General features: G+C 61.5%; 52 protein-coding genes. 24 read left to right on the top strand and 28 right to left on the bottom strand.

Annotation, left to right across the window (positions count from 1 at the left end; all coding sequences use genetic code 11):
- Positions 1-71: 71 nt before the first annotated feature.
- Positions 72-359 carry a transposase gene (locus tag ASF71_RS06680; protein ID WP_056296968.1) on the top strand — a complete coding sequence of 96 codons (288 nt, stop codon included), beginning with the start codon at positions 72-74 and terminating at the stop codon, positions 357-359.
- A gap of 2 nt (positions 360-361) precedes the next feature.
- Positions 362-1,213: an integrase core domain-containing protein gene (locus tag ASF71_RS24965; protein ID WP_235514185.1), complete on the top strand. Its 852-nt coding sequence runs from the start codon at positions 362-364 to the stop codon at positions 1,211-1,213.
- Between the two features lie 383 nt (positions 1,214-1,596).
- On the opposite strand, the gene ASF71_RS06670 is transcribed toward ASF71_RS24965, so the two are convergent.
- The 7 genes from ASF71_RS06670 to ASF71_RS06645 form a co-directional block, all read right to left on the bottom strand.
- Positions 1,597-1,779 carry a hypothetical protein gene (locus ASF71_RS06670; protein ID WP_056296964.1) on the bottom strand — a complete coding sequence of 61 codons (183 nt, stop codon included), beginning with the start codon at positions 1,777-1,779 and terminating at the stop codon, positions 1,597-1,599.
- A 409-nt stretch (positions 1,780-2,188) separates the two neighbouring features.
- Entirely contained in the window at positions 2,189-2,935 is a 747-nt protein-coding gene (locus ASF71_RS06665; protein WP_056296961.1) for an MBL fold metallo-hydrolase, read from the bottom strand.
- The gene (locus tag ASF71_RS06660) at positions 2,932-3,327 is read right to left on the bottom strand and encodes a MerR family transcriptional regulator (RefSeq protein ID WP_082505659.1); all 396 of its coding nucleotides are present in this window, start codon (positions 3,325-3,327) and stop codon (positions 2,932-2,934) included. The genes ASF71_RS06665 and ASF71_RS06660 overlap by 4 nt, the downstream gene beginning before the upstream one ends.
- A 297-nt stretch (positions 3,328-3,624) precedes the next feature.
- Complete coding sequence (locus tag ASF71_RS06655; RefSeq protein WP_056296958.1) at positions 3,625-5,826, bottom strand: ATP-binding protein; 2,202 nt, start codon at positions 5,824-5,826, stop codon at positions 3,625-3,627.
- Positions 5,827-6,309: 483 nt separating this feature from the next.
- Positions 6,310-7,314, bottom strand: coding sequence for an HD domain-containing phosphohydrolase (locus tag ASF71_RS06650; protein WP_056296955.1), 1,005 nt, complete (start codon positions 7,312-7,314; stop codon positions 6,310-6,312).
- Between the two features lie 317 nt (positions 7,315-7,631).
- Positions 7,632-7,889 (bottom strand): hypothetical protein, encoded by a 258-nt coding sequence (locus ASF71_RS22430; RefSeq protein ID WP_082505657.1) that lies wholly within the window; start codon positions 7,887-7,889, stop codon positions 7,632-7,634.
- 238 nt (positions 7,890-8,127) lie between these two features.
- Positions 8,128-11,091: a hypothetical protein gene (locus tag ASF71_RS06645; RefSeq protein ID WP_056296952.1), complete on the bottom strand. Its 2,964-nt coding sequence runs from the start codon at positions 11,089-11,091 to the stop codon at positions 8,128-8,130.
- A gap of 192 nt (positions 11,092-11,283) precedes the next feature.
- On the opposite strand from ASF71_RS06645, the gene ASF71_RS25675 reads away from it, so the two are divergent.
- The 7 genes from ASF71_RS25675 (at position 11,284) to ASF71_RS06630 (ending at position 17,877) form a co-directional block, all read left to right on the top strand.
- On the top strand, positions 11,284-11,385 hold the full coding sequence (locus ASF71_RS25675; protein WP_200939674.1) for a class III lanthipeptide: 102 nt from the start codon (positions 11,284-11,286) through the stop codon (positions 11,383-11,385).
- Positions 11,386-11,429: 44 nt separating this feature from the next.
- Positions 11,430-11,531, top strand: coding sequence for a class III lanthipeptide (locus ASF71_RS24690; RefSeq protein ID WP_200939673.1), 102 nt, complete (start codon positions 11,430-11,432; stop codon positions 11,529-11,531).
- A gap of 469 nt (positions 11,532-12,000) precedes the next feature.
- On the top strand, positions 12,001-12,102 hold the full coding sequence (locus ASF71_RS24685; protein ID WP_200939673.1) for a class III lanthipeptide: 102 nt from the start codon (positions 12,001-12,003) through the stop codon (positions 12,100-12,102).
- A 209-nt stretch (positions 12,103-12,311) separates the two neighbouring features.
- Positions 12,312-12,413: a class III lanthipeptide gene (locus tag ASF71_RS24680; protein WP_200939672.1), complete on the top strand. Its 102-nt coding sequence runs from the start codon at positions 12,312-12,314 to the stop codon at positions 12,411-12,413.
- Positions 12,414-12,740: 327 nt separating this feature from the next.
- Positions 12,741-15,425, top strand: a complete 2,685-nt coding sequence (gene lanKC / locus ASF71_RS06640; protein ID WP_056296948.1) for a class III lanthionine synthetase LanKC — start codon at positions 12,741-12,743, stop codon at positions 15,423-15,425.
- Complete coding sequence (locus ASF71_RS06635) at positions 15,425-17,101, top strand: ABC transporter ATP-binding protein (protein WP_056296945.1); 1,677 nt, start codon at positions 15,425-15,427, stop codon at positions 17,099-17,101. The genes lanKC and ASF71_RS06635 overlap by 1 nt, the downstream gene beginning before the upstream one ends.
- 98 nt (positions 17,102-17,199) lie before the next feature.
- A complete protein-coding gene (locus tag ASF71_RS06630; protein WP_369814966.1) occupies positions 17,200-17,877 on the top strand; it encodes a DUF2726 domain-containing protein in 678 nt (225 codons plus the stop codon).
- A 179-nt stretch (positions 17,878-18,056) separates the two neighbouring features.
- Here the strand turns inward: ASF71_RS06630 and ASF71_RS22425 are convergent, their stop codons facing one another.
- The gene (locus tag ASF71_RS22425; RefSeq protein WP_162243091.1) at positions 18,057-18,629 is read right to left on the bottom strand and encodes a phospholipase A2; all 573 of its coding nucleotides are present in this window, start codon (positions 18,627-18,629) and stop codon (positions 18,057-18,059) included.
- A gap of 500 nt (positions 18,630-19,129) precedes the next feature.
- On the opposite strand from ASF71_RS22425, the gene ASF71_RS06625 reads away from it, so the two are divergent.
- A complete protein-coding gene (locus tag ASF71_RS06625; RefSeq protein WP_056296942.1) occupies positions 19,130-19,582 on the top strand; it encodes a hypothetical protein in 453 nt (150 codons plus the stop codon).
- Between the two features lie 155 nt (positions 19,583-19,737).
- Here ASF71_RS06625 and ASF71_RS06620 read toward each other — a convergent pair whose 3' ends face one another.
- The 3 genes from ASF71_RS06620 to ASF71_RS22420 are packed head-to-tail and all read right to left on the bottom strand — an operon-like array spanning position 19,738 to position 21,793.
- Entirely contained in the window at positions 19,738-20,838 is a 1,101-nt protein-coding gene (locus ASF71_RS06620; protein WP_056296940.1) for a transposase, read from the bottom strand.
- The gene (locus ASF71_RS06615) at positions 20,796-21,482 is read right to left on the bottom strand and encodes a hypothetical protein (RefSeq protein WP_056296938.1); all 687 of its coding nucleotides are present in this window, start codon (positions 21,480-21,482) and stop codon (positions 20,796-20,798) included. Before ASF71_RS06615 ends, ASF71_RS06620 begins: the two co-directional genes overlap by 43 nt.
- Positions 21,479-21,793 (bottom strand): PadR family transcriptional regulator, encoded by a 315-nt coding sequence (locus ASF71_RS22420; protein WP_082505661.1) that lies wholly within the window; start codon positions 21,791-21,793, stop codon positions 21,479-21,481. Before ASF71_RS22420 ends, ASF71_RS06615 begins: the two co-directional genes overlap by 4 nt.
- A 194-nt stretch (positions 21,794-21,987) precedes the next feature.
- Here ASF71_RS22420 and ASF71_RS22415 point away from each other — a divergent pair, with 194 nt between their 5' ends.
- Both ASF71_RS22415 and ASF71_RS06605 read left to right on the top strand, forming a co-directional pair.
- Complete coding sequence (locus ASF71_RS22415) at positions 21,988-22,203, top strand: hypothetical protein (protein WP_082505655.1); 216 nt, start codon at positions 21,988-21,990, stop codon at positions 22,201-22,203.
- 111 nt (positions 22,204-22,314) lie between these two features.
- The gene (locus ASF71_RS06605) at positions 22,315-22,800 is read left to right on the top strand and encodes a GreA/GreB family elongation factor (protein ID WP_056296933.1); all 486 of its coding nucleotides are present in this window, start codon (positions 22,315-22,317) and stop codon (positions 22,798-22,800) included.
- A 46-nt stretch (positions 22,801-22,846) separates the two neighbouring features.
- Here ASF71_RS06605 and ASF71_RS25670 read toward each other — a convergent pair whose 3' ends face one another.
- Positions 22,847-23,257, bottom strand: a complete 411-nt coding sequence (locus ASF71_RS25670) for a VOC family protein (protein ID WP_056296929.1) — start codon at positions 23,255-23,257, stop codon at positions 22,847-22,849.
- Here ASF71_RS25670 and soxR point away from each other — a divergent pair.
- The 3 genes from soxR (at position 23,233) to ASF71_RS25665 (ending at position 25,151) form a co-directional block, all read left to right on the top strand.
- Positions 23,233-23,901, top strand: coding sequence for a redox-sensitive transcriptional activator SoxR (gene soxR / locus ASF71_RS06595; RefSeq protein WP_369814967.1), 669 nt, complete (start codon positions 23,233-23,235; stop codon positions 23,899-23,901). The two genes, ASF71_RS25670 and soxR, sit on opposite strands and share 25 nt — an antisense overlap.
- 363 nt (positions 23,902-24,264) lie before the next feature.
- A complete protein-coding gene (locus ASF71_RS06590; RefSeq protein ID WP_056296923.1) occupies positions 24,265-24,852 on the top strand; it encodes a ParA family protein in 588 nt (195 codons plus the stop codon).
- On the top strand, positions 24,849-25,151 hold the full coding sequence (locus ASF71_RS25665; RefSeq protein WP_056296920.1) for a plasmid partition protein ParG: 303 nt from the start codon (positions 24,849-24,851) through the stop codon (positions 25,149-25,151). The genes ASF71_RS06590 and ASF71_RS25665 overlap by 4 nt, the downstream gene beginning before the upstream one ends.
- A 713-nt stretch (positions 25,152-25,864) precedes the next feature.
- Here ASF71_RS25665 and ASF71_RS22410 read toward each other — a convergent pair.
- The 4 genes from ASF71_RS22410 to ASF71_RS22395 all read right to left on the bottom strand — a co-directional run bounded on the left by ASF71_RS22410 (position 25,865) and on the right by ASF71_RS22395 (position 32,202).
- Positions 25,865-27,532 (bottom strand): helix-turn-helix domain-containing protein, encoded by a 1,668-nt coding sequence (locus tag ASF71_RS22410; protein ID WP_082505654.1) that lies wholly within the window; start codon positions 27,530-27,532, stop codon positions 25,865-25,867.
- Positions 27,533-29,803: 2,271 nt separating this feature from the next.
- On the bottom strand, positions 29,804-30,205 hold the full coding sequence (locus ASF71_RS06565) for a hypothetical protein (protein WP_056296906.1): 402 nt from the start codon (positions 30,203-30,205) through the stop codon (positions 29,804-29,806).
- Positions 30,205-30,405: a hypothetical protein gene (locus ASF71_RS23550; protein WP_156372660.1), complete on the bottom strand. Its 201-nt coding sequence runs from the start codon at positions 30,403-30,405 to the stop codon at positions 30,205-30,207. Before ASF71_RS23550 ends, ASF71_RS06565 begins: the two co-directional genes overlap by 1 nt.
- Positions 30,406-30,510: 105 nt before the next feature.
- The gene (locus ASF71_RS22395; RefSeq protein ID WP_082505652.1) at positions 30,511-32,202 is read right to left on the bottom strand and encodes a DUF4157 domain-containing protein; all 1,692 of its coding nucleotides are present in this window, start codon (positions 32,200-32,202) and stop codon (positions 30,511-30,513) included.
- 315 nt (positions 32,203-32,517) lie between these two features.
- On the opposite strand from ASF71_RS22395, the gene ASF71_RS06555 reads away from it, so the two are divergent.
- Positions 32,518-32,760: a hypothetical protein gene (locus tag ASF71_RS06555; protein ID WP_056296973.1), complete on the top strand. Its 243-nt coding sequence runs from the start codon at positions 32,518-32,520 to the stop codon at positions 32,758-32,760.
- Positions 32,753-33,130 (top strand): type II toxin-antitoxin system death-on-curing family toxin, encoded by a 378-nt coding sequence (locus ASF71_RS06550; RefSeq protein ID WP_056296896.1) that lies wholly within the window; start codon positions 32,753-32,755, stop codon positions 33,128-33,130. The genes ASF71_RS06555 and ASF71_RS06550 overlap by 8 nt, the downstream gene beginning before the upstream one ends.
- Positions 33,131-33,438: 308 nt before the next feature.
- Here ASF71_RS06550 and ASF71_RS06545 read toward each other — a convergent pair whose 3' ends face one another.
- Entirely contained in the window at positions 33,439-33,855 is a 417-nt protein-coding gene (locus tag ASF71_RS06545) for a type II toxin-antitoxin system VapC family toxin (RefSeq protein ID WP_056296893.1), read from the bottom strand.
- Entirely contained in the window at positions 33,855-34,094 is a 240-nt protein-coding gene (locus ASF71_RS06540) for an antitoxin (RefSeq protein ID WP_056296890.1), read from the bottom strand. Before ASF71_RS06540 ends, ASF71_RS06545 begins: the two co-directional genes overlap by 1 nt.
- A 105-nt stretch (positions 34,095-34,199) precedes the next feature.
- On the opposite strand from ASF71_RS06540, the gene ASF71_RS06535 reads away from it, so the two are divergent.
- Entirely contained in the window at positions 34,200-34,865 is a 666-nt protein-coding gene (locus tag ASF71_RS06535) for a recombinase family protein (protein WP_056296888.1), read from the top strand.
- 44 nt (positions 34,866-34,909) lie between these two features.
- Here ASF71_RS06535 and ASF71_RS06530 read toward each other — a convergent pair whose 3' ends face one another.
- Positions 34,910-35,443 (bottom strand): hypothetical protein, encoded by a 534-nt coding sequence (locus tag ASF71_RS06530; protein ID WP_156372659.1) that lies wholly within the window; start codon positions 35,441-35,443, stop codon positions 34,910-34,912.
- Positions 35,444-35,873: 430 nt separating this feature from the next.
- Between ASF71_RS06530 and ASF71_RS22390 the strand changes: the two genes are divergently transcribed.
- Complete coding sequence (locus ASF71_RS22390) at positions 35,874-36,095, top strand: hypothetical protein (protein ID WP_156372658.1); 222 nt, start codon at positions 35,874-35,876, stop codon at positions 36,093-36,095.
- A 258-nt stretch (positions 36,096-36,353) separates the two neighbouring features.
- Here the strand turns inward: ASF71_RS22390 and ASF71_RS22385 are convergent, their stop codons facing one another.
- From ASF71_RS22385 to ASF71_RS06480, 9 genes are all read right to left on the bottom strand, one after another.
- Complete coding sequence (locus ASF71_RS22385; RefSeq protein ID WP_235514186.1) at positions 36,354-36,776, bottom strand: PIN domain-containing protein; 423 nt, start codon at positions 36,774-36,776, stop codon at positions 36,354-36,356.
- Positions 36,777-36,781: 5 nt separating this feature from the next.
- On the bottom strand, positions 36,782-37,054 hold the full coding sequence (locus ASF71_RS06515; RefSeq protein WP_156372657.1) for a type II toxin-antitoxin system Phd/YefM family antitoxin: 273 nt from the start codon (positions 37,052-37,054) through the stop codon (positions 36,782-36,784).
- Between the two features lie 29 nt (positions 37,055-37,083).
- Positions 37,084-37,674 (bottom strand): recombinase family protein, encoded by a 591-nt coding sequence (locus tag ASF71_RS06510; RefSeq protein WP_235514182.1) that lies wholly within the window; start codon positions 37,672-37,674, stop codon positions 37,084-37,086.
- Between the two features lie 156 nt (positions 37,675-37,830).
- Positions 37,831-38,460: a TetR/AcrR family transcriptional regulator gene (locus ASF71_RS06505; protein ID WP_056296876.1), complete on the bottom strand. Its 630-nt coding sequence runs from the start codon at positions 38,458-38,460 to the stop codon at positions 37,831-37,833.
- A gap of 4 nt (positions 38,461-38,464) precedes the next feature.
- Positions 38,465-39,304: an alpha/beta fold hydrolase gene (locus ASF71_RS06500; RefSeq protein WP_082505643.1), complete on the bottom strand. Its 840-nt coding sequence runs from the start codon at positions 39,302-39,304 to the stop codon at positions 38,465-38,467.
- Complete coding sequence (locus ASF71_RS06495) at positions 39,301-39,705, bottom strand: DUF4260 domain-containing protein (RefSeq protein WP_056296873.1); 405 nt, start codon at positions 39,703-39,705, stop codon at positions 39,301-39,303. Before ASF71_RS06495 ends, ASF71_RS06500 begins: the two co-directional genes overlap by 4 nt.
- A gap of 229 nt (positions 39,706-39,934) precedes the next feature.
- A complete protein-coding gene (locus ASF71_RS06490; RefSeq protein WP_056296870.1) occupies positions 39,935-40,321 on the bottom strand; it encodes a hypothetical protein in 387 nt (128 codons plus the stop codon).
- Between the two features lie 210 nt (positions 40,322-40,531).
- Positions 40,532-41,209 (bottom strand): NADPH-dependent F420 reductase, encoded by a 678-nt coding sequence (locus ASF71_RS06485; protein ID WP_056296867.1) that lies wholly within the window; start codon positions 41,207-41,209, stop codon positions 40,532-40,534.
- Entirely contained in the window at positions 41,209-42,024 is an 816-nt protein-coding gene (locus ASF71_RS06480) for an inositol monophosphatase family protein (RefSeq protein WP_056296864.1), read from the bottom strand. Before ASF71_RS06480 ends, ASF71_RS06485 begins: the two co-directional genes overlap by 1 nt.
- An 80-nt stretch (positions 42,025-42,104) precedes the next feature.
- Between ASF71_RS06480 and ASF71_RS06475 the strand changes: the two genes are divergently transcribed.
- From ASF71_RS06475 to ASF71_RS23545, 5 genes are all read left to right on the top strand, one after another.
- Positions 42,105-43,016 (top strand): LysR family transcriptional regulator, encoded by a 912-nt coding sequence (locus ASF71_RS06475; RefSeq protein WP_056296861.1) that lies wholly within the window; start codon positions 42,105-42,107, stop codon positions 43,014-43,016.
- Positions 43,017-43,239: 223 nt separating this feature from the next.
- Complete coding sequence (locus ASF71_RS24675) at positions 43,240-44,463, top strand: DUF4145 domain-containing protein (protein ID WP_200939671.1); 1,224 nt, start codon at positions 43,240-43,242, stop codon at positions 44,461-44,463.
- The gene (gene hsdR, locus ASF71_RS06470; RefSeq protein WP_200939670.1) at positions 44,361-46,454 is read left to right on the top strand and encodes a type I restriction-modification system endonuclease; all 2,094 of its coding nucleotides are present in this window, start codon (positions 44,361-44,363) and stop codon (positions 46,452-46,454) included. Before ASF71_RS24675 ends, hsdR begins: the two co-directional genes overlap by 103 nt.
- 216 nt (positions 46,455-46,670) lie before the next feature.
- A complete protein-coding gene (locus tag ASF71_RS06465; protein ID WP_056296859.1) occupies positions 46,671-48,146 on the top strand; it encodes an N-6 DNA methylase in 1,476 nt (491 codons plus the stop codon).
- Positions 48,143-48,731, top strand: a 589-nt coding sequence (locus tag ASF71_RS23545; RefSeq protein WP_162243090.1) for a restriction endonuclease subunit S, incomplete at its 3' end; no start/stop codon positions are given. The genes ASF71_RS06465 and ASF71_RS23545, both read left to right, overlap by 4 nt.

Genomic DNA, 48,731 nt, shown 5'->3' with positions numbered 1-48,731 from the left:
GGTAATGCTCCAGAGATGACTTCCAGAACCTGACCCTTGTGATGCGAGGGACGAGCAGACTGGAGATCACCATGGGAAAGCAGAGAAAAGTCTGGAGCACAGACGTCAAGGAAGCCATCGTTCTGAGCGTGCTGCGGGGAGACCTCGGCGTCGCGGAAGCGGCCCGTCAACACGGGGTCAATGAGAGCCTGATCCACACGTGGAAAACTCAGTTTCTGGAGGCGGGCCGTGCCCGCCTCGCTGGCGATCGACAGGACCAGGGGAGTGGCATCCTGGAACGCGAGAATGACCGTCTCAAACGTATCCTGGCGGAAAAGGAACTGGAGCTCGACATCTCGCGAAAAGTGCGGCGGCTCTGACGTTGGACGATCTGATCGTTCTCTGGCAGAGCCGCCCCCAACTCAGCCTGCGGCGGTTCGCGCAGTACGCCGGTGTGCCGTACTGGCGGCTCCGGGACCGTCAGCACAGCGCGCCGGCGCGCTGTGCCAGGCAGCATCAACGCGATGCCCTCTACGAGAAGGTGCGCCAGGCGGCGCTGCAACACCCCACCTCCGGATACCGCTTGCTGTATCAGGAACTCAAGGCCCAGGGTGAAAAGATGGGCCTGCACCAGATTCGCGTGGCCCTGGGGGAGCTGCATCTCCATCCACCGCTCCCCCGGAAGACCCGGAAACCTTCACCGAAGGTTTCCGCATCGTGGGACTGGCCTGAAGGTCGACGGGTACAGATTGACGCGACACGATTGTCGCTTCCAGATGGGGTCTGCTGGATCTACTTCGTGCTGGACGTCACCTCACGGGTCGTGCTGGCCAGTCGGGTAGTCCGGAGTCTGTCAATGCACCTCGCCAAGCTGACGCTTGACGAAGCGGTCGGCGTGCTGCGTGCTCAAGGACACCACGAGGCCATCCTGGTACAGAGTGATGGAGGCAGCGATTTTACCAGTGACCTCTTTCAGCAGGGCTGCGTGAAGTACGGCGGCTGGGTGCGCTGCAAGGTCTCCCAACCGGGAGGCACCGGGCTGCTTGAACGCCTCAATCGGACATACAAGTATCAGTTCGCGTTCCGCCAGGATTGGCAGTCCATGACCGATGTCCGGACGGCGATGCCGGACTTTCACCGCTGGTACAACCACGAGCGCCGTCATTCGGCGCTCGGCTACGCTACGCCCTGGTCTACACTCACGTCATCGGCGAACGCTCGCAACGCCGCTTGAAGTCAAACCTGGAGCATTACCNCGAGCGCCGTCATTCGGCGCTCGGCTACGCTACGCCCTGGTCTACACTCACGTCATCGGCGAACGCTCGCAACGCCGCTTGAAGTCAAACCTGGAGCATTACCCCCAGCTCAGCGTCGCGCCAGTGCTTTTGCGCTGGACTGCACCGTCTATTCAATGACGACCCCTGCTCACGACGCTTGCGGAGGAGCTCGGCGATGCGGGGATCAATGGTCATGGTCAGCTCCTGAAACGGGCGCGGCCCCGCCAAGTGGGCAGGGCCGGAAGAGGTTGGAGGTCACTCGGGGTTGGTTAGAGATCTGGCAAGCGACCCGGCGACGGTGCAGCCCATGTGACTTGCGCGGGGTCACTCGGCTCGACCGTCACCGGACCCACCCCGTTATGTGCGTTCTCTTGATCAGCGAGGCTCCCCGGATCTGATGCACGCCCAGCATGGAGATGCACCCGGCGAGGAGTTCACCGAACACGCCCGGCAGTGGCCACCCGGTAAAGGACAGCTGCGCGAGCAGGATCCGGGGAAGGGAAAAGCCACGCACGCTGGGCATGAGGGTGGAGAGACCACCTGTCGTTCCGGGAACGATCGCGCGCCGCCACCGAGCACCAGGTATCTCCGAAGGGCGCGAGGCCTCAGCCGGGTTTGGACAGAGCGTGCGCAACGGCTCGGTGATCCGGTACACGCCACTGGCCAGCGTGACCTGTCGCCAGCGATCGTCGCCGCGTCCCGGTTCACCTCGACCATAGTCTCGAACAATCGAGCAGGCTGCACGATTTCGTCTTGAGTCTCAGTGCGGCAGCCTGATCGTGCAACGTGCCGATGATCTTCCCGTAGCGCACGAGGCGATCAGGCACGTCGGTCTGTGCCCCGTTGATGGAGCCTGAGCCGCGCCATGACTTGAATGCCTGCGGACAGCGGGACCCAGGCAACGCTGGCTTCCGAATCCCACGGTCCTGGCTTCACGCGAGCGTCAGGGTCTCGCCGTCCTCCGGGACCCGCAGGCGCGCGGCCAATCCCGCGTCCTGCGCCGCGTGCCGGAGATCGCTCCGGGTCGTGAAGCAGTGATCGAGGCTCTCGAGGTGCACGGCCACGACCGTCGCGTCCGACCCGGCGCGCAGCACCTCCACGGTCTGCGCGGCGTCCATGATCAGCAGAGTGCCGCCCAACGTCGCACCCCCCGAGTGGGTGACGATGACGTCCGGCTGCTCTCGGGCGATCGTCTCACGCACGGCAGGAATCACAACGGTATCTCCAGCCCAGTACACGCTGGGTTCACCCGGGGCACGCAGGACGAACCCCATCACATGCCCCATCTGTTCAAGGATCTCACCACTCCCGTGCTCCCCGGTGGTACGGGTGAAGGTCAGTTCAGATACTCTGACCGCCTCCTGGAGTGGCGTGACGTCCTGGAATCCGTGGCCACGCAGGATATCTTCGTCGCCCGGCTGGCACAGCACCGGCACGTCCTTCGGGAGAGCTGCGACGGCGGCCGGGTCGAGGTGATCCGGGTGGAGGTGCGACACGATGAGCAGGGTCACGCCGGCTAGCACCTCAGCCGCCGGGACGGGCAGCGGCACGGTGGGGTTCGGGGAGATACCTGCGAATGTCCGCATGTTGTGAAGGTCACCGAGCATCGGGTCAATTAGGACCGTCTGCCCGGCATAGATCAGGCGAAGGGTGGCGTTCCGGATCAGGGTCAGATTCATGGGAGTCCTTTGGGATGGGAGGCGCAGGTGGAGCCGGCGAGAGTCAGCTCGCCCAGCTGCGCGGTCAGGCGGGCACGGATGATCTGCAGGTCACGCAGTTGCGCGTCGATGTCTGCGAGCTTGCGGCGGTAGAACTCGGGGGCGACCTCGGCATCGACGGGATCTTCCGGACCGCGTCCCTCCTGCCAGCACGGGGCGAAGCGGCGGATCTCGTCGAGCGTGAAGCCGACGGACACGAACATGCGAATCAGACGGACGCGCGCGATGTCCTCCGGCGTGAACCAGCGGTAGCCGTTATCTTGCCGGACACTGCTGAGCACGCCCGCGTGCTCGTAATGTCGCAGGGCACGGACACTGCTGCCGGTATGGGTGGCGAGTTCACCGATTCGCATGTCCCCAAGCTAAACCCTGACGTTAGCGTCAGGGTCAAGGGAGCAGCACTGTAGGAGTCATCGTCGATCCAGTTACCAGCCTTACTCAAGTTGCGGCCGGTCAGCTCCAGCCCAGGCATCCACATAACTCGGCCCGAGCCGGGGCGTACAGCGAGCAGTCCGGTTAGGCCTGTCCCTGTATCTGTTGCTGGATTCGGATGGTAGCCGTTCGCTGGTCGGTGCGACGATTAGTAACTGCATTGCCAGTATCATGCGCAGGCCAGCGCAGCTCACGGGCGCTACGCCCCAGCGCCAGATTTACCGCACGTTGGGCAATGTAAACCCGAAGGTCGCTCCTTTGTCCGGGACACCCTGCGCCGATACCGTCCCCCCGTGCCGGGTGATGATCCGGCGCACGTTCGCGAGACCCACCCCCGTGCCCTCGAACTCCTCCGCACGGTGCAGTCTCTGGAAGACCCCGAACAGCTTGTCCTGATACCTCGGATCGAAGCCCACGCCATTGTCACGCACGAATACCGTCCACTCGTGTGGCCGTTCCTCAGCCCACACCTCAATGACCGTGTTCTCTCTGCCCCGCGTGTACTTGAGGGCGTTGGACAGCAGATTCAGCACCACCTGCCTCAACAGGTCGTGGTCTCCCGTGACCAGCGGCAGTGGGAGCACCTGCCACGTGACGTGCCGCTCCAGCACGTCCACTTCCAGTTCCTCGCGGACCGAAGCCACCAATGCCCCAAGGTCGACCATGCCCGCCCGCAACGCCTGGCGGGAAACGCGTGACAGGTCGAGCATCGCATCGATCAGGGTGTTCATGCGGGACGCCGACTGATCGACCACCTGGAGGTAGCGGGTCGCTTGGGCATCAAGCCCCGTCCCAAGGGATCTGCGCAGCAGGCCATTGAAGCCTTGGATGTGCCGGACAGGCGCGCGCAGATCGTGCGAGACACTGTAGGCAAAGGCCTCGAGTTCCTCGTTGGCATTCGCCAGCGCCGCAGTCCGCTCGGCGAGCCGTTCGCGCTCCCGCGCCAGTTCCGCGACCTGTTCCGCACGGTCGAGCGCCAGGCTCAAACTGCGTCCCACCGTCTCAATGATCGTGCGGTCCGCCGCGGTCCAACCTGAGCGTCCGAACACCGCCAGCCCGAAGATGCCCCGCACGCCCCGGGTGGTCTTGAGCGGCACCATCACTGTGGCAGTCACGTGCGTCATGTAAGGCGCCAGATGGTCGGTGTGCTCGTCGTACTCGTCCTGGTAGTACGGCTCACCCGTCTCGAAGGGCGTGCGGAGATTCCCGGTGCTCGCATGTGGCAGGCCCTTCTGGTGAGCACGCCAGAGTTCTTCATTGCCGTACTCTCCCAGCATCCGCTTCACGAACCAGAGTTCACCCTGCCGTTCGTAGTACACGGCGGCGTCCACAGGAATCAGGGTGCGAATCAGCATCTGGGCTCGGTTGATCAGGACATCAGGATCAAGGACAAAGGTCAGGTCGCGTGTCCACTCCTCGAAGGCGGACAGGGCGTGGTTGCGCGCGTTGAGCTCGCCATTGCGTTGATGCAGTTCCTCGGTCAGCCGGGCGGCGTGCAGGGCGGAAGTGAGCTGCCCTCGGACCAGCTGGAGAAAGTCTTGGTACGCATCGTCCAGGTGCTTGCGCGGATTGAGTCCCACCATAAGGACCCCCAGGGGGCTGGTCTCCCCAGGGAGGGTGAGCGGCAGCACGGCCAGCTGCGTCACGGGTTCCGGCCATGGCCCGGCGGCAAAGGGCTGCACCGGGATGACGGGCGCTTCCAGCCAGTCGTGGGGTAGCTGGTGCCAGCGCGCCGTCTGGTCATCGCTCAGTCCAGCCACGCCACCGAGATGTAGTTCGCCGCTGGCGGTGGGCACGTACAGCAGGAGACACGGCAGATCCGTGGGATTGTCCTCGGCCATACTCAGGGTCGCCTGCACGATCCGCCCAGAGTCATTCGCACCGAGCAGGGCAGCGGTGAGGACCGCGAGGGTCTGGGTACGGCGTGCCAGGATCACCCGCTCGGTGGTCTCGGAGACAGAGGAAAATACGCCGCCGACGTGCTGCTCGACGTAGACCGGCGTGTAGCTCACGTCGAAGTAGCACTCCTCCAAGTATCCATGGCGCACCAGAGGCACGAGCAGGTTATCGAACACCGCACTTTCTCCGCGGAGCGCTGCGTCGAACACGGGCTTTAGACCTGGGTAACCGTCCTGGCCAAAGATGTCGGCAGTGCGGGCCCCCAGGGCGGCCGGATGCTTGTCGGGACCGAGAATGGTGCGGTAGGGATCGTTGTACAGCGCGATGAGGTCGGAGGTCCACGCGAGGTACATGGGTTGCTTGGACGCGAGCATGATGTGGACAGCGGTGCGCAGTGGGGCCGGCCAGGTGTCCGGCGGCCCAAGGGGCGTGGAGGTCCAGTCGAACTGGCGCATCAGCGTACCCAGCTCGCCGCCCTCACGGAAGAGCAGATCGGGTTGGGAAGGGTTCTCGGTGATCATAGGGTTGTCACGTAAGGTACTGGGGCGACGAAGTGGACATGTTAGATGAAAGGCAGAACATCTTTGCCTTTCGAACGTCATTTAGGTCCTGATGAAGTTATGAGCGAGTACCGTGAAGACAACACGGAGCCGCAGGCCAGAGAGCGTCTTGGCGTGGACCGAACGCACTTGGCCTACGCCGAGTCGAGGCAAGATTGTTTTAGAGAAGGCTGTCGCTTCATTTGCAGGGGGAAGAGAAGCCCCTGGTCTCTCAGCGATCGGTCATAGCGCAGAGGCTTGGAGAGGAGAGCGACCAGAAGGAGGGTGTCCTCACAAATTGCCCAGACGGACACCTCGCGCTCGGCGATTAGCGTGCGCTTCTGTTACGGTATCGCACGATTTGGATCAGGCCCAAGAAAGCTTGGAAGAAGTAGCCTCTCGAATCCCCTAGACGAATACCTCCTTTCCAGCGACCAGCGTGCTCATTACTCTCAGTCCTCAGCATCAATGATTCAGGTCTGAATCTTCCTCGGATTGCTCCTGGAGGATCCCCGCGAACAGGAGAGCAATCTGGGGATCCAGCTGATGACCTGCTTGGGCTCGCAACTCCGCGACTGTTTCTGCCACCGTCCACGCCCTTTTGTAAGGCCGTTCATTGAGGAGCGCGTCCGACACATCGATCACGGAAAATATTCTCGCCAACAGCGGGATGTCTTCACCCTGAAGATGGTCCGGGTACCCTTGGCCGTCCCATCGCTCGTGATGGTGGCGAACCAGTTGCAGGACGCTCGGCGGAATGAAGCCCAGCTTCCTCACCAGCTGCTCGCCCTCCAGGGCATGTCCTTCCATCTCCTGACGCTCTTCGAGGGTCAGTGGTCCAGGCTTCAGGAGGATGCTGTCAGGGATGGTGATCTTTCCCAAATCATGGAGGCTCGCCCCCAAACGAAGCTCCTGCAACTGCTCCGGCGTCAGTTGAAGATGCTCACCCACCCGAACGGCTTGAAGAGCAACCCGGGCCGTGTGGCCATGGGTTTCACGATCGCGCGCCTCAAGGACAATGCCCAAGGCGGCCACGGCCGCTTCCTGGGCCAGTCGCGCTTCCTGCTCCGCACGCTTTTGGGGCTCGATGTCGGTACAGGTGCCCACCCAGGCCACGCCTTCTCCCAAATCGCTCATTACCCGCACGCCACGAATCAGAAAGCAGCGGTAGTTGCCGCTGCGGTCTCGTAATCGGTATTCGATCTCATAGGGCTCCCCACTGTCGATGGACTGATGCCACCGCCGCAGCGTGGGCGCAACGTCATCTGGATGGAGAGCTTCCTCGAAGCCGAAGCCGCGCGCTTCGCCGACCATTCCGGTGTACTCCGCCCAGCGAGTGTTGACGTGTTGCCACTGACCCTCAGCATCAGCGGTCCAGAGCATGACGGGCATGGCATTGAGAAGACTGAGGTAGGCCTCCTGGGAGTCGATGTCCCGAAAGGGCTCCAGATAAGTTCCTTCGTGCTGCATGTGCTCCACCTTATGGTGTGGGTTTCTACAGAGCCCTGACAGCCTGGAGAGGAATCTTCTGCCCAGGAATCGCAGCTATAGAGGACAAAAAGCACTCCCAAACCCTCGGAGGTCTGGGAGTGCCAGTCCTAGCGGCTTCCCGAAAAGGGCTACCTACGAACGCTCCTCCATAGCTATAACGAGGCTCACAGCATTCACTTGGTAGTCCTGTTCGTGCAGTCTAGGACCCTAAAGGTCTCATTCGACTATCTTATTATTAAGGAATTGGTGTAGTATATAAATCCTGAGCGAACTATATAAATATGGATGACAGACACTTATTCATCTTCACCGAAATCATTTCGGAGCTGATTTAGGTAAGCGCGCGCCACAATATACTCGTCTCCACCATACTGATCAAACATCTCATTTAGAGAATCAATCACAACGACCGCTTCGGGTCCGGTTCTGGAGGTGCTCAGCGAGTGCAGGAGCTGATCGAAGGTCAAAAACTGTGATTGATGGGCTGTGCAGATACTCTCCCGCACAACCACGCAAACCGATTGAAGTTGTTTTAGTCGTTGAGTTGTTTCCATTCACTACCTCCGTCCGGCCAACCAATAGGCGGCCACGACGGAATCGGGGGGACCGTGGGAGCAGTCACTGTAGCCTGAACTTGAACATCCTGAGCCTGCGCAGGAGCGCTCAGCGTAGTGGCCACGAAGAGGGTACAGATCAGCATCGGGATGTTCAGTTTGTTCATGGTGTTCGCTCCTTGGTTGGTATGGCTGAAGCTTAGACCCAGGGGTGGGAATCAACTGGGAATGTCTCCCTCTACCCCGTATTGAGTCCCAGATCCCTGAGTTGCCGCAGCGTCTCTACCGAAGGCGATTCACCGTATTCCTTCTCCAACATGCCCCGGTACACCTGGAACGCGCTGCTCGCCTCCGACGGCTGAGCGCTCAGCAATGTACGAATCAGAGCCAGGTGCGTCTCTCCCTCCGCCGGCTGGGCCCGGACAGCAAGCTTGAGCAGAGCGACCGCCTGAGCCGGCTGTGTCTTCACCAGACGACTCTCAATTTCACCCAGGGCGTAGAGCTGATCCCGACGAATCGTCTCCCGCACACCGTCCACCCACTCGGCCGTAAGATCACCGGCCAGACCTTCGATAGGTAGGCTCAAGAGTGCTTCATATTCTCCTTGCTGCGCTGTGCCAAGAGCCGCCTGCAAATTGAGGACGATCCGTAGCTCAGGCTGTAAGGAATAGGTCCCCTGGGAATAAGGAATGGGATCGCCAGCGAAGTCCAGCGCCTCTTTGAGCATCTGCCTGAGTCGCCGAACGACCACACGGAAATACTCGTGATGCTTCGGATCGCGCGAACCATCCCACAAGTCATTGAGAATGTCATGCAGGGTTCCCTGCTTACGCCACAACAGCCAGAACAGAAGTTCGCCAGACTTCGCCAGAGGCAACTTGACCGCCCTGTCACCAACCCAGGCCTCTATTTTCCGGCCTACCTCCACACGCAGCAGTTCTTCCTGTTTAGGTCCGTCCTGACGAACCTCTCCCGTCACTAAAGGATGGTTGGCGGCCTGCTTGGTGAGAAATTGCCGCAGGGGCATCAAATGGCGCTGATCGGCATAGATGACGCTGGTGATGTCGAGGCCCTCAAGGGCCTGGCGGCTTTCCTCGATCTCCTTGGCAAGAAGAGTTCCCCTGCTCTGCTGGATAGCCAGGAGAAGCAGTTGTGCTCGGAGCGCATGGGTCTGCTCCACGCTCTCCTGAGCCGCAACCCTCAAGTGGGTTTCCGCAGCCGTCAGGTCTCCCGCATCCAAGGCATGAATACCGGTGAATAGGGGGAGGAGATATCTCTTGAAGATGGGCCGCTGGGTATGCTCGACCAATTGCTCGTAGGCTCGCTGTGCCCGCGGTTTCTCGCCTATCGCGGAGTACAGGTCAAACATGTTGGCGTGCAGGAAGGGCAGGACGACAGGAAGCTTCAGCCGGTGAATGGTGTCTTCTGCATTGAGGAGTGACTGCGCAGCGCCCTCCCAATCCCCACGAATCATCTTGTACCGCGCGAGCGTCTGGTAAAGGGTTGGAAGATGAATGGGTTGCGTGCGAAGGGCCAGCTCGATGCACTCTGAGATCAGTAGAGCCGCCTCTTCGTGTCGCCCCTGCCGGAGCAGTACTTCACTCAGCTCAGCCTCCATTTGCAAGGCCTTTCTCTGCTGACCATGAGCCAGAAGAACAGTCCTGGCCCGCTGCAAGACGGCCTCCCGCTCAGGCCAGCGGCGCTGCATCAGGAGCGTGTACTGATGCATGTTCAGGGCATCCGCTTCAGCCAACTGATTGCGCTGTGCCTGAGCATCCGAAATCAGTTTCTCCGTAACCTGTTCCCCATCGCGGAAACGTTCCAACGAAATCAGCGCAGACGCCAGCTGCATCGACAATGTGGTCTGGCTGGTACCGGCAGCCAGTGCCAGGCCCTGCTGAGCAGATGACAACTGTCCTTCGAAATCGCCCTGGCGAGCTGCCTGCAGGGCCAGCGCGGCAAATCCCAGTCCCGTGAGCTTCTGCTGCTGCTTCATCCCCTCAAGTTGAGCCAGCCCCTTATCACCTTCACCGATCTCTATACGGGCAATTGCCTGGAATTCCTCCCACCATGCCGGAGCAGGACCAGGATGCAGAGCCGAAAGTTCCTCAAGGAGCTTGAACTCCCGCTGTCTGTGAAGTGTCGGGAACAATTCTTGGGCGTACAGCTCCATCAAATCGGCCTGATGGGCCTGACGGGCATGCCGGATCGCCGTTGACAGGTCCTGCTCCTGCACGGCGAGACTAGCCCGGAGAAGATGAATGCGGCGACTCTTCTCCGGTGTCCGCTGAAGCTGTTTTTCCAGGAGTTTGAGTAACAGCATATGGGGCCGGTACAAGCCGCGCCCCAGAGGGGTCAACGGTAGCCCTGCCCGCCGGAGGGTACTCAGCCAGGCTGCTGGCAGTGGGGATTCCAGCAGTTCGCCAAGCTCATCTCCCCACTCGTCGAATAGTGCCAATTCGGGCAAAACAGCCTGTAGTTCCTCAGGCAGCTGTTCAAGAGCGTCCTGAAGCAGTTGGTTGACATCCACCTGGGCTGCCGAATCCATCAGACTGAGTGAGATGCTCACTGGCCAGCCCTCGCTGGTAGCCATGAGCTGGTCTATGTCCAGCGAACTTTCCCGCGCGGTCAGCAGCTGTCCGGCCTCTTGAGCGGTAAACCGCAGCTGTTCTGTGCTGAGGACATCAATCTGGCCAGACGCAGTGAGGCGCGCCAGGGGAAACCCCTGCAGATCAAGACCTGCCATCAGCAATCGGTGACCCTCTGGCAACAGGCCGATCAAGGTTGCTAACGCTGTTCCGTGCGTCCGCGCTACATGCTCGACGCGGTCGAGCACGATATCGACGCTTCTTTCCTCCTGAGAAAGTCGTTCCGCACTCCAGTCGAGAAAATCCATCAAGGAGCTGGTGGGATCTTCCTCCATCCCGTCAAGAACACCCTGTAATGCGCGGTGAAGGTTCTTCTTGAACGTCCCTGCTTCCTCATCGCCAGGACCGAGCGAGAGCCATATCACCGTACGGGTGGTGTTCCGGGCGTATTGGGCGAGGAGGGTGGTCTTTCCGTAGCCACTGGGAGCCAACAACACGACGCTTGGACGGTCAGGCACGGAAAGCTGCGCCAGGGCCTCCATACGGATGACCTCTGACGCCAGGGCCCGGGGCACCGTCGTCCGCGCGATGCCACGAAAACTGACTTGGGACATGGCCTGAATCTACCGGGTTCTACCCAGACCTTCGCTGAGCCCAGTCCCAGGATCTGTCATTCCAGATTCCCAGTTCCCAGGGAAGTGGTCCCAGATCGTTCCCAGGGGGGCCGATACAACTGTTCTCAAGAGCAGCAACGAGAGCACCGTTCAAGTGTTCAAAGCGCTCCCCCAGCCCTAAGGAGGTGACCTATGAAACGAGTTCTTCAACTGCAAACTCTTCAGGCTTCGGCGCCCGCTCCGGCCGAATGGAGCACGGTCAGTAACCACTGCAGCAGCGTCCAGCTGTCCTAAGGCACCCCAGTCCCTCCGACTTCTCTTCTCCAAGGATGTGACCCATGAACCGAGTTCTCCAGCTCCAGACCCTGCAGGCTTCCAACCCCGCTCCCGCTGAATGGAGTACCGTCAGCAACCACTGCGGTAGCCACCAGCTGGCCTGAACCAGACCGTTAGGCTCCCCCCTCCGCCCTCTCCTCTTCAAGGACGTGACCCATGAACCGAGTTCTCCAGCTCCAGACCCTGCAGGCCTCTAACCCCGCTCCCGCCGACTGGAGCACCGTCAGCAATCACTGCGGTAGCCACCAGCTGGCTTGAGCCAGACCGTCAGGCTCCCCCCTCCGCCCTCTCCTCTTCAAGGACGTGACCCATGAACCGAGTTCTCCAGCTCCAGACCCTGCAGGCCTCTAACCCCGCTCCCGCCGACTGGAGCACCGTCAGCAANTCCCTCCGCCTTCTCCTCTTCAAGGATGTGACCCATGAACCGAGTTCTCCAGCTCCAGACCCTGCAGGCTTCCAACCCCGCTCCCGCCGACTGGAGCACCGTCAGCAATCACTGCGGTAGCCACCAGCTGGCTTGAGCCAGACCGTCAGGCTCCCCCCTCCGCCCTCTCCTCTTCAAGGATGTGACCCATGAACCGAGTTCTCCAGCTCCAGACCCTGCAGGCTTCCAACCCCGCTCCCGCTGAATGGAGCACCGTCAGCAACCACTGCGGTAGCCACCAGCTGGCCTGATTCAACTCTCACCCCAGTCCCTCCGCCTTCTCTTCTCCAAGGATGTGACCCATGAACCGAGTTCTTCAGCTCCAGACCCTGCAGGCCTCCAACCCCGCTCCCGCCGACTGGAGCACCGTCAGCAACCACTGCGGTAGCCACCAGCTGGCCTGAGCCAGACCGGAAAGCACTCCACTCCCTCCGCCTTCTCCTCTTCAAGGATGTGACCCATGAACCGAGTTCTCCAGCTCCAGACCCTGCAGGCTTCCAACCCCACTCCCGCCGACTGGAGCACCGTCAGCAACTACTGCAGCAGCGTTCAGCTGTCCTGAGACGCAACTTCTTCAGCAGCAGCTCAGCCCTCTATTTTTCAAGGACGTGACCCATGAAACGAGTTCTTCAGCTCCAGACCCTGCAGGCTTCCAATCCCGCTCCCGCCGACTGGAGCACCATCAGCAACCACTGTGGAAGCCATGTCCAGCTGGATTGACTCAGTACCCGCGTTCAAAAGCAATCAGCCGACTGCACTTACTTACGTCCATACCTACGTCCCAATTCGGACGACGGTCGACGCCGAGCGATGACACAACCCAGGGGCGCCAAAGCGCCCCTTTTTCTTCCCACAACACAAGAACTCTAAATGGCATCAGGAGGTTTTTATGACCAGCGGAGCAAACCTCGTTCCACCCCGTTTCAACATGCAGCAGGTCGTCAAGCATCTTCACCTGCGTTCGGACTTCTACGAACCCTTCGAGCGGTATCAGCCCGGCGACGCCTTCTTCAAAATTATCGAGGCGCAAATCCCTCTGACGAGCCGAATTCTGCGGGAAGCGTTCTGGACCCACGTGCAGCCTCTAGGTGGAGAGGTCCCCATGCAGGGCTGGAAAATCCACGTCTCCGCTACACAGAAAAACGCGCCGTCCATCCTGAGCAAGGTGGCGGAGATCTGCTGCGCCGCCCGCGTACCCTTCAAATTTGCCAGTGATCCCTTTGTCCTCTCTCTTCTCCTCGGCAAGGGCTGTGCCCGCGGTTCGAGCGGGAAGTTCATGACCATCTACCCCCAGGATGAGCAGCAGGCGCGCCTGCTGTTGGAAGAGCTGTACACCTGCCTCCAGGGCTTTGAAGGACCCTACGTCCTCTCGGATCGCCGTTTTCGGGACTGCTCCGTCCTGTATTACCGGTATGGCGGTTTCACGCCTATCACTCGGCGTGACGCAGATGGCCTGCTGACGTCCTACCTGATGCGCCCCGACCTACAGCTCGAGCCGGACGACCGGACGCCCTACTTCCAGGTTCCGGACTGGTTACAAGATCCATTCCAGACAGAAGAATCGGAAGAAGGTGCGAGTGAACGGCTGAATGGCCGTTATGAAGTCCTCACGGTCCTGAGCTACTCGAATTCTGGAGGGGTCTACAAAGCAGTCGACCATCAGACGGGAAAGACCGTAGTCGTCAAAGAAGCCCGGCCACATGTCGATACCAGCGCCTCCGGTCAGGATGCTATAGAGCAGCTGAAGAAGGAGTTTCAGCTCCTCACTCATCTCCGCGGCTTAGGTATCGCTCCCGAGCCCATTGAAACCTTCACAGAGTGGGAACACCTGTTCCTCGTACAAGAGTTTGTGCCTGGAGAATCCCTCCACGCCTTTACGGGCAAGTACAGCCCTGTGATTCGCACTTCCCATACGGAGGAAGAATTACAGGCTTGGTGGAAACTTCTAAGGTCTGTAGCGGCAGCAATTCTGCACACTGTCCGTATCCTCCATGCGCAGGGTGTCGTCTTCGGAGATCTTTCCCTGAACAACGTGCTTGTGTCCGTCGAAGACAGTCAGTGCGTGAGTGCAAGACTCATCGATTTCGAGGGCGCCAGTCGGCCCAACGTCGATGCCGCGGTCAATATGTTCACGCCGGGATTTGCGCGGCCTGGGCGGACGACCCGGCAGCACACCACGCTGGCAGATGACCACTACGCCTTGGGCGCCCTGCTCTTCAGCCTGCTATTGCCCGTCGCCGTGCTGACGAACGTCAAAGCGGACGCCCTATCCGCTTTCCTGGACAACTTCGCTGACGACTTCGGTCTGCCTCCTGTGTTCGGTGAGGTCGTCAACCGCCTCTTGGCCGCCGAAGACTCGCTCGATCTGAACGAACTGACGACTCTCCTGGATGAAGACAACTCTCCTCTGGGTCTCCCCGGCATCCTGAGCGCTCCACGGGCCTTGTCACAAGACAAGCTGCGCCGTACTGTGCGCGGCGCCCTGAAATATGCTGTGGCGAGCGCTGATTTCGGGCGGCAGGACAGGCTGTTTCCCTCTTCGCCCCAGCAGACGCATAGCCTCGGTCTGGATTACGGCGCACTTGGAGTCGCCCTGACTCTTCAGAACGTTCAGGGACGGATTCCTCAGGCCGTACGCCAGTGGATCCGCGAGCAACCAGTAGGCGCGGGCACAGCTCCTGGGCTTTTCGGCGGGCTTGCAGGGATGGCCGTCGGATTTGCCCAGATCGGTGATCGTAAGAGTGCCGAACGGGCCTATCAACTCGCTAGACGTCACGATCATCTCTATGCCCGGGTGCATCTCCATGGGGGAGTCAGCGGCTTTGGACTCGCCAGCCTGACTCTGTTCCTGCAGTGGGGGGACGCTGCCTACCTCCAGGAAGCCCGGCACATTGGTGATCTGCTGGACACCACTGCGCAGTGGGCCGGCGACCGGGTCACCTGGCCGGATTTTGGATCCCAGGAAGTGGGCCTTGGGTATGGACAGAGCGGCGTCGCCCTCTTCCTTCTCTACTTGCATGCTGTCACCGGAGAGGCCCGATACCTGCGCCTCGGGGAAGCGGCTCTGGCTGAAGATCTGGCCCACGGCCGCGCCTTGGACGGCGGCGCACTCGGCTTCCCGGATCGACCGGATGGGAAGATCCTCTATCCCTACTGGATGACCGGAAGCGCGGGCGTAGGCAGCGTCCTGGTGCGGTACTACCACGTGACGAAGAATCCGGCCTACCGGGAACTGACCGAAAGAATCCGGCAGGCCACGACTCCGCAGTACAGCGTCTTCCCCAGTCTGTTCATGGGACTTGCTGGGCTGGGCATGTTCCTGATCGACGCCGAGCAGTTCCTCGGTGATCCGACCTATCTGAAGCAGGCTCACGGCACGGCGAAGGGCGTTCTGCGCTTCAGCGTGGACAAACCCCAGGGAACAGCCTTCCCCGGCGACTACTTGCACCGCATCAGTACGGACTTGGGCAGTGGCAGTAGCGGGATCGCGATGTTCCTTCATCGGCTCGCGCAGGGGACCTGCAATCCGCTGTTTCCAGATGCAGCGCTTCTGCGCGCAGAGGGAGTGCAGTGATGAAACGGACCTGGACGCAAGACTGGCAGCTAATCGTCGGATCGCGAACTCGGACCTACCTGCTCGCCCTGGCCTGGGCTGGGACGATCGCCGTCCTCATGACGGCGCTCAATCCCCTCGCCACGCGCCTGATCTTCGATGTGGCAGTAACCCAGAAGCGCCTGGACTGGTTGATCGCCATCGCAGTAACTGCTCTGGTGGTGTTCGGCCTACTCCGGTGGTGGGACTTTCAGAGCGGGCAATATCAGCAGCGCCTGACTAACCGGATGAGTGCCGATCTGACCAAGCGGATGGTCAGCGGCTACTTTCACCTCCCCCCTGAGGTGGTGGCGCAGCACAATGACGGCTACTTCGTGGCGCGAACGATGAATGAGGTCGAGCAGACCGTATCCCCGGTGGTGACTTCAGGAATTCAGCTGCTCCGCGCCGTCCTGATTCTGGTCACGGCGATGATCACGGTGCTTCTTCTGTCCTGGCAGCTCACGACGGTTCTTCTGATCATCACACCAGCGCTCCTTCTCCTGGCCCGGCATTTTTCGGCCCAGCTTCATCAGGATGCCCACGGCGTGCAGGAAAGTACGGCCGCTCAGCAGGAGGTGCATGCCGCTGCCATCGGCGCGTACCGGACCGTCCGGATGTTCAACCTTGAGGGACTGGCTCTACACCAACTCATGCGTTCGGTCGACCACCGCCTGGACGCCGTTTACACCCTCGGCTACCGGTCCAGCAAGTACGCCACCCTCAGCCGCATCACGCTCAGCATTGCCGAGCTACTTGTTCTGGTACTGGGGGGCTACGCCGTCATGACGACCTCGCTCACGCTGGGCGGCCTCATGGCCTACATGGGGGCCTACTGGATGGCCGTAGGCGCCGTCCAAAGCCTGATCGACCTCACCCCCCACATTCAGGTCCTGCGCTCCAATATCTGGCGGCTGGCCGACATGCTCGCGCAGCAAGACACCAAGGTTGCCGCCGCCTCAGCGCCTTCAGGCAACAGCGCCTTGGTCTGGCGAGACGCTTCTTTTGGCCAAGGCGAGACAGCGACACTGACTGGAGTGAATATCGACGTGCCTCAGGGCCACCGGATGCTGGTACGAGGAGCCAACGGCGCTGGGAAAAGCACTCTCGCTCTGACCGCCCTCTCACTCTTACCTCTTCAGAAGGGCTCAGTCCACCGTGCCGGAGAGATCAGCGGCCTGGTCGAACCGGTCAAGTTCCCTTCGCTGCCCCTGCGTGAGCTGACCACCCATTTTGATACTGCTCGTGTGCAGGCTCTGGCAGAACAGCTCACCCTGACGCCCCTGCTGGACTCCCGGTACGATGAACTCTCCCTCGGTCAGCGGAAGAAGTTTGCCCTGATGATGACGCTCCTCAAATCTGCAGAGATCTATGTGTTTGACGAGCCTCTAGCCAACTTGGACGACCGCACGCAGCGCCTGGCGTTCGAGTTGATCCTCAGTCATACCGAGGGCAAAACCGTCCTGGCCATCATGCACGACTCAGCAGAGTTTTCTCCTCACTTCGACCTGGTCGCTGAAGTCGCCGCCGGACAGGTGACGGTGCGGTCCCGGCAGGCGGCAGCGTCGAAAGCCTTCACTCCTCAGCAGAAGTTGCCGCTGAGCTCGTTCTGGCCGCTCTCTCCCAGGCCAGAGCACTCCATCCAAGAATCTGCTTGAACTCCCTGAGTTTTCATGGCCCGCCTCTTGCGGGCCTGAAAACTGTACTTTTCTGCCCCGCAAGAGGCATGTCAGGTCTACCCTGACACCCTGAAGCGGTGGAGACTCTGCTCGGCCTGTTCTTTTTCCTCGGTGTTCCCTCCCTCATCGCTGCGATCGCTTTCTCTATAGGGAAGCGCCGAACCCAGAAAGATCGGGCGAGTCTGCCCGCCGTAGGGTATCGGCCTCCTTCCCGTCCCACTTCTGCGCGCACTGATGTGTCCGCACCGAAGCCAAGGTCAACTCCGAAAACGGCTCAGCCCCTTGCTCCAGCCCCGGTGGTCCCAGCGCCCAGACGGCCCACCGATTACAGCGACATTCCGAGTGTCCTGCCCGTCAAGACCAAACAGTGGTTTTTCAGCCGAAGCGAATCCGCCTTCTTTCAGGCTCTTGAGGCTGCCCTTCCGCCCGAGTACCGGGTCTTCCCAAACGTACGCCTGAACGATCTCTTTCTGATCAAGCCAGGGGCGCAGCAGCGGGCGACTTATGCACGGCTACGGGACAAGCACGTCGATTTCCTGATCGTACGGACAAGCGACTTCCGTCCATGGCTCGCTCTCGAACTGGACGGAGCAAGCCATGATCAGGCGGAGCAGCAGTACCGCGACGCAGTCAAAGACGTGGTCTTTCAGTCAGCAGGACTGCCTCTCCTCCGCTTGCGGGCTGAGTCGGCCTATGGGCCGTCGGAGCTACGACTCCTCCTGGCGCCATATCTGCGTGGCCGCGTGGTCGCCTAAGCCAAGGGATCCCCACACCGCCGCTGCAGATGCCTGAGCAGGATGGGCTTTCTCGTCAGGGCAACGCCTTGGACGGCAGAAGTGACGTCATACCAGAAAGATTGCCCCGCACCAGGGTTGACTGGTGCGGGGCAATCTCTGACCAGGCTCCGAGGAGCGCTACGGCATCGTCTCCGCGCTCAGCGGTGCCACTTGGCCCAGCCAAACTCGTCGACGACCGTGTAATACGCTGTTGCTGCCGCGTAGCATCCTGGACGTTCCCAAGCTCCCTTGGCGCCGCATTGGACCCGCATATTGTTCAGGAAGGCCACATCGGTCCTCCCTTTGTTATAGGGCCACGTCGGAATGGACGTCAGGTCTGGCAGATTCCTGTACCCAAAATCATGGACATTGCAAGACGCTTTGAAGAAGCTGCTGTACCCCAATCCAAGACCCTTGGGTGCGCTACAGCCGTCGTAGTTCCAATCCAGACCGGAATAATTCGGGGAGCGCCGCTCCGCGTTGTAGTTGCTCACACTTCCCCAAGCGACACTCTGAGCATAGCCGGCCTTTCCAGAGGCCTGAGCAGAGAGACCATCTGCGCCCACCTGGGTGGCCAGAGCGGCCGCTTCCAGACCTTCGTTTGGAAGGCCATAAGCTTCTTTCAGACCTTGGAGCAAGAGAACATCATTGGGATGTTGACGTAGGATCTCCTGACTGTCGGCATCTTGTAGTTCTGGCCTTTGGGCCAACTGCGCCAGCTGCTGGGCCACGGTGCCTTGGAGTGCAGAAGTCGAGGCGGGCAGCTCTGAGCTGGGTATTTGTTGTCCACAACTGACCAACGCAATACCAAGGGCACATCCGATCCAGATCCGACGCATAAGTTCCCCCTACAACGATCAAACTTTGATTTTTGGAACAAGCGGATACTATGTGAATCCATTTGGAGTTTCATGAGAAGCGCTAGATGATGCCAAAAGCGTTTACGTTGAATAGTCCTCTGATACATATAAATTCAGATTCACTCCGTCAAAGAATAAGGAGTCAGGTTAATAATCGCCCGAGTAATTTTACTGCTCGCCTAGATGTCTCCATACGCTCAGGAAACTTAGTTATCTAACCCCGTCAGCGGATAACTCTTCAGGTCGCTCTGAAAATTGAGGCTTAACCGGGAAACTCCATCTTCGGTGGTTGTCGATTCTATCCGGAGATTAAGGGTAAGCGCACTTTGAAAGCTCTTGCAATTTTCAAAATACATCTCTATAAAGAGATGATGCCATACGAAAAACTGAGCGCACAGATGGAGAATCTCACCAATCCACAGCGCAGTGATGCCTTCTACAAGCAGTTCCGGGACGCCGTGCGAGAGGGAGCGGTTGAAGCCGCAGATCTGCCCGAACGTTTCGAGCTCCCCAAGGAATATCGGCGGCGTGGCGCGGATGAGACGTACACGCGAACTGTCAAGGATATGGTCGTGAATGTCACGCCAGCGTACAAGAAATGGTTCGACGGCGTGAATGAAACACTGAGCACGCCCACCCGCCGTACAGGGGCACCGAAAATCAGCCTGGAGGCGGTGGAGGCGGGCGAGGTCGACTTCGCAGCCATGATGGAAGAGACGCGCCGCAAGTTGCAGGCGAGTTTCGAGAAGGGGCAGACGTTAGGAAACTCCCGCAAGGCGGCCAAACCAGCACCGAAGGCGCGGCGGACCACGACGAAGAAATAGACGACACGAGTGAGGGCGACCAATTTGGTCGCCCTCTTCGTTGAAGTGTAGGGACTGGGATAGAGCCACGTTCTAGGTCGTGAGGGACTGTGCCTTGCGACCAGCCTTCCAGGAAAGGATCAGGCGGATAATGCGATAGGTAACATACGATAAACTCAGAACTTGCACCTCGCATAGGACAGTGAATAACCGTGCTGGCCGAGAAATTTCGCGTTTTTCGTGAAGAGGTGTAGCAGGCGGCCAAGGTAGAGCTTCGGCTGAAGAGCGAGTAGCGCACGACGTGCGCTGCTCGCCAGCGTTTGGCCCGGTTGTGCGTCCAGTAGGGTCAAGGTCCAGGCCACGAAGATCAGGAGCAGCCACCGGTCCAGTCCTCGCGCGGTCCGCAGGGCAAAGCGGTTCAGCCCGAACTGGTGTTTACTCTCTTTGAAAAACGACTCGATCTGCCAACGCTTTGCCCCCTCTGAGACCACCTCGTCACCCTCCATCAACTCGGAGGCCACGGCGTGGAACACGCGCTGGCCGCGCTGGCCGCGCTGGACGCGGCCGAGCGTCAGGGTGTCGTGCGGCCAATTCTGGAGCTCGATATACCCGCCATGCGGGCAATCTGCGACAGTGACGATGCCAGGATGCTCGGTGCGCCGGGTCGACCGTACGCCCACCACGAATTCGAAACCCAGCATCCGGATCTCGTCCAGAAAGGCGGCTGCCAGGGAGCCACTGTCGGCGAGGACGCGCACCCGGAACCGGGTGCGAATGGGGTCCGGCACGGTGCGCAGCAAGTCACGGGCCAGCGTGACGGGTGTGGGGGTCCCTTTACCGCGGTACACCCGGTACCCGACTGGAAACTTCAGGGTCCCGTAGTGCGCGAAAAGAATGACGAGATGAATGCCGTGGACCTCGTTGTAGATGCGAACGAACGGCAACTGGCGTCCCGTTTTCGGGACGCTGGTGAGATCGACACTCAGCCGCAAGCGGGGACGATGTTTCCGCCTGGCTGCTTGGAGGAGGAGGGCCCACTGGGCATCCTCCAGCAAGGTCCAGCACGCGGTGGTGTCCCAATCGTATTCGTTGAAGAAGCGACTGAGGGCACTGGCACTGACGGACTCCGCTTGATGGAGAACCGTCTTGACGTCTGGATTGAGAAACAGGGCCTGGGCTGCCCCGAGGCTGCGTTGCTGGTACACCGTGGGAGGAACGGCAAGGAGGCGGTCTGTCAGAATGCGGGCGCGCTCCCAGAGAGGCTGTGACGTTGACACTCCCAGACTCTCGCGTCTGGGAGCGCTTTTTTCGTCCTATGCAGATGCAACTCCTGAGATAAAAGCAAAATCCCTGGAAGAGGATTCGAGTTTCCATCTTCTCCCATAAGAAGGATAGATTTGAATTCTAAGATGAGCGCATGTGTAGATTCTGCGCTCACGACTGCTCTTCCTAGAATCCAGAAGAAAAAGAGACACATCAAGGTCACGGGTTGGAGGACACCCTGCACGAGGGCGCGCCACTGAATCCGGTGATTCAAGCGAACGACGAGCGCCCACCTCAATGTGGCGAGGAGAATGACACAGAGCAGCAACCAGAAATCTTGGGCTTGAAGGGGCTCATGCCGGAACAAGGTGACCAACCAGGCGAAGCCAACGATCCCGACATCTTCGAGGACGGCCTGGCGCCAGCCTTGAAAGGTCCGGGCGTACCCAGGATGAATAAGTCGAATATCGCTCGTCGTGAGATGCACTTTGCGGAGTTCGTGATTGATGTGGTGAGGATCTCCCCAGATCGCCAGGATGTCCGTTTGACCCGCATCCACAGCGTCCTGATAAGCATCGCGGTACTCGCGGCAGACCCGGATCTGAGCGGGGCGTGCCAGACGTTGCGTGGCAATGTCCAACCAGTAGTCGAGGGTCATCCAGCCCCTCCCAGGACGGCCTGGACCGCCTGAATTTGACGTTGCCAGTCCTTTTTAGCCTCTGCGAGCGCGCGTCCCCCCTTTTCTGTGAGGCGGTATTCCCGCCGGACTCGACCCCCGAGATCCCGCTCCTCACTAGTCACCAGAGCTTCAGCTTCCAGGCGGTGCAGCATGGGGTAAAGCGAGCCTTCGTGAGCGGTCAGCAGGTGTTCGCTACGGGTCTTGATGGCTTGAGCGATAGCGTAACCGTGCTCAGGTTGTCGCTCCAGCACGGCCAGGATCAGCATCTGTAATTGCGCCTTGGTATTCATGACGGAAGAATACATATTTTCCCGATGTATTGCACCCTGAGGTATATGTACGTTCTGATTTCGATGTTGCTTCGAAGCATCTCCGTTCTCGAATCGCCTGGATGGACCACCCACCGTCCAGCGACCGGCGTGTTCCCTCCGCGGGTGAATCCCCTTTTTTCTTTTCCGAGAGGCCAAGCCTTTACCCTCTGAACATGTCTCCGGTCTACGCGACGGCTACTCACATTCCCACCGGTGAACTCACCCGCACCCTCGGCCCGTTCGACACGCGGCACGCGGCCTGTGTGGCGGTCGGTGAGGTGGTCGGTCAAGTCCTGACCTGGGAACGGAGCACTACAGGAACTTATGTTGCCGAGAAGTACCCAATGCTCTGGGCCGTGGAAGAATGCGAAGAGCGGTCCTCCCCCTGACGGCCCGCTCTCATGACTGATGGATAGTCGTTCGGTTGTACGAACCTTCTGCGGCCGTCGGCAGATCCAATAGAGGCGACGCTTCTCGCCGCACTATCTTCCAGCTCACCCATGCCTGCCCCTTCCCAACTGACGGCCCGCGGCTTCGAGCGCCTCCAGCAGACGCTGCGGCGCGAACAGATCCGCCTCGACGAAGCCCGGGGTTACGTGCGCGACCAGCTCGAGTCGAACGAGGCCGAGAGCCTCAACCTCGTCGAAGCCCAACAGCAACTCGCTACGCTCGAAGAGCGCGTCGAGGAACTCCAGGAGTTGCTCGCCACCGCTCAGATCCTTGAGGCGCCTGCTGGAACCCACGACGTCGTGCAGCTGGGCGACGTCGTGCTCCTGGCCCATCTGGGCTCCGGCAGAACGCAGCGCCTGCAGCTCGTCACTGCAGCCGAAGCCGCCGGTGCGCTGGGAGGAATCGTTCAGGTCAGTCCAGACAGTCCCGTGGGCTCCAGACTCCAGGGTGGCCGCGTCGGCGACATCATCACTGTCACCCTGAAGCAGGACGTGCTGTACCGTATCGAGCAGATCGAAACCACCCCAGACCGCTGAGGTCCAAGAAGCTTGTGCTCGGCCTCATCCTCGCCTCCGCTGACCGCTAGGTCTCCCAGGTGCGCTGACACAGCACCACCAGATACCCATCTGGATCTCGAATCGTCACGCCCCACTCGTCCCAATACGGGTTGAACGCAGGAACACGGGCTCCACCGCACTGTTCCAGTTGCTCGATCAGGGTGTCTGGGATGAGGTGCCCCAGATAGAACACGAGAAGATCGTCTGGGGTCGGTGTAGGGGTCAGTGGATGCGCGGCTGATTGCGTCAGTTCGAGATGCCACAGCGCGCCTGGGAGACCGAGCATGAGCAAGGCAAAGCCCTCATGGGGGTCTGCCGATTGGTACAACACCTGGAGCCCCAGTCCCTGCACGTAGAACTGGGCCGCTGCAGCCAGATCCAGGGAGGGTCGTGCCAGACGAATACGGGTTGATGGGGTCAATGAAGGGATGGACATTACAGCCTCCGAGGGGAGAAGAGGAAGAGCCGGGACTGGACGACAGCTCCGTTCATCTGGGGGAGCACGTGCAGCGTGGAGGTGGACGACCAGGGGGTGATCGAGGGGAGAGAAGAGGGGAGGCGCCATGTGTTACGGTGACTGTAGAACCTCAACAAAGGTTGAGGTCAAGCCCTGAGCGAGGCTCGTCTATGTCAGAAAGCCCCTCACTTTGGACACCCAGCCAACTGGCTCACCGCAGTGGACTCTCGGTCTCCGCACTGCACTTTTACGAGCGACATGGCTTGATCCGCAGTCAGCGAACGTCTGGAAACCAACGGCGATATGCCCGGGACACGCTGAGGCGCTTAGCGGTCATCCGAGCCGCGCAGCAGTTCGGGGTACCCCTGGCGGACATTCGTAATGCTCTGGCGACCCTGCCGGAAGGTCGGGTGCCGACTGCCGCGGATTGGGCGGTGCTTTCCGGGAGATGGCAGGCTGATCTGGACCGGCGGATTGCGGCCCTGCTCAAATTGCGTGGTGAGTTGGGGCAGTGCATCCAGTGCGGGTGCTTGTCGCTGGAGCATTGTCAGATGCTCAATCCCGGTGATGTCGTGGGTCGGACGCGTCCGGGGACCCACCGGCTACAGATTGAGGAGACCTAGGCCAGGAAAACCCTCTGGCTCCAGTCGGAGGCCGGAGCTGATGGTGGCCAGAGACAACGACGCGTCATACTGGGCTTACCCCTCCCCTACTGATGAATGACCCACAACTCGCTGCTGGCGATGTCAGGAGACGCCCTCGCTCGTCGAGAACCTGTCGGCCAACGGAACGAGGTGCTACAGCGCTGGAAGTCCTGGTAGGCAGCAGACTCGCTCTTTACTATTTCCCTGCCTGCTTCCAGAGCAAGCAGCCCAAGCATTCAACGATGCGGCGCTGAGCAGTTTGCCCTTCCACTCTCGTCACGCTTTCACACAATCACTGAATTGTTGTTGTGTGATTCGGTGATTGTGTGAGAAAGTGAGAGTGTGAAGATCATCAGCGTACTGAGCAGGAAAGGTGGCGTCGGCAAAACTCTCCTGAGCATGGGCATCGCGCAGGTCCTCGGCGAAGCTGGACACAGCGTGGCACTGCTCGACCGCGACCCCGAAGGTTCAGCTACTGGCTGGGCGTACGGTGCACAGCAGGCTGGAATTGAGCTCCCCTTCCGCGTCATCGGGCCTATGCAGGCCGCTACAGTTGGCGACCTCGACTTCATGGTGGTCGATACACCGCCCAACGACACCCGCATCCTGCAGGACACCGCCAAGCAGTCTCAGGTGTTGCTTGTGCCCCTGCTGCCCGGTGCTGGTGAAGTCGACCGCCTGCAGGAAACCGTAGCCGCGCTCGGCGAAGTCACCCTGCCCGAAGGTGTCGCTCTGGGCTTCGTCCTCAACCGCCTGGAGCATGACGGGGTGAGTGGAGCCATGCCCGCCGCTCTCGAGGAATTGGGCTACCCGGTCGTCGCGCACGTGCGCAAGGCCGTGGGTTACCAGCGTGCCTTTGGAGGCCTGATCCCGTCCGATCTCACCGCGCCCTTCCGCGAGGCCCTGACTGAACTGGAGGTTCTGGCATGACCGGTAGTAAGAAGAAAACCGACGCGAGCAGCATCCTTGGAGCCGCTCGGCGCGCCCAGGATGTACCTCGGCCTCAGTCGGCGGAATCACACAATCACACTTCTGTGGAATTACAGTTGGGTGAAACCGTGACACCGCAGGCCCGTGAGACGGTGACAACCCCGCCAGAGAAGAGGGTGAACGTGGCCCTACGCGCATCGACTCATAAGGCCTTGAAACTTCAGGCCGTACAGCAGGGCCGGTCTGTGCAGGACTTGGTAGAGGAGATGGCGCAGGCATACCTGGCTGAGCAGCACTAAGCATCAGCGGTTCTCTTGTGTGACTTTGTAGAAATGTGAAATCACCTTTTTGTGATTGTGTTCTTAGTCTCTTCGGAGTGCCCGGTGTAAGTGCGCGGCCCAGCCACTTACACGCGCTTGGGGATGCGACTCGCAGAGAAGGACGCACAGGTTCACGACCCTGCCCAAACAGCAATAGACAGCGCAAATGGAAACATCCTGTGATGCGGTCAAGACTTTCTAGAGCGCATGAGCTTTAGGGCACCCTTCCGTTGGGGGGCAGTCTGCCGCTTAACGCCTCCGTACCCGCCATAACGAGATCGTCTTCGTCAACGTCTCCCGCGTCGTCCCTAACAGCGCCGCCACCGTGTAATGCGACGATTCATTCGGATTCGTCCAAGACGACAAATACCCCATTCGATGGATCAACATCTCACGGCTCTGTAGCCGCTGCACCTGCAGCAGCGCCAACGCTGCCACCCTGTCTCGCTCATCCGGCTCGCAGGCCTCCCACGCCGCCTCCGGCGTCAGGTGCGTCTCCGCGGGGGAGAGCCACTCCATCATCTCGGCTGGCAAGGCAGCGACCCCTGGCCAGACCATCCCCCTCGGCCACACCACAGACCGCTCCGCCCCCACGATCGCGACGAGTCCCGCTGTCACACGAAAGGCCATGTCCAGATCTGGACCCAGAACTGTCCGGTTGTACGAGGCGTACGCCTCACCTGATGGGCCGCTCACGCCGATACCTGCTCGAAGTCCCGCTGGATGGTGTAGAAGGGCAAGTTCGTTCCGTTGCTCAGCTTGCGTGTGTTGCCCAGCACGGCCTGCACTGTCACGATCTCACCGGGCTGCCCACCCTTGCCGGCGATACGGCGCCAGCTGGTCCCGGCCGGGACGAACAGCGTGGGGCCTTCCAGAGCGGGAGCCACTGCCAGCGCCGGCGCCAGTGAGGCATCACTCGCCTTCAGGGTCCGCAGCTGCGCCACCACCTTCCGGTCCACGTCGCGGCCGTTGCCGTCATCGAAGCGGATCTTGTACCGCACCGCATTGACCTCCACCACGACGCCCAGGGTCAGCGCGCCCACCTGGTCCGCCACTGTGCATCGCTGCCCGGCGACCAGTTGCGGGTCGGCGGCCACGACGGTCGGCGAGGCCTGCTTCTCGACCTTGACCGCACCGATCAGGCGGTCGAGTCCGCGGACCGCCAGCGTGATCATGTTGGCGCTCGTCAACTTCGCTTCCTCCTGCGCCAGGACCCGCACTAGGCCGATTTCCCCTTCCTCCAGCCGCAGCCACAATTCACGCGAGATCTGCCCAGTGCGCGTGACCTCCTTGAGCATCGAGGTCAGGCCGTTGCCCAGGAGGGACTTGAGGGACTTGTAAGCCGGGCCGTCCAGCGGGGCCACAGGGCGCGCGGCGAGCGTCTGGGCATCCACAGGGCGGATGGAGTCCACCCCGGCCCTTCCTGCCCCGTCTCCGGCGCCGCGCGCCCCCTCCGCCGCCCCGGTCCCGGCCCCCGCCGCGCCGCCCGGAACATTTTCAAGGGACGTGGCCTGTTCGTTCATGCCACCACGTGGCTTGGCAGAATTCCGTGAGTCCACCAAGATCTCCTGCCCCGCCGCGACAGCGGCGCCGTCAGGCTGGGAGGCTTTGACCTGGGGGACGGGAGCGACCGAGGCCAGAGCAGCTCCGACGATCGTCCCCAGTGGCCCGGCTTCATGGGTTGAGGTTTTAGGCGCAGCCGAATCTGTTGAGGAGGAGTGCGTGGCGCTTCTGGGTTCGGCCACCGGCGTACTCAGCGGGCCGCCCTCGCGCGGGTCACCAGTAACGTCTAATACTCCTCCTTTAATGGATCTCCTTAAGGGATTACCTTCGTCACCCTTCGTTTCGGGGGGGTGGTACCCCTTCGTTTCGGGGGGGTACCCCACCCTTCGTTCCGGGGGGGTTGACTGTTCAACCCCCCCCTTCGTTTCGGGGGGGTCGACAGGTGCAGCGGCAGCGGCAGCCGCTTTCCGGGCCTTCCGGTCAGCCCTTCGAGCAGCACCGATCTGGGCCTGTTGGACGTGCAGCGCCTCAACCACCTGGGGCTTCACCCACTTGCTGGCCTGGGTCAGGGTGTAGAGCGTGGTCTTGCCCTTGCGTTCGTGGGCGTCGAGCATCTTGAACGCGAGCAGGTTCTTCAGGGCAACGCCTACGGTGTCCTCGTGCATCCGGCAGGCGCTCGCCATGCTGGCCCGACTGGGATACGCGGCCCCGCTGCTGGCCCGGCGTGCCAAGTGGGCGTACAGGCGGAACTCCTCAGGGGTTAGAGGGTAATCGTCTAGGGCGCTGTGGACGAACAGGACGTTCATCTCGCTGGTGTTGATCGAGAGGTTCGTGGTAAGGCGCTTCGTCGCGTTCATGATCGGGCTCCGGCGCGACCCTGGGGTATGACGACCCCGCCCGGTTTCTTGACCGGACACGCACACCCGCGTAAAGTGTGCATAGGGCTTAGGCCTCCGCTGACTAGGCGGAAACTTCTACAACTTGACGATTCGGGTTTTCCTAGCCCCCAGACGCGGTTTTGCGGACCAAATCTGGGGGTTTCCCGTTGGCCGGATTCACGTCGGTCAGCGGATTGCTTCTGAGCATAGCAGCCGCTCTCACCTTGTGTGACGCTTGTGGGAAAGTCTCCCCATTGGGCAGAGTAAATCTCACTGGAAGGGTTGGGCTGACGCGTGAGAGTAGGGCGCATCTCCTCCCCAAGTGAAGTGATCGTGGTTATGGGTGATGGGTGCGTTAGTCGCATATCCCCAGCGTCACCTCGGTCCTGGTTGACCTCACAGATGTCAGAGCCAATGTGACGGGCTGCCTCGTAGGACGAGATGGTGTGATTGGTGGGTGTAGAGCGAGCTAAATACATATCCTTAACGTCAGAGGGTTTCTGGTTGGCACCTGCCGTGTCGAGTGTCTCGTCAACGCGTGCGGAGGTTGCTTGGGAAGCAAAAACCACGTGTACGGCGCAGTTTTCTCTGTATAGACAACCTTGTAGCGTGGCTGGGGTAGCACCCTTGCGTGTTGAGCAGCTGATCTCTGCCAGGAGCGTGCTGGCCTGGGCAGGCCCCTTGACCCCTGGGTCCAATCCGCATCCAGTCCTTCAAGACGCTTTATGCCGCTAGCCGTGGGGGCATAGAGGTGCCGTTTGCCCAGGTGGCCAACGATACGGAGGAGCCCTTGCCAGACCAGGCGGGACAGGGCCTTGGTATGGGTGGTCGGCGTGCGGGGAAAGACGCCGTGACGCTGCATGGCGCGTTCGAGCATCTCCCGACCAGTGAGGCTCAGTGCACAGGCCTGCCGCAGGAACAGATGGGGAAGCTGGCCCGGGAGGACCGTGTCGGTTCTGGTTGTCGCTTGGCCTCTCTGAGGTAGAGAAGCCGTTCCAGAGCCAGTTTGCCCACCTCTTGACTTCCGGCATTTGCACCAAAACGGCCCTTGCCGTATAGCAAGCAAGGGGGGGTGATTCTGGTGAATGGCACGGATCTCAGAGCTAAAGGGGTGGGTTAAAGATATGGAAACGTTAATGACCCAGGGTCTGACAACCAGAAACCGTGTTTGAAAAAGCGAGGTCGAGTGTCCAGATGCTGGTGGGCAGGTTGACGTGCCCCACGGCACAGATGCCTACCTGCTTCTGGTTTCTGGTGCGCCAACCAGAAACTGTGTTAAAGGCGCGACCAACTTGACGGGCTGTTCTGGTCGTCGCGGTTCTCTCCAGAGAGGTGGAAACCCACGGAGGAGAAGGCCGCCTGACGTGCGCCCCCCTTGCGTGCCAACCAGAAACCATGTTTTCGGTCGGGTGCACCTGAGGGCCAGTTCTGGGAGGCGGGTTTGTCAGAAGACTTCTCAAGGTGCCCTGAGAGGACCGGTCGCCCACTTGACTTTTGGCTATTCCGTCAGGGCAGTTCTCCCGGCTGACGCCGGGGGGTGGTCCGGATCTTCCAGGGGAAGTCAAGGGCAAGTTCATGGCCGACGCTCCGTGGGGGAGTGGGGGATGACGAGTTGCCACCCATGGAGGCCGCAGAGGCGACGCCACAGGGTCTGAGGAAGAGGGGTGACTGTGTATCCCTGCATGGCCGTCAAGTGGGTCATCACTTCCAGGACCTGTTCCGGGCAGCCCACCATGGCGACATGCCGGCCCGCAGCGCGTACCTCGGCATACCCGGTGGCGGTGGCCTGGATCTTGGAAGGTCTCTATTCTGGGGATGAGCCGCACGGGCAGAGCACAGCCCGGTGGTGATGGAGGTCAGGCGGGTTATGAAGCCGGAGACAGGGGGCGTCACAAGGCACGCTCTTGAGCCAACGCGGCGCCGGCCAAAGCCTTGTCGCCGAGGAGCATCTGTCGATACATCGTGCTGTCGCCCATCCCTGAGGCCATGCTCTGGTAGGCATGCACCTGGTCGGTCAGGACCTCGCACGGCCGGGCCGGGGCAACGCGTGCGCCTGTCTGCCCCAGACGGCGCTCAATGTCGGCGGCTGTGCCTGCCTCATTCCTCGTATGTTCCTAGGCTTGCCTGTCTTCTCTGTGTTGGGTGCAATGCTCGGCTGGCCTTGAAGAAGGGGACTATTCAGAGCGTCTGGAAGGACCACACAAGCCCCCTCCCGAGACTCAACAGGCTGCGGTCAGCTTGGGCATCCCGCTAGTCCAGGTGCTGCCGCTCGAAATCGTCGGCGTCTTCTCCCAATATCTCAGCCACACTTCGGCACAGTCTGGACAGCCGACGGGCAGTCGCCAGATGTTCGTCGGTTTTCCAGTCCACCCCGGATTGCTCCAGACGGGCGAGCGCTGTCATGAGGTTGGTCAGGACGTTTGGATCCTGCGTTGCAGAAAGCCCCTCAATCAGCGGAAAGGCCAGGCGGTGGATGCCTTCACCCGCATCTGCTTGTGCCAGACGGCTGGACAAGCCCCGAAGGATATAAATATTCCCACTGCCGGCAAACTGGTGAACCAGTTCGGAAAGCTCTTCCCCACGAGCTTGAGAGACCTGAAGCATGATGTCCTGACAGGCTCTTTCAAAATTTTCCAAGTTGGCGAATGTCATCAGATGAAAGCCTTGCCCTCCAGAACCTCGATGTCAACGCGTGCGCTTTTCAGATCACTGGGAAGGTTGTCGTTTTGGAAGGTTTTGACCCACCGAGCACTGACCCCACCCTGAGCCTGAAGGTTCAGGATTCGGGCCTCTGCTTTGGTGAAGGCCACTGTCCTTACGGCCAGTTGCCGTTTGCTGAGCTGAACTTTCATGGCTTGAAGTGCCACGATGCTGTCTGTAGCAGAGGGTGGTGTGGATCGCGTCCACGCCCAAGAAAGCTCACCGCTGGGAAAGTTGCTCAAATCTGTTCCCTGAACCTAGAGTCGCCCACGGTGTGTTTCTCTTCGGTCCCTCTCCGCAGTCCGGGTGGTGGCAACAGCGACAGGTGGGGCCTGGGTCGTGGCCTTGTTCTTCTTGGCCATCAGAACGGTGCTTCCTACCGTTGCGACAGCGGCGTTCACAGCTGCATTGGCCGCTGCCCAGCTCTGCTCCTGACTGGCGGAAGAGGACTGCATTCCACGAGCCAGCAGGTAGAGACCTCCAGCGGCCAGCAGCACGAAAGGAATAGCCACATCATCGGCGACTCCAATTCCAGTGACATCATCTCCAACCAGTACAGCGGTACTCCCAGCGACCATACCTGCGGCTGACTTGACCGAAGCCCCACGCCCGGCGACCTGCTCAGCGGCACGGACGGCGGTATTCGCCCTTTCAACAGCTTGCTGAACTGTTCTCAGCTCAGCCGGGCTAAGTCGGCCCGATCGCCGCAAGTCGTGGTAATCAGTCAGGAGGCGACGGAGCTGAAGCAGTTTGGTCTGATTGAGCGCTGGGCTGGATGTTGTGGGGGCCGTTTGCCGCTGGACAGCTTGGTGTGTCGTCAATGGACTTTGTTGCGAGAAGCGCTGAAAAGGCGATGTTCTGGTGGTCGACTCTATGGACGACAAGCGTCGGCCCATCCTCCGAGCTTCATTTTCCAGTCCGGCATCTGGGTCAATCCCGGTCCCCACCTGCCCCCGGCTCTGCTGGACGGTGTGGGTGACCTCGTGCGCCAGCAGTTCCAGGCCAGTCCGCGTATTCGGATTGAACTGTCCCCGCCGGAAGAAGATGTCGGTGCCCGTCGTGAAGGCGATCGAATTCACGCCCTTGGCGAGCTTGTCGGCCTCCGCGTCGTCGTGGATCCGGACGCGACTGAGGTCATGGTTCAGTCCTTGTTCCAGGTGACGTCGCACCGCAGCCGGGAGGGGATTCCCACCCCCACGCCGGGCCTGGAGACGTTGCAGCATCGGTTGCGTCGTCTCGGCCTCCAGTTCCGCCAGCTGGCGTTGAACGGCCAGGGCTTCGAGAGTCTGCTGGTCTTGGGCGGTCTGTGCCTTCTCCCGTTGCAGGGTCAGGTCGACGGCCCGTTGCAGGGCGGGACGTTCCCCCTGTGGAATCAGGCCCAGGACGACCCCGGCCACTGGGGCACTGCTGGGATGACGCTGCAGAGCGACCAGGTGTGCCGCATAGTTGTCGTGACGTTCCTGCGCCGGTCGCCTATCGGCGCGGAAGCCCTGGACCAGCGTCTGAGCGACCTGCCTTTGGAGGGCACTGAACTGTGCGACCTCGCGGGCACTGGTCACGCGGCCTTCGATCTGCTCCGCCTGGGCCCGCATCACGGTGACCCAGTCCGCTGGCGTCTGAGGCTTTCGGGGGATGGGCTGAGGCTGGGCCTGTTGGCGGAGGAGGGCCTCCTTGGTGGCACCTGCAGCCAGCTGGACGCTGTCGGCCTGCCGTTCCAAGGTCTGGCGCTGGCGTAAGGCGCGCTGCTCTTCTTGGTGGCGCAGGCCAGCGGCCTGCAGAACCGGGCGTGCGGCCTGCCGCTGGCTCTCGACCGGCGTGCTGGTGAAGCGCTGCAGGCCCTGTGCAAGAGACGCACGCGTTGGAGGCAGCGCTACGACAGTCAGCGGTCCGGCGCGGCGCTGGAGAGGGATGGGGCGTGCGGTGTTTTTCGCCTTGGGCTTGAACTCCATGGGGTCCTCCCGAAGGCCCCCAGTCTAGGGGAGAACGGAGCTCGGAGTCGCCTAACTTGACCACAGGCGGAGCCATCTGGAAGGCGAAAAGGAGAAGGCGACCCGAAGGCCGCCTTGATTCCTTAAATATAGCCTCGTATGCAGGCCTTGTCAATCCATGCGTATGGACCGAAAAAGAGCGTCGTACAGCTGAATAAAGGGAGGCCGAGAAGCGAGCTATGCAGCCAGAACGCTGTCTCAGCATCGTCCTGGACTGGACCCGCAGCGAAGTCAAGACTAGTGCTGAGAATGTACGAACGGCGTTATACTCTCTCTATGCGTAAGACCCTTTCCCGACTCGGCAATAGCGAGGCATTGGTCATTACCCGTGAGATGAAAGAGCTGACAGGCATCGGCAGTGAAGTCGAGGTGCGGGTGCTAGGCAACGCTATCGTCATCACCCCAGTTCAAGATGCGCTGCGCCCCGAAACCGCGCAGCGCCAGGCCCAGTTCGCCGCGGCACGTGACCAGATCTTCGAGGAGTATGACGAGGTGTTCCGCAGGCTGGCGGATGCCTGAGGGCCTGACCCTGGCTGAAGTCTTGGAGCTGCATGATCGGCAGATCGCCCGATATGGTGGAAGTTCGGGCCTCCGGGAGCCGGGCTTACTGGAGAGTGCCTTGGCACAGCCGACCCAGGAACTGTTTGGGCAGGCGCGTTATCCCAGCGTGCCTGCACAGGCGGCCGCCTATCTGTACTTCATCTCCCGGGCGCATGCGTTTGTCGATGCCAATAAACGGACGGCCCTGAACTGCGCCTTGGTCTGGCTGGCCCTTCATGGGCTCCGGCTGACTTTGACGCCTGATGAGGTGTTCGACCTGACATTACAGGTGGCCCAGGGGCACTTCTCCCTTGGGGAGGTTATCGAGCGATTTGAGGGGGCGACGTAGGGACGCTGAGGTTGAAAGGTAGCGGCTGATCCTCTTTTCCTGAGCAGGTACAGCACGGCGTTCCTGGTGCTGCAACGGAGTTCCCCCAAGCCTTCAATGGGAAGCGGAAGCCTCGCCTTTCCGTCCTGATGTGACTGTGGTGACGTCGCGCCACATCAGGGTCACACCCGCGTCAGCGAGCCACGCGTCCAGGGTGCCGTGGGCCAAGACGCCGTTGACCAGGCAGTGAAGCGCGCTCAGCGCCTGCGCCGCGGGCAACGGCCAGACGGGCTTGGTCGTGGTGTCGGCCCTGCGTCTAGTGGGTGTGTTTAGCGAGCTTCCCGACTGAACCAGTTGTCGAGCTGGAGGCCGATGACCCGGTCGAACTCCCTGCGGTTATGGGTCACGAGGGCGACGCCCAGGGTCAGGGCATGGGCGGCGATCAGGAGGGCCATCGCGCCGATCGGCTGGCCCTGCCGCTCCAACTCGGTGCGGATGGGGCCATACAGGACGCTGGCGGCCGCACTGAAGGGCAGCACTTCCAGGGGTTCAAGGAAAGCCTCCAGCGCTTTGAGGTTCCTGGTCGAGCCGCTCTTGGCCACGCCGAAATGCAGTTCAGCGAGAGTGGTACTCGACAGACCGATGGCGTCCGGCGAGAACTGCGCGAACTTCTCGGCGACCCCTGGGGGGCGACGGTTGATGATGTAGATGCAGGTGTTCGTGTCGAGGAGGTGCGTGACGGACATTACAGCGCCCAGTCACGGTCCTGAAGGGGAAGGTCCTCGCGGGTGAGTGGGACGTCAGTCTCAGGAATGGCGGTGTACCAGCCCTGCCAGAAGGCGAGTTGGCCTTCTGGGTCCTGGGGAAGGAGAAGGACACCATTGGAGACCCGTTTGATGATGACTTCCTGGCCTTCGAAGCGGAAGGCTTTGGGGAGGCGGACGGCTTGGGAGCGGCCGGTGAGGAAGAGCTTGGCAGTGGTCATGGGGTATCCTGGGAGATACCAAAGAGTATATATCAATGAAAATATCCCAGCCTATATCTTTGTTACGGTTCTTGATCGGTCCGATGACCTCTGTAACATGCTGCGGTGACTACCCCCGCTGTCGCCTACTACCGCGTCTCTACCCAAAAGCAGGGGCAAAGCGGCCTCGGCCTCGAAGCCCAACAGGCCGCCGTCCTGGCCTACGCCCGAAGCAAGGGGTTGGAGCTGGTCGCCGAGGTCACCGAAGTCGAAACCGGCACCCGGAAGCGTCGCCGGCCCCAACTCGAAGCTGCCCTCGACCAGACCCGCCGTCTCGGGGGAGTCCTTCTCATCGCCAAGCTCGACCGCCTAGCGCGCAACGTGGCGGTCGTCGCCAGCCTCATGGAATCCGGCGTCCGTTTCGTTGCGGTCGACATGCCTGAGGCCGACAACCTCACCATCCATGTGATGGCGGCCGTCGCCGAGCGGGAAGCCCAACTGATCTCCGCGCGGACGAAAGCGGCGCTGGCGGCCCGGAAGGCTCGAGGTCTCAAGCTGGGGAAGCCGGAAAACCTTACTGCGGAGGCGCAGCGCAGAGGCGCAGAAGCATCAAAGCAGCGCGCGGTCCACGACATGCGCACCGTCGCTGCCTACGCTGGGGCGCTCCGGAGTCAGGGGCTAACCCTGCGGGCCATTGCCGCTCAACTGGAACAGCACGGCTTCCAGACCCGTAAAGGTGGTCCCTGGCACGCCGTCCAGGTCAAACGGATTCTGGAAAGACAAGTTTCGTAGAGCGAGAAACTTGTGCGGGCTTCCAAAAGAGGAACCCAGGAATCTCAAGTGTTAACATCGAGCTTATCTTCAAAGCTTCTGTAGATCTCGACTTGCCAACCGAAATAGCCATACTTTTTTTCCTGAGCGATGAATTCCTGTCCGAGTTTATGGACCGACTCCAAGAGGTCTTGATGCTCTGTGTATTGCAGTGTGCCCTGGGTGATCTCCTCAAACATATTTCCCAGTGCAGTGTCATGCTGCTCGGTCCAGTAGGCCACCTTATCCCAATAGGCCAAAGCGGTACGGACATACCGGATCTTTGCCTGAAGGGCTTCCAGAGGAGAAGCCACCCGCAAATAATTCTGCAGGGCCTTTCTGACCGGAGCCACCTTGAGTTCGCTCTTTTTCGGATCGAAGCACTTCTGTAGGGCCTTAACATAGGCCTCCAGCAGTTCACTGCTGTCGCCCTCGAGTTGCGCGGCGAGCAGTCGCTTGTTGTCGGTGCTGGCCTTATATAGGGCCTCAATCAGTTCCCGAAGCTCTGCCTCATCCATCACCTCAAGAGCCTTTCGAAGTCGAGAAAGGGTCAATGCCATCGGAAACCAGTGTAACGGAGTGAGGACGGCGCTCCACGTCTCCGTACACTGGAGACCGCCGAGCCCTTTCGACAGGTCTTAGGCAACTTGCAGCACCAGAGCGCGCAACTCGATCAAGAGTTGAGCTGACTTGGAGGAGCAGATGAGGGCGCATGCACTGACGACCGCGCGGACGACGACAGAACTGTTTCAGGCGTTGGCGCTGTGTGGAGGGATCGAGGATCCGGAACGGCAGCAGTGCCTGATGTCCGGGGTGCTGCGTCAGATGGTCTCAGGAGAGCCCGGGGAGGCGGCGGCGCTGGATCCAGCTTGGCCTCATCTGTCCGCGTTGATCGTGTCCCCCAGGGTGCGGACGAGACGTGCTTCTGCTCCTGCGGCTGCGCCACCGGGTCTGTGGTTGGAAGTGCCAGCGACTCGGGAACATTGGCCTGTGGGCGCGGTGATGCAGTGGACCTGCATCTTCCAGGGTCGGGAACAGGTCGTGATTGGACAGGTCGAGAAGCACCATCCTGTCCTCGTCCGGGTGCATCGCTCGTTCTACGAGCAACTGGGGCAACCGGTCGCACCCTTTGTGCGGGCCTACGACGGTCTGCGGCGGCTCGGCTTCACGGTCTGCGAGGCCAGCGACATCCTGGGGAGATTGATCCGGTAGAGCTGCTGGAGATCGTCGCACGGGCGTACCGGAAGCGCAGGGAACTCCAGTCACCCAAGGGCTACGTGTTGACCTGTGTTCGCTCTGCTCTGGCCGCGTAGAGGTTCAGACTAGCATGACGACAACGAAGAAGGCGACCCGAAGGTCGCCTTGATTTCTTGAATATAGCCTCCTATTCATACGAAGTCAACGCTATGCACCGGGTCTCGAGGTCCTGAGGCAATGCCGCACCGAGAGGGAGATCAGCATGGATGCTCGCTAGAGTCCCAGGTACAAGCGGAGGGTCTCCGGCGTCCACGTGGGCAGCCCACAACCGAGAAAATCCCCGTCAAGCGTCAGGATAGGGACCTGACCGAGCTGGAGGGCAAGCGCAACCAACGGCCAGTCATTGGGGTCTCGGGGAATCCGTTGGCGGGCTTCTTCTTCATGCGCGCGGTACTCCGTGGCCGGAACGTAGATCACCTGGGCATCAAGGAAGGCCAGCGCATCGGCCAGCAGGGTGTCGACCTGCTCAGCGGTGGCCCGGCCAGACCGCACCATGCTCAGGCCGCGGCGCCGCAGTTCATGCCGTGTTTCACCCGCAGCATGTTCAGGTTGGAAGAAGGTCAGGGCCGGTGAACTGAGCAGCAGCAAGCCACGGGCCCGTAGAACTTCACCGACCAGGACACTGGCATCGACCACCAGGTTCAAGAGGCTTGACGGTCTGGATCAGCGCTGATCTGCGCGAGCTCATCCGCGAGGGCTTCAGGGGTCAGACCATTCTGAGCGGCAATCTGAGTCATCAAACGATTGATGTTCTCCGCCAGTTGGTAAGCGCGAGCCTTGTCGCCGGCATCCTGGGCGCCCAGGGGGACATACATGCCGACGGGTCGGCCATACCGCTCGATGATGACGGCTTCTCCCGTATTAACAATGGTGCTGGCCTGATCCTTGAGTTCCTTGATTCCCACGTTGCGCATCGGCTCCCTCCTTATGGCGAGCATGTTGGCTAACATTCTAGCCCTTTTGGCTGGAGGCGTGCTGGAGGAGCCGGGTAATGGTGCTGGGGTGGACTTTGAAGAGCCGGGCGCACTGCGCAGCCGTTTTGCGCCCTGAAGAGACCGCCTCGCAGATCTCCTCTTGTTGTTGAGGGGTGAGCAATGCGGCCTTCCTGCCGTGCCTGATCTAGCCCGGCCTTGGTGCGCTCGCGGATCATGGCGCGTTCGAACTCAGCGAAGGCCCCCACCATCTGCATCATCATTCGGCCGGCCGCCGTGGTGGTATCGATCGCCTCGGTGAGACTCCGGAAGCCTGCGCCCTTCCCTTCAACCAATTCCATGAGGTGCAAGAGATCCTTGAGGCTCCGGCTCAGGCGGTCAAGCTTCCAGACCACCAGGACATCCCCAGGGCGTAGTTGGTCGAGCATCCGGTGCAGCTCGGGTCGGTCCCAGCGACCTCCTGAAGCGTGCTCAGTAAACACCCGCTCAGCCCCCGCCTCTTGGAGGGTCCGGAGCTGTAGGGCGGTGTCCTGATCCTTCTCTCTGGAAACACGGGCATAACCAATGAGCATGGCGGATGCTTGCACAAACGCATTGCTCAACAGGCGAGAGGAGATTCAGGCGTCCGACGGATGGTCGATCAATAGCCGGCTGAACTGCGCGAGACCATCTTGTTTGAAGGCCTGCGCGAGGTCCTGCCAGGACAGAGTGAGCCGAACCTTCTGCCTCCGGAGGCGCTGTTCTCGGCGGCCTTAGCCTTACTTGAGGCCAATATCTGCCCGAATCAATCCATTCTCTCCCACAAGTGCGATGCTGTCTGACCTGTTGGCAGTCCGTAATCCGGCGTCTAGCATTCCGATCAACCACTCGAAACTGGCGTCCACCTGGGTCGGCAATCCGAAGCTCTGTTTGCTCTCTAGCAGCACGAACCCAATTAAAGCCGCGTGCGTCGCCCGCGCCGCGTGAATCATCGCCTGCCCCTCCAAGGGGTAGCCGCGCAGCACTGCCAGGAGGATCTCCAGCAGCTCGTGCCCTGCCACCCGCAACTCCTCATCTTGATCTTCCACGTGCCGTTGGATGGCAGCGAATAGGCCGGGACGCTCCCGTGCGAACTGCCGCTCAGCATGGGCGACGCTTCGTAGCGCGTCCAGTCCCTGAAGCCCTACTGCTCCCCGGCGCATCCGGACCGCCAGCTCCCGAACCGCCAGCAGAGCCAGACCCTGGTGAACTGCCTCCAAACTGGGGACGTGGTTATACAGCGAGGGGGTTTTGACGCCGCACTTCTCAGCCAGCTCCTTGAAGGTAAACCCCTGGAGACCCACGGTGTCTGCCAGTTCCGCCGCGTTGGCGATGATAAGGTCCGCTGTCAGTCCTGGTCGAGGGGCCATGTCCTCAAACCTCCGGGTGCTTTGCCAGGAACTGGAGAATGGTGCGTGCTGTCTCATCTGGACGCTCAGCCTGTGGGTAATGCCCGGTCCCTTCTAGCAGTACTTCTTCGCCGTGCAGGGCCGTGGCGATGAAGTGGGCCTCCGCGGCGGGGTCGGTGAAATCCGGGTCGGCCCGGCCCAGCAGCACCAGGCTCGGGGCCTGGACTTCGCCGAGCCGGGCTTCGATGGGCGCGCGGGTCTCGCCCAGCATCGCCTGGAGCGCCGCATACCGGCCCGGCTCACGCAGGTTGGCGCTCAGCCGGGCCCGGTAGGCCGCGTCGTCATTGGGCTTACCCCCCTTGAACAGCGTGCCGAGGTACGCCATCCAGGCTCCGACCTTCCAGGGGCCATGCGTCATGGCACTCAGCATCAGGCGCTGCATGGCAGACGTCTTCGGATCGCGGACGAAAGGACTGATCAGGACTATTGACGCGACGAGAGCGGGCGTCTGCACCGCTGTCCAGATCGCCGCGCCGCCACTGTAGGAGTTGCTGACGACGACGGCAGGGCCGCTGCCCAAGTGTTCGATCAGGGCGCTGAGGTCGTCGCCAAGCGACATGGGGGAATAGGTGGGCCACTGGGCGCTCGATTCGCCCTGGCCGCGCGGATCGAGCGTTACCACCCGGTAATCGGCAGCAACCAGCTGGGGTGTAAGCAGGCGGTAGGTCTGCCGCAAGTCGCCCAGGCCGGGTACCGCCACGATCAGCGGGCCTTGTCCTTGGTCGTCGTAGGCCAGTTGACCATCGGGGCGCTGGAGATACTGGGTCTTCGGAGGCTGTGTACTGGCGGACTGGGGGAAGCTCATGCCTGTACCCCCTGCAAGGACTGTACCTTCATGGTCTTTCCTGACTGTTTCTGGCTGAGGTGGGTGTCACCGAAGCCACTGGTCCGCTTGAGGCCGTAACCGAGCACGCGGTCGGCAGCAATGTGCGCGGCCCAGATCAGGGCAGCACTGAGCAGGAACGGGTGGTGGGTTAGCACGCCCACGAGGCCCAGCAGCATGGGTGTGAGGTAGCTGTGCGCGAAGTTGTACCCGGCCGCGCCCGTCCGGGAGCCAGCGAGGTAGGCGAGGAACGAGAGATCAGGCAACAGCACCAGGAACCACAGCCAGCTGGGGCCACCGGTCATCAGGTAGGCGGTGAGGGTGAGGGCGAAGACGCCGGCAGCTTCCAGACGCAGCAGGGTGGTAGTCGAATCCTGTCTCATAGTCGCTCCTTTGCTCATGCTGTTAGTTATAAGCTAATTGGATTAGTTTGTCAAACTGACTCTAGGTGAGGACGGTAGTCGAGGAGGTTGCTGACCCACTCCTGTTCGATCCGTTCCGTTCAGCGCGGGCGCACCAACGCGACCATGCCCAGCCACATCACCAAGTTCACGGCGCCACTGGCCGTACAGGACGTTGGCATCACAGAGCACGATAGGATTCAGTAGAGGTCTAGGTCCTGAGCCTCTCCGGCCAGTTCGTCGAGCAGAGCAGAGCGCCTCTGCTGTTCCTCGCGGTAAGCCAGTAGATCCCCTGCGGAAATCCGGCGATGACTGCCGACGCGATGGAAGGGAGCATGCCGGCGTCGAGCAGGTTGTGGATGAGGAAGGGTCGGCTGACTCCAAGAAGCGCGGCCGCCTCGTTGGTCGTGAACTCCTGCTCTGTCGTGACAACGGTCAACGCTTCGCCTTGCTGGATATGGCGGAGGAGATCGCTGAGAAAGGGTGTGAACACAGAGGGAAGTGTCACAGTACGTTCGCCCTGCTCCAGCTGGGTCAGGGCGTCCTGGACAAGACGAAGATCTTCCTGCTGGACGACCTGTTTCAGTTGCAACGTCATCTTGACCTCTTGGAGAGAGGTCAAGTGAAATAAGTGAAATAGAAAGTAAGGGATAGGAGGTTGCTCTGGCGGCGGCTTGCGCAAAGGTCTTGCCAATTGAGGATCTAAAGCAACAGGTTTGCGCACCCCAAATTGTGCGTCCAGCCTCCGCTCCCGCCTCCCTTGCAGAAACGCTCGTTTCCGCAAGAGAGACGGAGGTATCAGGTTCTCCTATCGATTCGTCTGCTCGAGCCCAGACTTCCTGGCTTGCGTCACGCTCACACTGAACGGGACAAACCCCAAGACTTGCACCAGAGACGGCACCACCAAAAACAGCGCTTCCGTACCGCGCGCCGCCGTGACGTCCCCCAAGTCCAGTTGCCACTCCGGCTGCCATCCCAGGGCCCCCAGCAGTTCCCGGACAGCCTGCTTGGCCCCATCATCGTTTCCTGCAAGGAACACGGTCGGCGGCATAGCCTGTCCCTGTGGATCGGTCATGACGCGGTACATCATGGTATTGAGCGACTTCACCACTCGCGTCTCCGGCAGCACCAGTTGAAGCCGTTCGGCCAGACTGCTCCCAGGATAGAGCAGGGTCAGACCCCCCTCCGTGCGGGTCGTGGCATTGGCCACATCCAGCAGGACCCGGCCAGCGAGCGCGGTTTCCAGACCGCTGAGTACGGTCAAGGCCTGCTCGCCGGGTAAGGCATTCACGACGAGCGGAGCCGCGCTTGCCGCTGCTGCTAGGGGAAGAATCGGCACGGTGGGCCCCGTCCAGCGAGCGGTGGCCTCTTCAGGGGAGCGGCTGCCCAGGATGACCGTATGGCCTTGCTGAAGAAGCGCTATCGCGAGATGCGTGCCGACGCGACCGGTGCCCAGGATGCTGACAGTGAGGGGGGCGCCTGACATCAGGCCCCCGCCCCATCGAGGGGTGACAGCACGTCGACCAGTGCGGTGTGAATCCCGGGCGTGCTGGCCACGAAGGTCGAACTCTGCACCGTCCAAGGCTGCCCGAGCACGTCCGTGACCTGACCGCCCGCCTCCTGGACCAGGAGTGCCCCGGACACCAGCCCGCTGCGCACACCGCTGAACTGCCAGAACGCGTCCAAATGTCCAGACGCGACCTCCAGCAGCGGGAGGGTGGCCGGGACCGACACGCGCACGACCAGGGCGCGTTCCATCACGGCTGGGACGGAGAGACCTAAGCGGTACAGGTCACGCGGGTCTTCCCCGGGTCGGGCCTGTCCCGTGCCGACGATGGCGGCCTGCAACTCCCGCTTGTCCGACACCTGCAGCGGCGTTCCGTTCAGGAAGGCGCCGCCTCCCTGAACCGCCGTGAAGAGCTGCTCTTGCAGGGGGAGATAGGCGGCGGTCAGGACAGGCTGGTTGTCACGGATCAGCGTGGCGGTGACGCCCCACTCGGTCAGGCCCTGCACGTGGTTGATGTTGCCTTCGGCCGGGTCCACCACCCACCACTCTCCGTCTGGCAGGGCCCCGCTTTCCAATTCGTCCTCTGCCCAATGGGCCTGGGGGCGAAGAGCTTCCAGGCGGGGGCGCAGGACCTCCAGAACAGCAGCGTCATTGGCGTCAATGGCCTGGACGACGTCCTCCAGGGTTGTAGGCGGGCGGCGATGGGGATCGAAGCGGGAGCGAAGTACAGTACCCGCTTCGCGCAAGGCGTGCACCACAGGGTCAAGGAGCAGTTGATCGGGTTGAGTTGTCATGGAAGAACCTCCTGACACCGACCTTATCCGCCCGACAACTTAACTACAAATGCAACTGACGCAGAAGTATCTTTACTTGAATGCAACTCGATCTGAATCTGTTGAGGGCGTTAGATGTGCTCTTAGAAGAGGGCAGTGTCGGCGGCGCGGCCTTCCGGCTGAACCTGTCTGAACCGGCGATGAGCCGTACGCTGGGGCGGATCCGGCGGGTGACCGGGGACGCCATCCTGGTTCGCAGCGGCCGGTTCATGACACCGACGCCCTATGCCCTGAGCATCCAGGAACAGGTGCATGCCACGGTGCTCCAGGCACGGGCACTCCTCCAGCCCCCAGAGGCCCTCGATCTTGCGACGCTCCAGCGCTCCTTTACGTTGCGCGGGCACGACGCCTTGCTGGATGCACTGGTGCCACACGTGGTCAGCGAAGTGACACGGCAAGCACCAAGGGTGCAATTACGCTTGCTGAGTGAGACCCAGGGGCGTACGGACGAAGAGGTGCAAGATCTGCGCCGCGGCGAGACCGATCTCATGTTGGGCGCGGCTCCTCCACCGGCACCGGATCTGGTGACGGAAGTGGTCGGGCATGACCACCTGACTGTGGCGTTGCGGGCGCAGCATCCGTTGCTGACAGGGGAGCTGACAGCGGAGCGGTTTGCAGCGGCACAACACGTCAGTGTTTCGCGTCGAGGTCGTCTGCATGGCCCGGTGGATGTTGCACTTGCGAAGCAGGGACTGACCCGCGAAGTTGTCGTGGCTGTCCCGGTCGCAGCGGTCGCTGCACAGCTTGCCGCCCAAAGTGAGCTGCTCATCAGTGTGCCCGCGAAGATGATGGGAGCGACACTGAGCGCCTTAGGACTGGAGAGACGTCCAGTCCCTGTACGCGTTGAGCCCGTGCCGGTGATGATGACTTGGCATATGCGAACAGATGGAGATGCCGCGAGCCGCTGGTTCAGAGATGAGGTGCGCGGTGTCGTACGACAGATCTTGAGCTAGCCGGATCTTGGAAGCGGGAAACGATGTGTCAGACTTGCGCAAATGGCCGTTTGCACAAGAGGGACGGGGGCAGGGCCGATCCGTGGCGTGACCCCTACCCTGACTCTCTATGGAGCCAGAAGGGGTCATACCTGTTGTCTCCTGACACCCTGAGGTCAGTTGCGTCTGACAGGAGGTTTACGCTCCTGTAGGCTACGGTCATTCCGCTTCAGGAGACTTCCCTGTGACTTTGTCTCATTCCAATTTTGCCGACCTCGCCCGTACTGATCCTCTCCTGGCCCAGCTGGGCTACCTCGCGGAACGCTACCTTCTCGACGACCCCAACACCGCCCTGCTTAAGCTGCGCCAGTACGCTGAGGCGCTGACGCAGGTCATTGCTGCCCGCTCTGGCCTGCTGGTTGAGGGCGAAACGCAGCACGACCGCCTGGCCCGGCTGCGCCGCGAGGGCATCCTTCCGCAGGAGGTCTGGCAGCTCCTCACCGAATTGCGCCGCACCGGCAACGAGGCGAGCCACGCCTTCACCGGTGAGCACGAGCAGGCCCTGAATCTTCTGCAGTTTGCCTGGATCCTGGGCGTGTGGTTGATCCGGACCTTCCACGATGCCGGGTACGTGCGGGGCGAGTTCATCCTGCCTCAGTCCGCCGAACGTCCTGAAGACCTGCGTGCCCTGCTTGCCCAGGCGGAGGCAGCCCGGCAGGACGCCGAAGCCCGGCTTGCTCAGGTGCAGGCCCAGGCGCCCAGCAGTCCGGCCCGAGTCGTACAGGCTGCGCAGGCCGCCGCGACCCAGCTCGACCTTACTGAAGACCAGACCCGGCAGCTGATCGATGTCCAACTCCGGTCGGTGGGCTGGGAAGTCGACAGTGCGAAGTTGCGCTACAGCCTGGGAACCCGCCCAGAGGCAGGCCGGAATCTGGCCATCGCGGAATGGCCCACCGCTACGGGGCCGGCCGACTATGTCCTGTTCCTCGGCGCCACGCCCGTCGCAGTGGTCGAGGCGAAGCGAATAAACAAGGCCGTGATGAGCAGCTTGGAGCAGGCCGCCCGTTACAGCCAGGGCTTCGACCTGTCAGGACCAGAAATGACGTCTCCCGGTAGGCCCTGGGGGGCACCGGACCCGTTCCACATTCCCTTCCTCTATGCCACCAACGGCCGCCCGTATCTCGCGCAGCTCAAGACCCAGAGCGGCATCTGGTTCCGCGACGCGCGCCGGAGCGTCAACCCGAGTTACCCCCTGCCGGGCTGGCACACGCCCGAGGGGCTCCGCGCTCTGCTCGAACAGAACGTCAACACGGCCGAGGCGCAGCTCATCCACGAGGATCTCGACTACAGCGTGGGTCTGCGGCAATGGCCATCCTGGCGGTCGAAGCCGCCCTGCGCACCGGGCAGCGCGACCTGCTCCTCGCGATGGCCACCGGCACCGGCAAGACCAAGACAGCCATTGCCCTGATCTACCGCCTCCTGAAGACCGGACGCGCCCGGCGGGTCCTATTCCTGGTCGACCGCGAGACCCTCGCTGTCCAGGCCGAGGGCAGCTTCGCCACCACCCGCCTGGAGGGCACGCGCACCTTCGCCGAGACCTTCGGCCTTACTGGCATCGACGACGGCCCAGCCGACGCTTCGACGGCCGTCCACATCACCACCGTGCAGGGCCTCGCCCGCCGGGTGCTGTCGGACAGCCCGCCCCCGGTGGACACCTACGACCTGATCGTGGTCGACGAGGCGCACCGCGGGTACACCCTCGACCGCGACCTCGCCGACGCCGAACTGGGCTGGCGGGACGAATCGGAGTACGTCAGCCGCTACCGGCAGGTGCTGGAGCACTTCGACGCCGTGAAAGTCGCCCTGACCGCCACGCCGGCCCTGCACACCACGCAGATCTTCGGGCTGCCCGTCTTCGCCTACACCTACCGTGACGCGGTGCTCGACGGTGTCCTGGTGGATCACGACCCGCCCTATCTCATCGAAACCGAGCTCAGCACGAGCGGGCTGCAGTTCAGGCGCGGCGACACCATCCCTACCTACACGCCCGGCGCAGACGCCACCGAACTGTACGAGGCCCCGGACGACATCGGCCTGGAGGTCGAAGATTTCAACCGCCGCGTGATCACCCGGGGCTTCAACCGGGCGGTGTGTGCCTTCCTGGCGCAGAACATCAGCCCCACTGGGCCGGAGAAGACCCTGATCTTCGCCGTGAACGACCTGCACGCCGACGAGATCGTGGCCACCCTGAAGGAGGAACTGCGCCGGGTCCATGGCGAGGTCGACGACGGATCGGTGGTCAAGATCACCAGCAAGAGTGACCAGCCGCGCAAGCTCACGCACCGCTTCCGCACCGAGGTTCAGCCGGCCATCGCGGTGACGGTGGACCTCCTGACCACCGGCATCGACGTGCCGGCCATCACCAACCTAGTGTTCCTGCGGCGGGTGGGCAGCCGCATTCTCTTCGAGCAGATGCTGGGTCGCGCTACCCGGCAGGCCCCGGACATCGGCAAGACGACCTTCCGCATCTACGACGCCGTGCGCGCCTATGAGGCCGTGCAGGACTTCACGACCATGGGGCCGGTGGTCCGCCAGCCCAGCCGCACCTTCGTCAGCCTCGCCGAGGATGCCCTGCGTGCGCCGACGCCGGAAGCCCGGTTGCTGCTGCGTGACGAACTCGTCGCCAAGCTCCAGCGGGTCCGCCGGCGGCTCACCGACGCGGCGAAGGACACCTTCGAGGGCGAGACCAGCCTGAGCGTGGAGGCGTTCCTGGGGGCCCTACGGGGCGCGGCCGCGGCCGATCTTCCAGTCCTGCTGGAGAGTGCCGCGCCGGTGATGGTCGTCCTCGACACGGGGCGCACGCGGGGCGGGCAGCCCATCTTCATCAGCGATCACGAAGACACCGTGGTATCAGTCGTCCAGGCTTACCCGACCGGACAGCGTCCCGACGACTACCTCGCGGGGTTTCTGACCTTCATCGAGCGCGAGCGCGACCGTCTGCCTGCCCTCACCGCCGTGCTCACCCGGCCGGGCAGCCTGGGCCGCGCGGACCTGCTGGCGCTGCGCCGCGAACTCGATCGTCAGGGCTTCAGCGAGGCGGCGCTGCGCACCGCTTTCGCGCAGACGCGGCAGGTGGACGCTGCCGCGAGCATCATCGGCTTCATTCGGGCGGCTGCCGGGAACGAGGCCCCGCAGCCGTTCGAAGCGCGGGTGGACGCCGCCTTGGCGCGGCTGCTCGGCTCGCGGACGTGGACGCCGCCGCAGCCCACCTGGCTGACCCGCCTCGCCAGCCAGCTCAAGGCCAACCAGGTGATCGACCGGGCCTTCATGGACGAGCCGAGCAATCCCGTACGCCGCGAGGTGGGAGGCTTCGATCGCCTGAACGAGCGCATCTTCGGGGGCGAGCTGCCGACCATCCTGGAGCGGCTGCAGGACGAGGTCTGGGCCCGGGCTGGATAAGCGTTCAGGCACGAACAAAGCACCTGGGCTGTAGGCAGCAGAATAGGAGGGTGAACTGCTCTACTGGTCTGGCCCTCCGTCTGCGCCGCGTCGCTCGGCGGCGGGCCAGGCGTGAGGCGGCCTTCCTTCTGCGCTCAAAAGCCAACGCCGAGCGCTTCCGGCGGGCGCTAAACCGCGCCCTGGCCTCATCCTCTCCATCCTGAAAGGCTCCCGACCATGACCAAAACGAACGACATCGTCCAGAAGCTCTGGAACCTGTGCAACGACCTGCGTGACGACGGCGTAACCTACCACCAGTACGTCACCGAACTGACCTATCTGCTGTTCCTCAAGATGCTCAAGGAGACAGGCGAGGAGGGCCAGCTACCCGAGGGCAAGCGCTGGGATGACCTGCGCAAGCAGAACAATGTGGGTGTGCTGGACTTCTACCGCCAGTTGCTCCTCGACCTGGGCAAGGACAAGCACCCGCTCGTCGGGCAGATCTACGCCGACGCGAACAGCTTCATGCGCAAGCCCACCACCCTGCGCAAGCTGATCGACTCCATCGAGACGCTCGACTGGTACAGCGCCCGCGAAGAAGGCCTGGGCGACCTTTACGAAGGACTGCTCGAGAAGAACGCCACCGAGAAGAAGAGCGGTGCCGGGCAGTACTTCACGCCCAGGCCGCTCATCGACGCCATCGTGGCCGTGATGAAGCCGGGCAGCGGCGACCGCATCCAGGACCCGGCGGCGGGCACCGGCGGTTTTTTGATCGCCGCCGACCACTATGTCAAGGCGCATGAGGACGTCTACGACTGGGCCGAGGCTAAGCAGCGCGACTACTTCGAACGGGCCTTTCACGGCATGGAACTCGTGCCCGACACCCACCGCCTCGCACTGATGAACCTGATGCTGCACGGCCTCGCTAACGACCCGGAGCGCAGCGGCATCCACCTGGGCGACACCCTGACGCCCGACTACGAGAAGCTGGGCAAGGCGACCCTAATCCTGAGCAACCCCCCTTTTGGCACCAAGAAGGGCACCGGCGACGCGCGGCGCACCGACCTGACCTTCCAGACGAGCAACAAGCAGTTCATGTTCCTTCAGCACATCTACCGCAGCCTGGAGACGCACGGCCGGGCCGCCGTGATCCTGCCAGACAATGTGCTCTTCGAAAGCGGCCAGGGCAAGCAGATTCGCGCCGACCTGATGGACAAGTGCCGCCTGCACACCATCCTGCGCCTGCCCACGGGGATCTTCTACGCGCAGGGCGTCAAGACCAACGTACTATTCTTTACCCGTGGCGCCGGCGAGAAAGGCAATACCAAAGATGTATGGGTCTACGACCTGCGCGCCAACATGCCGCAGTTCGGCAAGCGCACGCCCCTGACCCGCGAGCACTTCCAAGAATTCGAGGAGGCTTACGGCGACGATCCTTGGGGTAGTGAGGACGCCCTAGCGCGGCGGGTGGACACGGGCACCGAGGGCCGCTTCCGAAAATTCACTCGGGAGGAGATCCGTGAGCGGGGCGACAGCCTAGACATCAGCTGGCTGCGCGACGACAGCGCGGACAGCGGCGACCTGCCCGAGCCCTCGCAGCTAGCGGAGGAAGCCCTGACCGAACTCGCGGGCGCGATGGAGGAGCTGCGGGCCATCCTGCTGGAACTAGGTGAAGACCAGCAAACACTGGAAGAAGCCGGAGTTCTATCATGATCGATGAAACTGTGCCTCTGGGTGATGTATTACCTGAAACTTACAAAGGCCTTGAACTGCATGAGATTCCGAATAATTGGCAATGGGCGCCATTCGGGCTGGCGGCAAATATCGAGTCAAACTTAGTTGATCCACTTCCATTTGGAGACATGCCTCATATAGCTCCAAATCACATAGAGTCTTTGACTGGTAGGCTTCTCTCGTACAGCACTATTGCCGAAGATGGCGTAAGTAGCGGAAAGCACGTATTTTATCCAGGACAGCTTCTGTATTCTAAGATACGGCCATACCTCAGAAAGGCAGTAGTTGTAAATTTTTCTGGGCTTTGTAGCGCTGATATGTATCCGATTTCTGGAAAAGAGTCGTCGGTAATATTTCTCAAGTATTGGCTATTGTCCGACGATTTTAATTCCATGGCGGCAATGAGTCAGGATAGAACCGTTTTACCGAAAATCAATCAGATAACATTGAACTCCATACCTATTCCTCAGGAGTTGCACCTGCATAAGACGAAAAAAGCGCTCCCAGACGCGAGAGTCTGGGAGTGTCGAAGTCACAGCCTCTCTGGGAGCGTGCCCGCATTCT

It is taken from the genome of Deinococcus sp. Leaf326 (assembly GCF_001424185.1).
Lineage (GTDB): Bacteria > Deinococcota > Deinococci > Deinococcales > Deinococcaceae > Deinococcus.
The sequence above is the reverse complement of the archived record's forward strand: the minus strand, read 5'-3'. Positions and strand labels throughout refer to the sequence as shown.

Excerpts from the sequence above, each read along its gene's own strand:
- ASF71_RS06680 (WP_056296968.1), top strand. The coding sequence starts at position 72 with ATGGGAAAGCAGAGAAAAGTCTGGAGCACAGACGTCAAGGAAGCCATC.
- ASF71_RS06670 (WP_056296964.1), bottom strand. The coding sequence starts at position 1,779 with ATGCCCAGCGTGCGTGGCTTTTCCCTTCCCCGGATCCTGCTCGCGCAG.
- ASF71_RS06665 (WP_056296961.1), bottom strand. The coding sequence starts at position 2,935 with ATGAATCTGACCCTGATCCGGAACGCCACCCTTCGCCTGATCTATGCC.
- ASF71_RS06660 (WP_082505659.1), bottom strand. The coding sequence starts at position 3,327 with ATGCGAATCGGTGAACTCGCCACCCATACCGGCAGCAGTGTCCGTGCC.
- ASF71_RS06655 (WP_056296958.1), bottom strand. The coding sequence starts at position 5,826 with ATGATCACCGAGAACCCTTCCCAACCCGATCTGCTCTTCCGTGAGGGC.
- ASF71_RS06650 (WP_056296955.1), bottom strand. The coding sequence starts at position 7,314 with ATGCAGCACGAAGGAACTTATCTGGAGCCCTTTCGGGACATCGACTCC.
- ASF71_RS22430 (WP_082505657.1), bottom strand. The coding sequence starts at position 7,889 with ATGGAAACAACTCAACGACTAAAACAACTTCAATCGGTTTGCGTGGTT.
- ASF71_RS06645 (WP_056296952.1), bottom strand. The coding sequence starts at position 11,091 with ATGTCCCAAGTCAGTTTTCGTGGCATCGCGCGGACGACGGTGCCCCGG.
- ASF71_RS25675 (WP_200939674.1), top strand. The coding sequence starts at position 11,284 with ATGAAACGAGTTCTTCAACTGCAAACTCTTCAGGCTTCGGCGCCCGCT.
- ASF71_RS24690 (WP_200939673.1), top strand. The coding sequence starts at position 11,430 with ATGAACCGAGTTCTCCAGCTCCAGACCCTGCAGGCTTCCAACCCCGCT.
- ASF71_RS24685 (WP_200939673.1), top strand. The coding sequence starts at position 12,001 with ATGAACCGAGTTCTCCAGCTCCAGACCCTGCAGGCTTCCAACCCCGCT.
- ASF71_RS24680 (WP_200939672.1), top strand. The coding sequence starts at position 12,312 with ATGAACCGAGTTCTCCAGCTCCAGACCCTGCAGGCTTCCAACCCCACT.
- lanKC (WP_056296948.1), top strand. The coding sequence starts at position 12,741 with ATGACCAGCGGAGCAAACCTCGTTCCACCCCGTTTCAACATGCAGCAG.
- ASF71_RS06635 (WP_056296945.1), top strand. The coding sequence starts at position 15,425 with ATGAAACGGACCTGGACGCAAGACTGGCAGCTAATCGTCGGATCGCGA.
- ASF71_RS06625 (WP_056296942.1), top strand. The coding sequence starts at position 19,130 with ATGCCATACGAAAAACTGAGCGCACAGATGGAGAATCTCACCAATCCA.
- ASF71_RS06615 (WP_056296938.1), bottom strand. The coding sequence starts at position 21,482 with ATGACCCTCGACTACTGGTTGGACATTGCCACGCAACGTCTGGCACGC.
- ASF71_RS22420 (WP_082505661.1), bottom strand. The coding sequence starts at position 21,793 with ATGAATACCAAGGCGCAATTACAGATGCTGATCCTGGCCGTGCTGGAG.
- ASF71_RS22415 (WP_082505655.1), top strand. The coding sequence starts at position 21,988 with ATGTCTCCGGTCTACGCGACGGCTACTCACATTCCCACCGGTGAACTC.
- ASF71_RS06605 (WP_056296933.1), top strand. The coding sequence starts at position 22,315 with ATGCCTGCCCCTTCCCAACTGACGGCCCGCGGCTTCGAGCGCCTCCAG.
- soxR (WP_369814967.1), top strand. The coding sequence starts at position 23,233 with ATGGGGTCAATGAAGGGATGGACATTACAGCCTCCGAGGGGAGAAGAG.
- ASF71_RS25670 (WP_056296929.1), bottom strand. The coding sequence starts at position 23,257 with ATGTCCATCCCTTCATTGACCCCATCAACCCGTATTCGTCTGGCACGA.
- ASF71_RS25665 (WP_056296920.1), top strand. The coding sequence starts at position 24,849 with ATGACCGGTAGTAAGAAGAAAACCGACGCGAGCAGCATCCTTGGAGCC.
- ASF71_RS22410 (WP_082505654.1), bottom strand. The coding sequence starts at position 27,532 with ATGAACGCGACGAAGCGCCTTACCACGAACCTCTCGATCAACACCAGC.
- ASF71_RS06565 (WP_056296906.1), bottom strand. The coding sequence starts at position 30,205 with ATGACATTCGCCAACTTGGAAAATTTTGAAAGAGCCTGTCAGGACATC.
- ASF71_RS23550 (WP_156372660.1), bottom strand. The coding sequence starts at position 30,405 with ATGAAAGTTCAGCTCAGCAAACGGCAACTGGCCGTAAGGACAGTGGCC.
- ASF71_RS22395 (WP_082505652.1), bottom strand. The coding sequence starts at position 32,202 with ATGGAGTTCAAGCCCAAGGCGAAAAACACCGCACGCCCCATCCCTCTC.
- ASF71_RS06555 (WP_056296973.1), top strand. The coding sequence starts at position 32,518 with ATGCGTAAGACCCTTTCCCGACTCGGCAATAGCGAGGCATTGGTCATT.
- ASF71_RS06550 (WP_056296896.1), top strand. The coding sequence starts at position 32,753 with ATGCCTGAGGGCCTGACCCTGGCTGAAGTCTTGGAGCTGCATGATCGG.
- ASF71_RS06545 (WP_056296893.1), bottom strand. The coding sequence starts at position 33,855 with ATGTCCGTCACGCACCTCCTCGACACGAACACCTGCATCTACATCATC.
- ASF71_RS06540 (WP_056296890.1), bottom strand. The coding sequence starts at position 34,094 with ATGACCACTGCCAAGCTCTTCCTCACCGGCCGCTCCCAAGCCGTCCGC.
- ASF71_RS06530 (WP_156372659.1), bottom strand. The coding sequence starts at position 35,443 with ATGGCATTGACCCTTTCTCGACTTCGAAAGGCTCTTGAGGTGATGGAT.
- ASF71_RS06515 (WP_156372657.1), bottom strand. The coding sequence starts at position 37,054 with ATGCGCAACGTGGGAATCAAGGAACTCAAGGATCAGGCCAGCACCATT.
- ASF71_RS06505 (WP_056296876.1), bottom strand. The coding sequence starts at position 38,460 with ATGGCCCCTCGACCAGGACTGACAGCGGACCTTATCATCGCCAACGCG.
- ASF71_RS06500 (WP_082505643.1), bottom strand. The coding sequence starts at position 39,304 with ATGAGCTTCCCCCAGTCCGCCAGTACACAGCCTCCGAAGACCCAGTAT.
- ASF71_RS06495 (WP_056296873.1), bottom strand. The coding sequence starts at position 39,705 with ATGAGACAGGATTCGACTACCACCCTGCTGCGTCTGGAAGCTGCCGGC.
- ASF71_RS06490 (WP_056296870.1), bottom strand. The coding sequence starts at position 40,321 with ATGACGTTGCAACTGAAACAGGTCGTCCAGCAGGAAGATCTTCGTCTT.
- ASF71_RS06485 (WP_056296867.1), bottom strand. The coding sequence starts at position 41,209 with ATGTCAGGCGCCCCCCTCACTGTCAGCATCCTGGGCACCGGTCGCGTC.
- ASF71_RS06480 (WP_056296864.1), bottom strand. The coding sequence starts at position 42,024 with ATGACAACTCAACCCGATCAACTGCTCCTTGACCCTGTGGTGCACGCC.
- ASF71_RS06475 (WP_056296861.1), top strand. The coding sequence starts at position 42,105 with ATGCAACTCGATCTGAATCTGTTGAGGGCGTTAGATGTGCTCTTAGAA.
- hsdR (WP_200939670.1), top strand. The coding sequence starts at position 44,361 with ATGGCCATCCTGGCGGTCGAAGCCGCCCTGCGCACCGGGCAGCGCGAC.
- ASF71_RS06465 (WP_056296859.1), top strand. The coding sequence starts at position 46,671 with ATGACCAAAACGAACGACATCGTCCAGAAGCTCTGGAACCTGTGCAAC.